Origin of the sequence: Petralouisia muris, from assembly GCF_004793545.1 — a bacterium.
In the GTDB taxonomy this organism is placed as follows: Bacteria; Bacillota; Clostridia; order Lachnospirales; family Lachnospiraceae; genus Petralouisia; species Petralouisia muris.
The window spans coordinates 1-57,040 of the sequence record NZ_SRYA01000032.1 but is presented as its reverse complement, the minus strand read 5'-3'; the positions used below and the strand labels follow the sequence as shown (position 1 = coordinate 57,040).

Below are 57,040 nucleotides of genomic sequence, written 5' to 3'. Positions count from 1 at the left end.
ACTATCATACAGGTTTGCTCCAGTTTTGTATAGGTACTCGCGTTTTACCGTTTACGTAAAAGAAGGCAGTTTTACCATATGGGTGTGGTTAAAACTGTTTTCATGTCTGTTTTATGCAATAGCGAGCTACTTTCTGCAAAGCTGATAGACTCTTATGATATTATAAGTACACTTGCTAAATAAGAGATTTCATTGAACAGGAGAAGTTAAAGGGATAGTTGATAATGCTTTTGAAAAATAATAATATCGAAATTACAGGTAGCGGATTTTTTTACAGAAATAGAGGTGGAAAAGGGTAATGAGGAGTTTGTACTTTCTGAATCTGATAAAGAGGCAATTAAAAAAACATTGAGGAGATAGAACGCTTGAAAACGAAAAAAGGAAAGTAAAGTATGAAACAATTTAAAAAATTGTTAAGTTCATTATTGATTGTTTGCATGTTGATAACAATATTTTCTGTTACTGTGTTTGCTCAAAACACAAATGATGCCACAGATAATGCGTATAGTGAAGCGATAGTATTCGTCGCTTGAAGAATTTGCCGAAGCAAACACAGTAGAATTGGAGGCGTAAGGAATACAGGTTATTGGCGGATAAGCATATGAGATGGGACAGACTGATCCAATTGCTCATGTGATAAATATATTTTGGATAGATTGTGATATTGGTATAATGTAAGTAGCAAGATTGGTCTGGGAACATACTTAACCAATACAAATTATCTGCTCAAAAGAGTTAATGGTACTTTTTTATTGGGATGATTTATCAACTTATGCTCAATGAGCAACCGATATTGGTGCGACTCTTATTGTTCCTACATATCCGATTTATAGTGCTTACGAAACTAAGAAAACATTTCCATCTGGAATAAAAGTAAAATGTGATATTTACGGAAATGTTGATGCTGTTTCTGAAATTTCTGGTGAGGCTTTTGATTATACCGATACAGTAACTATATCATAATGGCTCACCAAAGTGTTAAATAATTCTACAAAATTTTAAAAATCGTTTTCAAGTGATTATACAAAAAGGTTGCTCTATTATTCTGAAAAATGTAGTAGAGCAGCTTTTTTCTTTTTGAGCATTTCTCGTGTATGACAGATCTTAGGATGGCACATATCGGCTATAAATAGCGGATACTGATACTTTGAAAACAACTCTTTTTTTATGATAGTTGTAGGCTTGAGAAAGCCAAAACAATTTAATAGGACATGCATACATCTGATTTTATTTTTGTCTTTTATTTTTTTGTTTGTGGTTATTCAGGGATAAAGGGATGGCAGAACTCCGTTTCGTACGAAGTTGTACCTGTAATGAATAACATTGTTGCCAATGAAAGTATGGAGCAGAGGATTGTGCCTATTGACATAGCAGTCTGAGGTAATGAGGTAAAACAGCACCAGATTTTGTTTCCGATCTGACAGTCAGGGTGGCATATATCAGCTACAAATAGTGCAATCTGGCACTCTGAAAACAATCCCCTTTTAGTTATGATAGTTGCAGGCTTGAGAAAGCCAAAACAATTTAATAGGACACGCATACACCTGATTTTATTTTCGCCTTTTTACCCGTCTATGCTTATGCAGGGATAAAGGGGTGGCAGAATCCCGTTTCGTGCGAAGATGTACCTGCAAGGATTTCATTGTTGCCTGTGAAGGTATGGAGCAGAGGATTGTGCCTACTGGCATGGCAGTCAGAGGTAATGAGATAGAACGGCACCGGAATTTCAGCGAAAAGCATTTTTCGGGAGTGGCTGCCTGTGGATTCCGTCTGGTTGGGCATGACGGAGGCGCAGTGTGGGATGGGAGCCGTCCCAGTGTATGTTACCCGGTTCGGGGACAAGCGAGAGCCAGTCTGATATTTTCAGATTGAACAGAGGGGTAATGTGGCGGAAACACCACGTTATCCTCTGATACAGGCAAGCCTTGCAGTTATCAGATAACAGCAGGCAAGGCTTTCCTGTATGAGAGGATAAAGCCGGCAAAAACTTCTCTTTTGTTTCAGTCAATGAAAATAGAAGAAAGAACAGGTGATTATCATGTGCAGTAATGTGAAAAGTTTTGAGGTCGGCTTGCTTGTGCATCCGGCAGTCATGTTTATGAACTCCAACAAGTCAGAGAGCAATATCCGCCAGATCATTCAGCAGAACCGTCAGAAGTGCAGCTTGGCAGGCATAGCACTGATGAATGAAACGATTGTCAACAAGGGACCGAACAGGGATATTGACCGTGATGCGGTAAATATGCTGATTAACCATCTGATTACCGGGCAGTATGATACGGTTGTCGTGGAAAACATGGCTGATATAACAGCGGACGAGTCCGATCTGGAAGAATTTATGTACGATGCTGCCAACATTGGCGTCGGATTTTTTGAACTTTCTACCATGCAGTACCATATGTACGATACAACAAAGTGTTCTGCCGACAACGAAAGACCGATATGGGGCGGGGGTAAGTGCTGCTGATGAAGATAAGGAGAGGCGACATTCTGTATGCCGATTTGGGCGTACAGTATCAGGGAAGTACGCAGGGCGGTATGCGCCCTGTGGTGGTGGTCAGTAACAACATGGCAAACAAACACAGCACTGTCTTAACGGTCGTTCCGCTGTCTACGAAGATTTACAAGAAACGGAGCCTGCCCACGCATGTATTCATATCGGCATATAAGACGGAAGGACTGGACCAGCACAGCATCGCATTATGCGAACAGGTAACGGCGCTGAACTTTGACCGTATCATAGAACACATGGGAAAGGTCGATGAAAAAACGCTCGGCAGGATCACGGAGGGCGTACAGGTGCAGGTAGGCGTGTTTGACAGATACAACAAATAAGGAAAAGGTGGTAAATATGTTCAAGGTAAGACATTTTGCAGCAGCAGGCTTGTTTTTGGCTTTATCGGTACTTGCCGTTTCGGGAATGGTTGTCTCCACAAAGAGAAAGACATATGGGCGTCTGCGCTGGAACGACAACGATGACAGAGGATGGTAAATTTAAGAAACAAGGTAAATCATTACAAAGCCGGGCAGATGTCCGGCTGTTTACATATTTGTCCGCTGCGGGACAGTGTATGTCATTCAGATAAATTTAATGGATGGAGGATTGCAGGACGAAAGGAGCATGTAAAGATGGGCTTTACAAAATTGGAACTGGTTCGGTTCTTTGACGGACTGACAGAACTTGTCAATAAGGAAAACCGGGGGAAAGCCAGAGTCCAGATACGGAAATTTTTACTTGAATTTGAAAAGAGCTACCAGTATGAGGATGCAGTAACGCAGAGAAATGTGCCGTACATTCCGCCTTACTACATACCCGCAATGCCGCAGGCTGTACAGGAGGAAATCAGGGAAAAGCTGGCTGCAAAGCTGACAGGGCAGGAGGAAAATGCCACTGAACGGATAGAACAGTTCATGCGTTCACAAATCTATGACCTGAAAGGACTGATTGACATTAAGGAGTATGTGGCGTGGGTAGACAAAGAGATATACAGGAATTTCCAGAAGAGGCTTGAAGCAAGCAGGGAATAAGATTTTCATAAAACCTTTCATAGCCGGATCTGCGGTCCGGCATACATAGCTGCCCGGAAACATCAGGCAGTATTTTTATTGGGAGGTAATGCAATGACGGCAGAAGAATACAGGAAAATGCTTAATACAGACTTTTCGGATGTGGAACTTGAGGAACTGACAGACATAAGCGGGATTCAGATTGACAGGGGATTGCCGCTGGAAGAAAGAAAACAGCAGTATCTTAAAAAAGTCGGCAATCCCTATCTGGTGCGTGTCGGCAACATGAAAGTCAAGGTGCGGTTTACGGGCGGTATATCCTTTAATGAAGCATTTGAAAATATGCTTTTGTCCGTCTGATAAATTTTTTTCAGAATCTGGTGGAAATAATCCGGAGGGTGTGCTACAATAATGTTAGGACTAAATTTCATTATTTCTAACTTGGGACTAAACAGGCACTCCCTTCGGGTTTTCTGACTTAGAAAATCAAAAGGAGTGGTAACATGAGTAACAAGATTAAGAAAATCTACCATGCAGCCATCTACGTTAGGTTATCTAAGGAAGATGGCGATGTTTCCAGCGCTGCGAAAGCAGAGAGCAACAGCATTTCAAACCAGAAAAATCTTATCCGTGATTTCCTGAAGGACAAGGAAGATATTGAAGTAGTGTCGGAACGTGTTGACGACGGTTATTCAGGCTCTAATTTCAACAGACCGGGGGTGCAGGCATTAATTGAAGCTGCAAAAAGCGGAAGTATCAATATGGTCATTGTCAAGGATTTCTCCCGTTTTGGCAGGGATTACCTTGAAGTAGGGCGGTATCTGGAATACATCTTTCCTATCTTGCAGATACGCTTTGTGTCTGTGAATGACAATTACGACAGCAGCGACAAATTCGGGACAACAGGCGGTATGAGCGTTGCATTGAAGAACCTTGTATATGGAATGTACAGTGCAGACCTGTCAAAGAAAATCCGCTCGGCAAGGAATATAAGGGCAAGGAACGGGGAGTTTATCGGACAGTATGCACCATATGGGTACAGGAAGAACCCGGAAAATAAGCATGAACTGCTGATTGATGAAAATGTAGCCTGGGTAGTCCGAAAAATTTTTCAAATGGCTGCTGACGGAATAAACCATTCTGAAATCGCAAGGCAGCTCAACGAGGCAGGGATACCAACAAGGTATCTGTACCACAAGCTAAGGGGAGACAACTTTCCTGATAAACAGCCGCATGTAAAGATAAAGAAGTGGGATAACACTGCGGTAAAAGACATTATTACAAATGAAACGTATCTTGGCACAATGTTCTGGAACAGGGCAAAATGCGGAATGGATACCAACAAGAAGCGGATAGAGCAGCCGAGGGAAACATGGATTGTCGTGGAAAACCAGCATGAAGCCCTTGTATCCAAAGAACTTTTTGATAAAGCAAATGCGAATATCGTTGGTCTTGATATGAACGGGAGAGCGGTAGGGAAGAAAAATCTTTTCTTTATCTGTGGGTACTGTGGAAAAACCCTGAAACACAGGAACAGGACAAACGATAAATATTATTGCAGAACTGGCACACAGCAGTTAGAGAATGACTGCCAGAGGGTAAACATCAGGATAAAAGAGCTTGAAGATGCTGTTTTATGTCAGGTAAGGGGAATGGCGGCTATGCTGATAGAAGCAAAGAATATCCGCAAAAATGCTCAAAAGAATGACCGGAAAAAAGTTTTAGAGACAACGGTTGATGACAGCACAAGGGAAATGGCACGATGGAAGGACACAAAGGTTCGTCTGTATGAACAGTATAAAGCTGGAACAATCACCAGAGAGGATTATGTTGCCCGGATTGAAAAAGGCAAAATAAGAATGGAAGAACTGGAACAGATCAAGAGCGAAGCACAAGCAGAACTGAACAATATGCAGACAGTATCAAAGCCGGAGGAAATACCGGACGAAGAACTGGCAGAACTTTCCGTTCTGGAGTCCTTTGATAAGGAGAGGTTAAAAGCATTGATTGATAAGGTTATTGTCTATGGGGCAGATGCCATAGAGATTGTGTGGAAAGTAGGCAATCCGTTTGAGGCGGAAATTACCGCATGAATATCTGTTCCACTTTATAGTAATTAATGGTATAATATGAGCCATAGGCAGGCATTGTCTGTGGCTCGCTACAAAATGAAATTTTTTTTATTCCTTACTTGACACAAGCAGACTATTACCTGCTCCATGCCATGATGGAAGGAGGCTATAAAAAATATGATAAGTTCCATCTTTGGGATTTTGTGGGCGAACAGAAAGCAAAAGGGCTTGTAAAACACATGGGTTTTTCCTTCCATGCAGGACCGCAGTTACTGGACCGGCTGCTTAAGGAACATCCGGAAGTGGATTTTGTGCAGCTGCAGATCAATTATGCAGACTGGGAGAATCCGTCTGTGACGGCAAGAGCAAATTATGAGGTTGCCAGAAAGCATGGGAAATCCATTGTGGTAATGGAACCGGTGAAAGGCGGAAATCTGGCGAATCCGCCTGCAGCAGTAAAAAGGCTGTTAGATGAATATCATCCGGACATGTCCTATGCATCCTGGGCGATCCGTTTTGTGGCTTCTCTGGATGGAATCATTACTGTTCTGTCCGGGATGTCAAATACGCAGCAGATGGAAGATAACCTTTCCTACATGAAGAAATTCCAGCCATTGAATGAGGCGGAACAGAAGATCATTCAGGAGGCGCAGCGGATACTTGGAAATTCATCGACCATTCCCTGCACCGCCTGTCACTACTGTACGGAAGGCTGCCCGAAAAAGATCCCGATCCCGGAGATCTTCTCTGCCATGAATAAACAGCTTGGCAATGGGCAGATGGCAGAGGCTGTTTCGGATTACCGGAAAGCGACCAGTTTGACGGGGAAAGCATCGGAATGTATAAACTGTAGGCAATGCGAGCGTATCTGTCCGCAGCATCTTGGAATTACAGATTATCTGAAGCAATGTGTAGATGCATTAGAAAAATAAGCATCAAGCCAGGAAGGAGAAATGGACTATGTCAAAAGTTATTGCAAAGACCCTGAAGATAATGTTTAAAGGAAAGTAAATGGTAAAAAGGATGGATAAAGATTGGATACGTTGTCCTGTATGTGGGAGCAAAACCCGTGACAAAATCAGGGCAGATACAGAGATGAAAAATTTCCCGGTATTCTGCCCAAAGTGCAAACGGGAAATTCTAATAGATGTAGAGCAATTTCAAATAACCGTAATTCATGAGCCAGCCGCTAAGCCGCAGAGCCGATGAATTTGCAGATGATGCAGATTCTCAGCCCTGCGGCTTTTTCTTATACAGCATATAACCGGGAGGAGGTGGTGAACTTTTGAGATGAAAGAATACAGTTGGGAATGGAGGGATGCATATAGGAAAAAAATAGAAATATTCTTCTCCTTATTGTGTTCTGAACATAAAAACTGAATATTTGGCAGCCTATTCAGAAAGCATGAATAATCAAAACCGACGCCTGCACTATGCTGAGCGTCGGTTCTTTTTATGGTTCAGTTTCAGAATGGAATGCCAGCCATTTGGAACCATAAGTATCCAGGTAAAACCGGTTGCCATACTCATTTTCAACAAATCGGCATTTTACATGGTAGTATCCCTGCAGCTCTTTTCTTAAATCTGAGTCTGGAGAAATCGGCTCCAGCCAGATTTCTTTTTGCCTTTTGACTTCAGAACGGGACAGCGGCGGTTTGTCTGGCAGTTCTATTTCAGAGAATTGAGGAGCAGGAAATCGGTTGTAACGCCGTAGAGGGGGCCATATTCTCAAGGCTGTCTATGGACGGGGACTTCCGTTCGCCCTCCCAGGCGCTGAGCGTCGGCTGGGAAACGCCGAGCTTTTCGGCGGCTTCAATTACCTTTAATTTATTGATCTGTCTTGCCGTTTTAAATTGTTTTGGCATTTTATCACCGCCTTTATTCCAGAATGGCCCATTTTACATGCTGCCGGCTTCCCTGGTTTTCAATCATGCGCTTTTCAATTAAAACTGCTATGCAGCGCTGCACAGTCCTTGTAGAAAGTCTAATGCTGTCGGCAATCAAGCGTGTAGAGGCTTCCGGATTTGCTTTTACAAAATGGTACACAAGAAGCTCATTTTTAGAGATGTCTGCTTGGGCAGCGTTTTTGGCGGTATTGGGGCTACAAGTCGCGCCACTTGTGCCAGAAGTCGCGCCATCTGCGTCAGAAGCCGCGTCAATACGGTTCCGGATTGTCGCATTCAGCATAAAAGCAACATCTTTATATTCCGGCGCTGGCAGTCCTGCTTTTTCCATCTCCCGGTACATCCGGTCAACGCCTTCCCCAAATTCCTGCACATAATCATACTCATGTAAAAAGGCAGCAATTTTAGGGTTGCGGGAAAAGTGGACCTGGCGCATATTGTTCAGACGGACAATGCCGGGCAGGTTGCCGGGGCTTTCCACAACAATCCTGTCATCGAACATTTTGACCTGGATGTCGGTGCCCTTGATGCTGTAGTCGCGATGCGTGGCGGCGTTTATGATAATTTCCTTCCAAACGAATTCTGGGAATTCGGGTGTTGTGACAAATTTTCCTTCTTTTCCGAGGTAAGTATGCTCCTTGATCTGGTCCCGGACGAAGGAGAGTGTCTTTTCCACCATGTCGAGGATGCGCCCGGTGAATATTTTATCCTTTACCACGTTCATTTCAGCGCCGACTTTGGCTTCCGTGCCGTCATAGCGGATGAAGCGGATCCTTGCCCGCTGGAAATATTGCTGCGGGTCTTTCCCAAACAGGAGGATGGCGGCGCCGCTCATTTCCTGGCGGCCGCTTTTCGTGACAATAAAGGATTTGTTCTGACGGATATATTCCTCTGGCGATTTGGCATACCCAATCTTTTTGCAGTAGGATGCCACGAAGTCCATATCAATATCCTCAATGGAGGAATCAGCGACCGGTTCATCTTCGTAATAGCGTGAGCCTTTGGAATACATCAGCCGCAGCCGGTCGTCAAAGTTGAGTTTCTGGGATTTATCACCCATACGGTAATACACGTCATCCTGCTGGTTCGCATGGAGTTCCGGGCTCTGGGGGATCTTGATGACCAGAAGGTGGTTGGGCTTCCCGTTTTTATCCATGCATTCCAGGGTTTCCGTTTCGATAAGGACAGAGGGCCTGCAGAAATCAAAGGGGATGCGCAGGATTTCATTGACATTTTGGGTATAGTCATCAATTCCTGTAATTTCACCGTTATCTTCAATCCCAATCACTAATGTGCCGCCGTCAGCGTTGGCAAAGGCGGTGATATGATTGGACAGCCCTTTTGGATCCTTGCGGGCGCTTTTCCGGTCGTAAGTCTGGTCTTCTTTTTTTGTTTTTAATTCTTCCACAGAATATTTCATAGAGAACCTCCATGCCATCAGGCATCTGTGTGTGCCGCTGGCTTTGTTTTTATATATTTGCCGCTTTTGATTCTGGCATCAGATGGTTTTTCCGCATTTTCCGGAATCAGCCAGGTGTTCCCGGTTTTCTGGACTTCCGGGATGCGTCCCTCTGCACACAGGACAGCGACGCGCCGTTTTGAGAGTCCCCACTTTTTTCCGGTTTCCTGCGTTGAAAGAAATTTCATACTCCTTTTCCTCCTTGCGTATAGTCATATTATATTCATTCAGATGAATAATATCAAGGAGATTCTAAAAAATTCAAAATGGCATAGGCATATTTTTTGGAAATCAAAGTCTTAAGGTTCTTATACATAATGCGAATTGTGTTTAACTCATAGGAGGTAATCCCGTTGTTTTACATATTCAGTAAAAACATAATCAGCGGATGATGCAGATGAAATGAGTTAGACATAATTAGAAGATGGAGGCAGTTGGCAGTTTGCGTTGTAATAACGGCTCGTTTCCCGTGTAATGAAAAGTACGAGGAGCGTGGGAAGATGATAGACAGATTTGCTTTGTATATGCAGAAGCTGGGAAAGTCCCAAAATACAATGGCAATATATATCCGGAATGTCCGCCAGTATTTTGAATGGTGCGAATTCAGCTTTGGGAATGCGCCGCCGCAGTTGTACCGGGCAAATGTGCTGGAGTATATTTCCTATATGCGGAACCTGAAAGGCTATTCCCCAAAATCCGTAAATAACCATTTATCCGCGCTGCGCTGCCTGAACGGGTTCTTAGTGGGCGAAGGAGTCCAGACTGAGGCAGTGGCTTTGAAAACGGATTTTATGAAAGTGCAGCTGCAGTATGCGAGTCCCTGTACGGTTGAGAAAAGGGATGTCGATGCATTCCGTCAGCGGCTTTTGGAGAGTGGGAGGAAACGGGATTATGCCATTGTCACCCTGTATGCTTATTCGGGGCTTCGGAGAACGGAGTGTGTCGGTTTATTATTGGAGCAGGTTGACCTGGTATCGAAAGAGAACTGTGTTGTAGGGAAGGGGGATAAGCAGAGGCTGGTCTATATCAATGACAAAATCGTCCATGCAATCCGGGAATACTTAAAGGAGCGCAGGTCAGAAAGCCCGTATCTTTTTGTCAGCAGGCAGAGTGGGAAACTCTCTCCTTCCAGGATCAATCAGATATTCAACCAGTATGCTGGAGAGTGGGTATTCATCCATGAGATAGCGAACCAGGCAGGGCACAGTAACGTCCAGACAACTTTGATTTACAGCAACTCTACAGCAAAGGAGATGAAAGAGAAAGCCAATCGGCTGTGAAGAATTATGAAAAAGAATAGATTATATACGATACTCATTTTAATTTTTACAGGGATTTTTATGACAGGAGCCATCCAGATTTATCGACAGCTGAAGGATTATGGTGAAGGGGAATCCTCCTATACTGAGATAGAACAGTATGTTTGGGTGGAGGAGGCCCCAGAAGACAGCGGAGATGAGGAACAAAATGGAAGCCAGTCTGGAGAGGAGGAACCTGACCTCCGCTGGCCGGCCATAGATTTTGATGCACTTAGTGAAATCAATTCGGATATTGTGGCCTGGATTTATATTGAGGATACAGAAATTAACTATCCAGTGGTGCAGGGGACGGACAACCAATATTATCTGAAGCGTTTATTCAACGGTAAATGGAATGGTTCGGGATGTATCTTCCTGGACAGCCGGAACTCACCGGATTTGTCAGACCGGCACAGCATTATCTATGGGCACCACATGAAAAACGGTACCATGTTTTCTGGATTGACGGAGTATAAAAAGCAGGGATTTTATGAGGGGCACCCGGTTGTTTTGCTAATGATGCTGGAACAGAATGTCAGGGTTGAGATTTTTGCCGGTTATGTGGCAAGAGTCAGCGACAAAGCATGGGAAATCGCGCTGGGATCTGACGTGGAGTTTAGGGAATGGATGGAAGAGGCAAAAGAACGCTCCTGCTTTAAAAGTGAAATCACCCCGGCAGTCACAGACAGGATTGTGACGCTTTCAACCTGCAACTATGAGTTTGATAATGCAAGGTTTGTTCTATTGGGTGTTGTCCGTGACGAATGAGTGCTTTACTTCATGCAGATGATTGTGTAAGCTTTGTTGGCAGGTATGCAAAAACGGAAGAGTTACATATTATAATAAAAACCATTTATAACGTGGTAGTGTCAAGTAATCTATGAAAAACTGAGCTGAAAAAAACAGGCTCAAATGAACCTTGAAAACTGTAGATATCGGCCCTGAAAAGCTCTCCGAGGGCTTAGGGCATTGCCCTAAGAACCCACAAGGGACCAGTCCCCGTTTTTCTGCTGGTTCAGGATGGTCTGCTGGCCAAGGCAGATGAGAAGCTGCCATTTTCCAGGCATGTTGTCAGCGCCCCGCAGCATTTCTACTTCGTTAAGAACTTTGTAGTTCTTGTGTTTATGCGGACGGAGAAAGTTATAGTATGCGACCCAGAGGGCAAGGTCGCAGTTGGCGCCGTCGATGTGATCAAAGCTGTTTGTGTGACGGTAAGATGCCTTATAAGTGCGGTTGAGCCGTTCAATCATCTGTTTGAAGGGACGGTGTTCTTTGGAAACAGCATCGTCGTTGGTAAGTCCAATCACCTGAGTGATTTTGAATGTAAAATCTTTTCCCAGCTTTTTTGCAAATTCCATTGCAGTGAGCGGGTAGGCGCTGTAACCGTCAGCAATGAACTTAAAGTTTTCCGGCGGTTTTGCAAGTCCCCGGAAAGCCATGCGCATGGCGAGGATAAAGGGGCCGATGCCACGGTTATCAGATATCTGGTAGCCAACGATGGATCGGGATGCGGCATTCATAATGAGCCAGACATAGGATTTGATCCCACGGATTTTGATATAGGTTTCATCGGCAGTAAAAACATGCCCTTTTTCGCAGGGGTATTAGTCAACAAAGGGTTTCACGCAGATAGCCGCAGTCTTGCAGTAATTAGCGATCTGCTGGTGGGAAACGCCGATGTTGTACAGGTTTCTGAGAGCCTGCGAGGTTTTCCGAAGGGGGAGGCCAAGGTTGACGTGTAGGGTCAGGCACAAGGACATTACGTGGGCATTATGCTTGCTGAATTTCAGGGATGAAGCAGGTCATGGCTAATTAGAGGTAATCAAAAGAGGAAAGGAAAAGCACAATCCAGACGGAACCGGCGATACCGTCAAGAAATATTTGTGAGTTAGCAAGAATCCTGATATAATGGGTGTAAACGCCCATCCGGGGCAGAAAGGCAGGGAGAAAAATGCACATCAGCTACAAACCGCTCTGGCACACACTGATAGAGCGCAACATGAGGAAAGAGGATTTAAGGCTTGCCTGACCACAAATATGATTGCCAACAGGGGTAAAGAAGGGAAACATATCAGCATGGACACACTTGCCCGCATTTGTGAAATACTGGATTGTAGCATTATGGACGTGATTGAGCTGGCCAGTGACGAGCCTTCCACCACAGGAGGGAACGACAATGGAAAAACTGAAAGAAAGAAACACAGAGAACGGCATTGATTATATTCTGGTAGGCGACTACTATATCCCGGACTTGAAACTGCCGTAGGAGAACCGCCCCATCGGACGCTATGGGCGGCTGCACCGGGAATATCTCAAACAGGAGCACCCGGCACGGTACAGCTCCCTTATCCTGACCGGGAAATTGTGGATATACCTTGCTGACCTGAACGAGCAGGCGGAGGAACGGCTGGACTTAATCATCAAGCAGATGAAAGCCGCCGAGGGAGTGACCGAGGAACTGAAAACCCAAAGCCAGCTTGAATGGGTAGGCCGGATGAACAATATCCGCAGCCGGGCGGAGGAAATTATAAACAGCGAGCTAATTTATATTTGATTGGACATGGAAAGGCCAGCCGATTACCCGGCTGGTCTTTCTAACCTTCCTTGCGCTCCAATACCGCCCGAATCATGGCAGCGGCGATTTCCTGCTGGCAGGGCGACGTGCTTTCCCATAGCTCTGCCAGTTCCCGTATTTTGCTGACCTCATTATCTTCCAGCGCATCCCGCAGCAGATAATCAGGAGAGATTTTCAGCGCATTGCAGGTATTGATAAATACGGACAGACTGGGAACCTTTGCCCCGCCCTCAATCTGCCGGAGGTAAGTTGCGTTGATATTGCACAGTTCCGAGAGCCTGTCTGCCGTGAATCCCCGGTCTTTCCTCACCATGTTGATACGTCTGCCTAATCCTTTTCCTTCCATAATGCCCATCCATTTCATAAGCTATTAGCATTTATTTTGTTCACTTTTAGACTACATCACGCATAGGGATTGCAATAGATTCTAAAAGACTATATAATATTAGCTAGTAGACTATAAATATAAAAGGGGAATAACAGAATGGAACTGAACTATTTTAGGGACAGGCTTTTTGATTTACTGAACGACAGCGAGGGGATGGGGATTGCCGACCTGAACGCAGACGAGCGGAACAGCCTGCTCACTGTCAGGACAGAGGAAGGGAATGTATTTGAAATCGTATGCAGACAGGCAGCGGGGAAGGAGGGTGGATGGACGACCGCAAACTGACCGTTTATAACGGGTGTGGGGCTTTCAAAAAATTGCCACCGCAGATTCTTTTACAAGGAAACTGGCTGGAACAGGCCGGATTTTCCGCAGGGGATAAAATTACCGTGAAATGCTAGCAGGGGCAGCTTACCGTCACGAAAGACGGAACAAGAGCAGATTCAGGGGAATAATGTTTATCACGGCAAAATGAATTTTTTGTAAAATTTATTCCCGATGGAAAGTGATTGCGGTATAATAGAATCATCGAAAATCAGTACTTGTAGTGCTGATAAATTCTGAAAGGAGAAAAGATATTATGAATATTGATAGAGAGGAATATATTAAAAGTCTGGAGGAAAGAATAGAAAAACTCGAAAAACTATTTGAACATTTATGTATTGATCAATGTAAAGAGATAGCACTTACTAAGTGTTCCTTGGGAGATATCAAACTTGGTGATAATTGCAATATCACATTGAAGAACTGCCCTGTTGGAGGCGTGATATCAGATATTGAAGATGCAGAAAGTAGAGTTGATGATTTGGAAAATAGGATAGAGGATATATTGAATGACATTGATGAGGCAGGAATTCGTTTGGATACATTGAAAAATGATTCTAAATGCTAAATTTTAATTTATTAAGGAGAGCAAAACAGTGAACAAAGAATGGAAAAGGTTATATGAAGAAGCAATGAGCGTTTTGAATCCCCATGATGTTTCAAATAAAATGTGGGTAGGGAGTGTGGCATCTGCCGTACTCACGAAAAAAGGTAATATTTATAAGGGTATATGCATTGACACGGACGGCTCTATAGGGATGTGCGCGGAAAGAAATGCTTTATCAACAATGCTTACATATGGTGAAAGTGAGATTACAAAAGTGGTTTCAGTATATAAAGATGGAAATATAATTCCATCTTGTGGTATTTGTAGAGAATTTATGATGCATTTAGGCGGAGACGTGGAAAATATTGAAATTCTATTGGATAAAGAAGGTCGGACAACAAGATTGATTGATTTGATGCCTGAATATCCACGACATAAATAAATTTCAGTTTAGGGGAGAGTCGTTATGATACTATATCATGGAAGCAACACCGGAAATATTAAAGTATTAAAACCTAATCAGGCTGACCATGATCGGCCATATGTGTATATGACTACAATGGATGTGGTTGCCGCATTCTATTTATGCAACGCTGTAGAAAGACCCTATTATTGGTTCCCTTATGGGTTTGAAGGAGGCAGCGCTATACCAGTCTATCACGAACTGTACCCGAATGCGCTGAGAGAAGTATCGGAAGGCATCAGTGGATATATCTACAAAGTTCTTGCAGAAGAAAACCAGGTCATTCCATTTAAAAATATCCCCTGTGCAAGACTGGCGACAGAACCTGTTGAAGTGACAGAGTTCCTCCGGGTAGAGAATGCATATGCGCTGTTTATGGAATATGTGAAGCAGGGCAAAATGAAAGTGGGGCGTTTTGAAGATAAATCAGAAAAACAGCTGGATTGGTGGTACTCATGCTGCATCGAATACTTAAAGGAAAAGCATATGATAGAAACCCCGGATTGTTCCTATGCTTCGTTTATAAAATCAAAATTGCCGGGGGTGTGGGAAAGATATATTGCAGAATGCAATTTGCGGAGGGAATAATCCATGGAAACAAAAGATTTGATATTAAGAAATTGGCAGGATAGCGATGCAAAGGCTTTATATGAAATGTGTCTTGACGAGACTTTGAGAAAAAGTGGGATTGATTTCTACAATTCGATTACTGACAGCCGGAATACAATCCAATGTTGGAAGAATGACAGGGGCTTTAAAGTGATTGCCGATAAAAGAAACGATAATTTTATAGGATTTATAAGCCTGGGAGGTATGAACCGATATGACGGCTATATGGAAATAGAGTATGCTGTCGCTGCCAGGTATCGGAATAACGGCTGCGCAATGCAGGCTGTGCAAAGGATGCTTGATTACGGATTCAAAGAGATGAACTTATCAGCCATCGCCGCATGGGTGCGGTCACATAATAAGGAAAGTATAAAAGTTTTGGAAAAATGTTCCTTTACCTATGAAGGCAGATTGAGAAAACACGCCCGCGATAAAAGCGATACACTGTGTTATTCCATTTTAAGAGAAGAATGGGAAGGGCTCAGACGTTTATGCATAGATATCCGTGCCATGAATTATGATGATATTCCGTCTATTTGCAGAGCAGATGGTGACGAGAGCAAGAAGAACATCGACTATTTAAAACGGCAGTTGGATAATCAGGAAAAAGGCGAGTGTACCGCGTTGCTTGCACTGTACAACGATGCCGTGGCAGGACATGTCTTTTTGTATCACAAATGCAGATGGGGTGGGCTGGCCGGCCATAATATTCCGGGTATCGTAGATTTGATCGTATTCGAAAAATACAGGCGGAAGAAAATAGCTACTATGTTATTGGATGCAGCAGAAAACATTGCCAGGCAGCATTGCAATAAGATATATCTGGATGTCTGCTTAAACAGCGACTACGGACCTGCCCAGAGATTCTATATCAAAAGAGGCTACATTCCGAATGGAAAAGGGGCATATTATGAAGAAAAAATATGTGAAACAAACGCCGTTTGCAGAAATGATGATGAGCTGACACTATGTCTGGTAAAAGAATTGTGAATCGTATCTCAAACCACGTCAGTTTGCTTATGACTATACAAATTTTGCGATACCGCTCACAAAATAAGACATTACCTTCTTTTTTATTTTTTAATATAATCTAATCCAGAAGCTTCTAAAAAAATAAATTTCGAGGTGATGAGATATGGAGCAAACTATATTTTGTGAAAATTTAAAAAAATTCCGTTTGACAAAAAAATATACCCAGGAACAGGTGGCCAACAATCTGAATGTAAATGTGCAGACTGTTTCAAGATGGGAATGCGGGATAACTTTGCCGGATGTTTTGACTCTTTCTGTCTTAGCAAGGCTTTATGGAGTAACGGTAGATGATTTTTACAAAAAGAGTGCAGTTGCATGCAATAACTATGCACAACGTTTGGCCGCTGTTATGAAAAGACACGGAAACCGGAAGATTTTATACATTGTTTTTTTGAGTATAAAAAGCTTATCCATGGCGGTCTACTTTCCGTGGAAGATAAATGGAATTATGCAATCATTCATCAGTGGATGTTTGAATATTGTAAAAATACGGCGGACTTCTATATTCCATCTGAATGAGTACAGGAACAAGGGGATGCAATCCATCCATGCACTCCCCGTCTGGTTCAGGGGAGCCTTTTCCTGCCATGCACAAAAAATCTGCAGCTGTGTTGGGAATGCCGTACTGAAGAACAGGCGCCTGGAACCGCCTTCTTTCTCTGTGGCTGTCACATAGGCAAAAACTTCCCTTGCGCCGAAAATATTTGTAAGGACACGGCGCGTCCCAATATAATAACCGCCTATCTTTTCATCCGAAAGCGTAAAATCTTTTTCCGCCGAAAGGCGTTTCCCATGTTTTGCAGGCCTTCCCCTTTTTCCGGTCCGCTGCGGGGCAAGATCATAAAGGACAGAGTCATGCCTTGCATTTCCGATTAGGCCAAGGTTTGGGCATTCATCCACGACAGAAACCAGATCCCCTTTTGTATACCAGCTGTCGCATAGGATAATGACATTCGTCTTTTCCTGTAATTCAGGCATGGTCTGACGCACCATGGAAGCAGCCAGCTTTAATTTTGACTCTTCTTTCTGCCACATACGGTAGGAAAGAGGAAACGCTTGGTAAACAATCCTGTCTTTATCCCACATTGGCACGCAGAGCATGACGCTTACAAAGCAGTGTCCGTTCAGGCAGCCGCTGCCATTATGCGCGGAATGGTCAAAGAGTTTTGAGACATCCTCAAATTTCTTTCCGTACTTGGGGACTATGGCGTTATCAATGCACAGAAAGACGGGCTGTGTCCTAAGGGTTTCCGGGATCAGCTTCAATGCCATGGACGCTGTTGCATTCATAAATCTGGAATAATCCACTTTGGCATAGGAGCAGGCATAGTAAAAGGCGTTCAGAGACTTATCCGTAAGCTTTGACAGGAAACGCCTGTAAAGGAAACGGATGGAATCCGCTGACTCCAGTGTCAGTATGGACAGCACAAGCAGGGCTAATGTCTCAGCCGTAGGAATAGAGCAAGTCTCAAAATAAATGTAAAAATAATGATAAAGTCTACCAATTATAGTTTTTTCGTTGTATAATAAGTCTGTCGTACAGGGTCACTTTCTTTCGTATTTTATTGTTTGCAAACTTATTATACATCAGAAAGTCCTGTATGACATTTTTTTATGGAAAAGTTGTAAAGTGGCGTATATAGACTAATGCTGACTAATATAATTTTATTTTGGAGGTATTAAAAATGAATAATAGTATACAAGAAAAATTAATTAAGGGACATGAAGTGTATATATTTGAAAAACATCACCATGCTTTATTTCCATGGTCAAAAATAAAGGCTGATAATATTGACCATAATTTCATTTTGTTTTCTTTTGATCATCATACAGATACCCATGACCCTTTCTTGTGCTATTGTTATCACCATAATGAAAAAATGGATAATTTAATTAGTAAAATGAACTTTAATGAGGAAAGAAGCGTCAATGATGCAGTTTTGAAACTTAAAAATGATGAACATATAAAAACTGCGCTTAAAATAGGGATATTTGATAAAGCATTTATTATAAGCCATTCAAATACTGATGATTTTCCGGTGTCGGTTCAAGAGAAAGAGAGAATAGAGAAGTTTGCAAAAAATGATCCAGAGTATCTGATGCAGATTATTAGTGGAAATTATGGTATTACACCAAGAGCAGAAAGAACATATGAAGAATCAGATATTTATATGCCGCCATTTGATGCAGAAGGATATTGGGGAGAAAATGACGTATTAGAAGATGGTTTTTTGGCTGAGAAAATGGTGATATTATCAAGGATGTGTTCAAATATTATATCAGCAGAAGGAGAAATTAAGTGCGATTATATTCTGGATATAGACTTAGATTATTTTCATACGATGAAGTCAATTGATCCGTCCACAAAAAAGATATTTTCACAATTGGTAAAATCTGCAAAGGCAATAACAATTGCAAAAGAATCTATTTGTGTTGAGATAGTGAAAAGGGAGAAAATAGTGACAAGTGACATATTACTTGAAAAATTATTGGAATTGTTGGAGTTTATTTTATGATAAAATGTATGAACTAGGAGCGCTAATTCTAGCGCTCAGAGGTGTCTCCTTCCCCGGCAGATACGGACACGGAAAGCCTGCAAAGCCCGTAAACACGGCACTTTCGGCACTACATAGCTTTCAAAGTTACATTATTTCCGTGTGCTTTTAGGAGCATTTTTACATTGGCGAGAGTACGAACTTTTGTTCTGTGGTTGTTTTGCCTGATAGTATATACTCGTAGGCAAAAGTTGCTTATTATCACGGAAACTCGGATACTATCAGGCAAAACTCCATACTATCACGCAAAAGTCGATACTCGCAGGCAAAACCCATATACAAACACGGAAACTGCCTGTATTATCACGGAAACACGCTGGGAGTTTTCGTGATAATATAGGTGTTTCCGTGTTTGTATAAGCAGTTTTCGTGATAGTACACATAAAAATGATAAAAATATCTTGCAAAACTGTTTTTGCTTAAAAATATTTTTTATTCAGCGCAAAGCTCTATCAATACAATCTCCGGGCGGTTATTGAAGCGGAACGGTATGATGCTGTTGCCAATACCACGGCTGACAACCATGTCCGCGCTGCCATCCGTATACAGCCGCCGGAGGAAGAGATCATGGCTGCAGGCAATCCGCTGGATGAAAGCTTAAGGCAGGAGATCCTTTCTGTGGATGGGGTGGTGGATGTGCTGGCCACCCGCCGGTCTCTGCACGGCAAATTTAGGACTTCCGAAAGCACTGAGGCCGGTATGTGCGACATGCTAATGGACTCAAACTGCATGGACGTAGAAGCTGCGCTGGTATCCGGCGCCATACCGACAGATACCCACAGCATCCTTCTAAGTACGAGTTATCAGAAGCACCATGCCGATATGGATGTTGGGGCCACTATTGAGCTGATTCTGGGTCAGGAAACTGTGACAGTTACCATATCCGGACTGTTCGATGCATCGAAGATGGCAAACGGACATGGTGCGCTTGCCATGGATTCGGCGGTCCTGTTCGCACCGGAGGAGTTGTTTCGTGAACTCCATCCTGAAATCGAAAGCTTTGACTATTCCTGGAGCATTGTCAGCGACCCGAAGAAAGCAGAGTTTGCGGAAAGCAGCCTGCAGGAGCTGATATCTGGCCGCAGCAATCTTGGAATGGATACTATAGACGCACATATCGAATATGATAAAATGCAGAGCAGCATTATTTTTGGAAGCCTGCAGGCTCTTTCATGGCTGATCTTCCTGTTTGGCGTTGTCAATCTGATCAATACGACGCTTTCCAACCAAATGTCCCGGAAGCGGGAGAACAGCATCCTGCGCTCCGTTGGCCTGACAGGAAAGCAGTTGTGCCGGATGAGTGTCGCCGAGGGGATGTGCCATGCGCTTTTTGCGGCGCTTACAGTCTTGAGCCTGGGGCTGCCGCTTTCCGTGGCAGTCTGTGCGGCGGTCAGTAAGAAATCCTTTGCCGGCGCAGTTGTCCCTTATCAGTTCCCGTTCCTGCAAATGGGGTTGTTCCTCCTTGTGCTGTTTGGTATGGAGGTAGTCCTGTCAGTCTGGATGGTACGCAGGCAGAAAAAGCAATCCTTGGTAGAACAGATGCGGGCACAAAGTTAAATTTAACTTTCTGAAATATCCTGAGTGATAGATCGGATTTTATACAGCATTTCGCGGCAACAGATAAACATTTCACAGCAATTAAATTGTTTTGGCAGTTCGGGCAGGCTATAATAAAATGTCAGTTTGTGGCGGCAAAAGAGAAAGGAAATAAAATGAATCAGAAAAAATGGATCCGTATTGTGTCGATTTATTCGGTGATATATACAGCAATTACATTGTTCAACAGCGTTTTGTATCTTTATAACGGCATCTATGAAGACCCAAGCGGTAACTGGCATGAGTTAGACAGGGCTATCATTCTCCTGATCGGGATAGCGGCATTTGAGTTATGCACGAATCTGCCTGTTAAGCCTTTGGCTCTCAGATATTTGATTGCATATATTCCTTCTCAGCTGTTGGCGTTCGCCTATGTCTGGTTCAGCGGATTGCGGGAACCTTTGGCGAAAACAGCGTACAGGGATATATGGATTAACTTTACGAGTCTTTTTGTGCTGTTATGTATCATCAATACTGTCATTTATGTTTTTAAGAAAAAGAGAGGAGAAAGGCAATGAGTAAATACAACGCATTATGGGAATATGTGCAGAAAAGCGGAAAGGAATCATTTCATTTGACCTTTGAAGAGATTCAGGAGATTGCGGGTATACCGATTGACCACTCTTTTCTAAAATATAAGAAAGAGCTTGCAGATTATGGCTGGCAGGTCGGGAAAATATCCATGAAAGAACAGACAGTGTGTTTTCATAAGATAGACTGATTGCCACCGTTTTCTGGGAGGCACAAATTACAACCGGTATCCTGGGAGGTAATCATATGGCAGATATGCTGGTTAAACTATATAATATTCCCTATTCACACGACATAGAAGAAAATTTATTCAAGAGTGACATCAGAATTAAAAAAGCATTAGCGCCTGACAGGAGCAAAATCATCGCTTTCGCCAGGACATGTGCAAAAGATGATTATTCAGATGAAGTGCAGGCCGCTTTTTCTAATAACCCCATTACCTGTTATATTGCAACAAGGGGTAAGGAAATCATCGGTTTTGCATGTTATGAGGCGACAGCCAGGAATTTTTTCGGTCCTATGGCTGTGCTGGAAAGTGAAAGAAAAAAGGGAATAGGGAAAGCCCTGCTGCTGAAGTCTCTGGAATCCATGCAGGAGCTTGGCTATACTTATGCCATTATAGGATGGCCTGCAAAATTCGCTATTGATTTTTATAAAAAATGCGTGAACGCAATTATGATTGACGAAAAATCTTCGGGTGTATATAAACGGATGATTGAGATTGATGAATAAAATGAGAAACATTTATAAGGAAAGTTTTACCGATGCATTGAAACAAAGAAATTTGGAGAAAATTAGGGCGTTTCCCAAAGCTGACCTGCATAACCACTTTGTACTGGGCGGAAGCCGGCAGTATCTGCGAAAAATGACAGGCATAAAGATAGAACCTGTGAAAACTCCCATATTGTCCATGGATGAAATGCATGCATGGAACTGGGAAAATCTCGGAGAAAAATTCGAGACATCAGAAATGAGAAGGCTTTTGATTCGGGCCGCTTTCCATCAGGCCAGGGAAGACGGCATTACCGTGCTGGAGATTGGAGAAGATGTCTGGGGGCTTTCAGAATATTTTCATAATGATATTGACGAATTGATTGAAGTGTTTACCACGGCACAGAGAGAAATTGCGCCGGATATGGAATTGCGGCTGCAGATCGGCCTGTCAAGGCATTGTCCATCGGATATCTGGGAGACTGCCTTTCACATTTTTGGGGAAATAAGACTTTTTATTCTATTGATTTATACGGAGACGAATTGGCACAGCCAATAAAAAATTTCAAATCCATTTACCGCAGGGCAAAAAAAGAGGGGTTGCGTTTAAAAGCGCATGTCGGCGAGTGGGGATCTGCAGAAGATGTGAGAAGGGCGGTAGAAGAACTGGAGCTACATGAAGTCCAGCATGGTATTTCTGCAATACATGATGAAAATGGTAATCCAATTTTAATCAGTACGTTTTTATATGAATTGGATAAAGCACAATTCAATCCATCTAATAACATCAAACGTTATTTAAAAACAAGCATCTATACCTATGCAGGTGCATACAGAGAGCTGCTGATATCTTTGCCGGATGATATAGCGGCGATTGGAAAGCTGGTCTGTGACCAGATTACGCATCCGCCCATGTATTTTACAGAGCCGTCTGCGTATTTGGAGGATACCTATTACGGGAAATTTGCATCCTATCCCAGTCATCGTTTTAAAAATGAAGACGAACTATACATAACGGCTGTATCCATGATTGCGGGTATTTTCTATCTGGACGAGGAGGGATTTGGCGAAAATAAAGATGTAACAAAAAGGCTCACCGTATCATGCCGGCAGGCCTCTATCTTATTCAGTGCAATACTGAAAGCAAAGGGGATACCCTGCCGTTCAAGAGCCGGTTTTATGGATTTTGACAATGACGGGGACAGTTATGTGGAACATTGGGTGATTGAGTATTGGGATTTTGGTGAAAACAGGTGGGTTTTGGCGGATGTAGACGGCTATTATGAATATGAGGAACGTTTTGGTTATAGTCAGTTTGATTTGCCGCGGCACAAGTTTATCATTGCGTCGGAAGCATGGCTGGGACTGAGAAGGCATACCCTGCATAAAAACTTAGACATATATCCAACGAATCTATTAGAGGGTGTTTGTGAATATCTCCTGATGGATTTTCAGGCGCTGATGAACAATGAGATTTTTTATTCTTATCAACCAATGTATCTCCGCAGCGGTATCCAGGCACTTAGCGAGAATGAGCTATGTGAACTTGATTATTTGGCAGAATTGTTGGAAGATCCGGATGGAAATATAGAACGGATAGAGCATATATGGAATACGAAGGATGAATGGTTTGTGCTGATGAACAATACACAGTATATTTATCAGGATGCATTCGGAGAATCTTGCACTTCAGAAGGGAAATGATTTGGAATGAGAAGAAATACAAAATATAAATCAGATAGTTTGTGCATTGCAATATTTACACTTTGTTTAGCTGCAAGGTTTATAGAATATTTTCTGATTGAGACAGATAGGACGGCTATTGGAGAAAATGTGATTCATAAAGCAGCTGGAATTATCATATTAGCATTGGCATTGAAAAGGGTAAATCTTACATGGAGTGATATTGGATTTCAAAGAAACGGTTTTGTAAGCAGTATTTTGAAAGGTTTATTATTGGGAAGCGTTTGCTTTGCTATTTCGTATTGGTTGGAATTAACAATTTTAGCACTGCAAGGAAACCTTGCACATTTAGAAATATATATCAGCAGTTTTTCATTAACTGGCTCCCAAATAAAAAATACGGATTTTGTTTTCTTTCTGTTATGTGTAGTATTCAATGTTATCAATGTATGGATGGAGGAAGGCATTTTTCGAGGACTGTTCATTAAAATATTTTCTGAATCAAAACCATTTATGCAGGCGAATTTTATTGCGGCATTTTTATTCGGAATCTGGCACATTGTAATGCCGGTCAGAAGCTGTATGGATGGTGAAATGTCATTTGCGGCAATGGTTCTAATGGGTATCGGGTATATAATCCTTGCCGGAATTATGGGAATTAAATGGGGACTTCTTTACCATATGACAGGAAATATATGGGCGGGGCTTGGCGACCATTTATTAAATAATACCGTTGCTACAAATATGCTGCATGTTATTTCGCTAAAGGGTGCAGACGAATTACAAATTGTCCGGATCATGGCTGCACAGGTAATTTCTTTTGTCTTTGTGCTGGTCGTTTATTGCTGCAGGAACAGGAAAGGAAACAGATAGAAGTTTGGAGGGAGCGCTTTGAAAAAGCGAGAGTTAATTTATATAGCAATTTTGACTTTGAGCATTGCGTTTATGGATATAACAGGTATTCCAAGCGCGTTTTTTGTCCATATTCAAGTTGCGGACATAGAGCCTGTTTACTTTACGCTTATGGTAAATTTCTTGCTCATAGGAGCGGTAGCCTATTTGTTTTTAAGAACATTATGTCCTGCATGGGACTTGGGATTTAGGAAAAAGGGCTTATTGCTGAATCTTATTGAAAAGATGTTGGTAAAAAGTAAAGACAGCGCTTTGCTTGCGGTTGTGCTATCGGCCGTGATGTTCGGAGCTGGACACCTAAAATCCCGTATCAATTATACATATGTCAGCCGATGTTTAGCCCAAAGAGTTCAATAATTTCTCTCTGAAAAGCTGTTGTCGTTGTGTAGATCGGCTTACGTTTCCCTTCAACAGAAACTACCCGCAGGGATTTCATCTCATCTATCACTTCCTGCATATTATGGCTCTTGAACCATCCGGCCTCATTCATGATGTTTTTAATCTGGGAAGAAAGTATCAGGGCGATATACTGGATAAACAGCCGCCCGTCCATTGCTGCTGAGGAATGGATACGCAGCCTTTTCATATCAAGGTCATTTTTCAGGTCATCGAAATGCTTTTCTATTGTATCCTTCATCCGGTATGTTTCAAGTGCCTCCACCGGGTCTTTGACATCATTTGTCGCAAGCGCAAGCCAGCCGACACTGTTCTTTCTGCAGGCATCTATTGCTTCCTGATTGTATTCAACCTTCCTGCCCCGCTTAGGAGTCTCCTTGACAGTAAAAAATCTTTCGTAGTCTTTCTGATGCTCTTTTACCGTACTCCCTGAGCAGAGTTTCTCATATTCCATCAGGATCCGGTGGCTGAACTTTTTCTCATCCAGCGCCGCTTTGATACTGTCAAAATAAACATGAAGGCAGCAGCGGCGCCCTTTCCACTTTATGAGTTCTGTGTCCGCATAGAGTTCTTCCCCAAGGACATTACAGTAATGGCGGTAAGAGACCATTTCATCATTGCGGTGGCGCTCTGCCGCATCCAAAGAAAGGGATGTCGTAAACGGAACGCCAACCAGAAACCGCATACGCCTTCTGTACATGGCATCCACGTTATCCTCGCTGTAAAACCCCTTATCCATGACCATATGCAACCGTTTCGCGTCAACGAGGTCAAACCTTTTAAGGCTTTCCTCCATCGTGCTGACATCATGGACGCTCCCAGGCATAGCCCTGAAGAATAAAGGAAGACGGCTTGTATGTCCGCTGACCATCAGGAGATTGACCTGCGGAAGTTTTTCTTTGTCTCTGTTGTACCCATAGGATACAAATTCGTTCATCTCACTATAGGAGGAAACGCTTGTGATGTCCATGCAGTAATACCTGTCACAGCTATTATGTTCCAGCCATGCTGAAAAGAAGCCCTGGACGAGTTCCGGCGTGATCCGCATCAGCAGTTCACTGATCCGCTGGTCGGCAAGCGCCGTCCCATAAGGCGTGACTGCCTGCCGGGACCATTTTTCAGCTCTGGACAGCGCCTGCCCTTCGCTGACAAGGTAATAAGCGCATGTCAGGATGGCATCCCAGTCATTGGGAAAGGAGCTTTTCAGTATATGGCCGAGCCCGATATCTGCACATACCTTATCCAAAAGGGAGGATATGCCACAACTGTAAGTGAAGCATTTGGGCGGCTCTTTTTCTGATTTGGTCGCAATATTTTTCTGATTGCCGCCACGCATGCCATTTGGCTGCACTGTTCCGGTTTCCGGGTCAAGATGCCCAATGCACTTACGTTTTGATTTTGGTTTTTTTGACTTTTTATCCCAGTATGAGACGTTTTCATAAACGTATGTGGTGCTATTTTTGTGTTTTAGATAGACCAGAGATGCCATGCTGATTCCCTCCGACATATGTATAATTCCCTGTTTTTAATATACCATTTATACATATGTTTGTAAAGAAAAACATTGGCTAAACACCGATTTTATAAGGGATTTGGGGAATAAGCTTAAAACCTATGTATAACAATTTCAGGAAATTAGGTGTATTAGATGTGTTGGAAAAATTGGCTGAAAGATATGCAGAAAGGGAGGGGCTGTGGGGAATCGAAGTCCTAAACGAACCCGTTACGGAACTCATATGGACTTATGGAAAAATTCAGGAACGCTATCCGGCGGCAGAACCAGAGATGGCAAAAGGCAGTGCACCGAATTCACTTGAATTCCTTAGGGATTTCTACACGAGGGCTTACCGGAGAATCCGAAAGTATCTGCCTGAAGAAAAATGTATAGTGATTCATGATGCGTTTATGTTAAAGTCATGGAAAGATTTTATGAGAGAAAAGGAGTTTAGAAATGTAATTCTTGATACTCATATGTATTTGATGAATGCAGAAGGAATGGGTTGTGAGCAGAACTTGAAGGGTTATCTTAATTTTATAGAGGATAATTTCGCTAAAGATATAGCAGAAATGCAGGAATATTTCCCTGTCATCTGTGGGGAATGGAGTCTGTTTAATTCCTATTTATGCGGGTTTGATACAAAGGGTGGCCAGAGTGTTTTAAATGGGGTACAGGCAACCGAAAAGAATCATCTGGATGAAGAGGAAAAGAGATCAGTTTACAGAAAACTGGCAGATGCACATTTAAGAGCATGGGAGCAGGGAGAAGGATATTTTTACTGGAACTACAAATTGCTTCTGGATACCGTCAATGAAGAAGGTTGGGCAGGATGGGATAGCTGGGATTTAGGAAAATGTTATAGTTTGGAGTGGTTCCCGACAATAGGCGGTCAAAAAGAAAGATAAGAGAGGAAAAGATATAATGGGTGATCAAGCAGAAAAAAAGTTTCCGATGTATAAGAAAATTGTATGGAATATACCGGCATTGACTTCAAATGGATTTTGGGGAATTATGTCAGGGTATCTGACTTATTATTTGACGCAGAGTCTGTTATTATCATCAGCATCAGTAGGGATGGTTTTGATGGTGTCTAAGGTATTTGATGGATTTACAGATTTAATTGCAGGATATATTATCGAGCGTACTGATTCGAAATGGGGAAAAGGAAGGCCATATACGCTGTTTGCGTCTGTTGCATGGATTTTTATCATACTTTTGTTTTCTGTGCCCTCTTTTTTCAGCACAACGGGAAAACTGATATATGTATTTGTTTGCTACACGTTGATTAATTCTGTAGCCCTGACATTTTTCAATTGTTCTGATCAGGTATATATGATCCGTGCAATTCCAAATGAAAAAGACAAATCATCTACACTGGCAATTGGCGGGGCAATTGCCACATATGGCAGTACAATTTTAGCCATTGCCATGCCAGTTGTTATTACCACCCTGTGTGTAAAAAAGACAGGGTGGACAATATTAGCCTTGGTAATAGGTATTCCGGCTATCATTCTGGCAGCACTGAGATTTTTTGTTATTAAAGAATTGCCTTTAACAAATGCAGAAGGTAAGGCAGTCAAGGAAGAAAAAATTTCTATTATTAGCATGTTGAAGCAGTTAATCCATAACAAATATGTGTTCATTTGCCTTGGCTTAGTTTTTACGTTTTATTTTGGACAGAATTTGAGTACAATTGTCGGCAGCTATTACTTTACATATAATATTGGAGATTTGACGTTATTGTCATTAATTAGTATGACAACATTGGTAGCTCCAATTGTACTTTTGTTTATCCCTAAACTGCTTGAGAAGTTTGGAAAAGCTAAAGTACTACGCTTGGGGCTGTTCATCAATCTTGCTGCATGTATTATAAGAGCATTTGCACCAACTAATTTAGTCTTGTATGCGGTTACATCAATTGCCTGCAATATGGGCACACTTCCTATGATTTATTTTATTGGGCTGCTATTAATGGATTGCATGGATTACGGAGAGTGGAAGACAGGATACCGGGTTGAAAGTGGTTATTCGGCTATCAATAGCGCAGGCCAAAAAGTCGCAGCTGGTTTGGCTTCTGGTTTTGCGGGAATAGTCATGGGTGCAGTAGGATTTGTCAGTGGTGCAGAAAGCCAGACAGAGGTTGCGCTTGGTGGTATTAAAGTACTCAATATTTATGCACCTATAATCATAGGAATTTTATTGGTGATATTGATTTGCTGTTATAAACTGGATGATAAAATAGATGAAATACGTAAGGAGTTGTTAGAAAAAAGAAAGTAGGTACTTTTTAAGAATGTGTCAGTTTATTATCCAATATTTATTTAACATTTTTGTGTTAGAGCAGCTAAAACGAATTTGCTGGCACAGCCCAATGGGTATCTATGGAAGTGGAGAGCCGTCCGCACCCAGATTTTTGTGGCAAGAAATGGTGGCAGGACATGGATGTGATTCTGGATGAGGCCAGAAAACGGAATATGAAAGTGTGGATTTTAGATGACAGCCATTTCCCTACCGGTTATGCGAATGGTGCAGTAAAAGATGCACCTGTGGAACTGCACCGCCAGAGCTTGTGCGCCGCATCCCTTGCCTGTTCCGGTCCTGCGCAGACTGTGGAGTTGAATTTGGAGGGAATGATTCCACCAGAATTTCACGCTATGACAGTAGAACAATATTTCCTGCCGGAACTGTTAAAAAAGGCTCCCCATTTCTCAGATGATGAAGTTCTGTCGGTCACAGCCTTTTGTAAGGAAACTGGAGAGCAGATTGGTATTCCTCTTCCGATGAATGGGGAAAAATTCCGTTGGGAAAAACCGGAGGGGGACTGGGTTCTGTGGATTCTGGGTCTTAGCCGGAACTGTGGCCCCCACCGGGACTATATCAATATGATGGATCAGGATTCCTGCCGTCTGCTGATTGATGCAGTATATGAATCTCACTTTCAACACTATGCAGCGGATTTTGGAACGACTATCGCAGGCTTTTTCTCCGATGAGCCAGAGCTTGGTAACGGACATCTCTATTTTAATGAAAACATATTGGGAACAGACCAGGATTTACCTTTTTCTGCGGGAATGCCGGAAAAACTGGTGGAAACATTGGGGGAGGACTGGAAAAATAAGATGTTCCTTCTATGGCAAAAAGATGCTGATGCCTCTGAAACAGCAAGAGTGCGGTATGCATACATGGATGCAGTGACAAAACTTGTAAGGGAGAACTTCAGCCGGCAGATCGGTGACTGGTGCCGGGAACACGGTGTGGAGTACATCGGCCACGTGATTGAGGACAACAACGCCCATGCCCGCACAGGCTCCAGCTTGGGACATTACTTCCGGGGACTTGATGGCCAGGATATGGCTGGTATTGACAATATTGGCGGTCAGGTGATGCCTCAAGGAGAGGATGAGCCGAAGGCAAATTATTATGGCGCAGTCCGTGATGGGGAATTTTACCACTTCCAGTTGGCTAATCTTGCAGCCAGTGCTGCTGCTATCCAACCAGAGAAGCAGGGACGGGCGATGTGCGAAATACTTGGTAATTACGGATGGGGGGGAGGGTGTCCGGCTGGAGAAGTATTTGGCAGACCACTTCTTGGTTCGGGGAATCAACTATTTTGTTCCCCATGCGTTCAGCCCAGCGCCGTTTCCTGATCCAGACGCTCCACCCCACTTTTACGTTCACGGCAACAATCCACAGTACAGGCACTTTGGTATGTTGATGGCCTATATGAACCGTGCAGCCACGATACTGAGTGGTGGACACAGAAATGTGCCGGTAGCGATTCTATACCATGGCGAGGCGGAATGGACAGGAGAGTCTATGCTGTCCCAGAAACCTGCCCGCCTGCTGGCTCAGGCACAGATAGAGTATGACACCATTCCTGCAGATGTTTTTGCCGAACCAGATCACTATGGAACGGTCATCGGTAAGACTTTGCGGATTAACACCCAGGAATACAAAGTTCTGCTGATACCTAAGGCGCAATTTGTGACAGCAGATTTTGCCAAGGCAGCAGCTAAACTGTCAGCGGAGGGGATGCCGGTGTACTTCTTGGATGCCCCTCCGATTGGGATTGTAAATGGAGATGATACGCTCCTTAAGGAACTTGCAAATTGCAAAGTCCTTCCGTTGGATGAAGTCGTATCCGCTATGAAACAATTAGGCTTGCCGGAAGCTGAATTCTACCCCGGAAGCAGAGATATTCGGGCGATGTATTATGAGGGATCTTGTTCCTGCTGGCTTTTTGTCAATGAATCCGCAGAGGTTTACAGTGGAACGGTAACATTGCCGGATTCTGGTCCATATTACCGCTATGATGCATGGAATAATACGATTCATCCGGTGGAAGTGTGTGGTGATAAGATTTCTATCCGTGTGGAACCGTTGCATAGTTTCTGGCTGATTCCAGATATTCCAGACGAAAGCTTGATTACCGAGGAAATTCCAGAAGGCGGAAAGGCTCTAACGATTGCTCCTTGGCATCGGAGTATCTGTCGGAGCGCGGACTATCCTAACTTTGGAGATGACAAGGAGGTGTGTCTGCCGGATTGTCTTGCAGAAGAAGTGCCGGAATTCTCTGGATTTGTCCGCTATGAAAGTACCTTTCATCTGGAAAATTGCAGTAAGGTCTACTTGGTGATTAGTGAGGCATGGGAAGGCGTGGAGGTATTTGTCAATGGACATAGCGGAGGGATTCAGATTGCCGCACCATACCGTTATGATTTGACGCCACTTGTTAAGACGAGCGAGAATGAACTGATCATTGAAGTAGCAACGACTTTGGAGCGGTGGTGGTTTGGCATTAATAAGGACAATCCACAGATGCGTATGATGGGTTTGCAGGAGCCTGCTTGCGGCAGTGGTATTACAGGGAAAGTAATGATGTTTACGTGAACAAAACTCAATAAAGCACAAATGATAAAAGGGAACCGGCAGGGACAGGCTGGTTCCCTATAGAGGGACGTTTGCGTTATGTTCATTGAGATCATGTTTTTTTCGTCAGGGGATGTTGATCCTGTTTCTATAGATTCTCAACGTACATCGGGATGTTTCCGATACATATTCGGTGTAACCCCAAATTTCTTTTTAAACACGTTCTGAAAATACGCCTGGCTGGAAAAACAGAGATAACTGCTGATTTCGCTGATGGATTTATCCGTGTAAGTCAGCAGTGATTTTGCCTCTTCAAGCTTGCAGCGCATGATAAATCCATTCATTTCAAACCCAAGTTCCTTCTTAAAACAGTGTGAAAGATAAGAGCGGCTTTTGCCGACATAGGCAGCCACATCAGAGGTGGAGATTGCCTGATTAGTATGTTGTTTGATATACTGGATGCACTTGTAGATATCCGAAGTGGTGTCGCGGGGAATCTGTGCCTGCGCCACGCGGCGCGTAAAGTCCAGCATCATATTGTACTGCAGCTGATAAATTGCTTCCGCATTCTGGAGTTTTTCACTTTCTTGAATGTAGATGTCGCTGAGCTGGTAGGCGGATTCGATGTCAAGCCCCCCTTCAATTGCATAGCGGGTAACCAGTGTGACTGCCGTGATAAGGATATTTTTCGCCTGACGTATGGTATTGTCTGAGAGTTGGCCCGCCTGTATGGAGAATGCGTTGGAAAAAAATTTTTTTAACCCTTCGACGTTTCCGCAGCGGATATAATCTAAATACAGCTGTTCATAATGGTATGTGTTGTGGAAATGTTCCATCTCTTTGGAATCGTAGCTTTTCAATGAATGAAGGGAAGCGACAGAAGTGCTTTTCGTGTCAACGTATACATTCAGATATGTGTCAATATCAATCACATCATTTAACAATTCCTGATAAAACAAGGCTAAAAAATGGCAGAACTGATGAAAGGAATATACGGGCATGAATTGATACAGTTCTGTCAGCTGCTCTCTGTGTTCCAGCGGGATAGAATATTCCTTCATGATATTCCTGATGGTTTCAGGGGAAGGTAAAATACTGATGACGGGACCGATTAGAACCATCTGTTCCGTTTTTTCGTTTTGTACAAGGCCGATATAGTGAAGCTCTTTTGTGGCAAGATAGGAGATGGCCTGTTTTCTGGAAACCAGTTCGGATAAATGGGGAACGGCAAGATCAAAAGGAAAACCGGTGTTGGGCAGTACCAGTTGCAGCTGCTTGTTTTTATAATAATGTATTGGGAGATAGATACAGTTGTACAGCGTCTGGCAGAACGAATAGATTGCATCTTTAGAATTCATGATAACCTCCAGTGAAAAACAGTTTCAAAAAGCAGATAAAGTAACACTTGAAACAATTTTATAATATTTCATGCAAAATTACAATACAGGATGAAATGAAATATTTAAAATAACAGATAGATTGTGAAGTTCTATTTACAAACAGGAGGTTGGGATATTTATGGAACAGATTATAATTAGAGGGATGCATTTTCAGACACCGGATGGAAGGCAGATTTTACTGAATGGCATCAATGTAGTGTGCAAGGATAAAAAGTTGGGATATTTGTTTCCAAATCTGGAAAAATCATTCCGGTCTTTTCATGAGATGGGATTGAACCTCATACGGTTTGGCATTTTCTGGGATGGGGTGGAGCCGCAGCCGGGAGTATATGACATGGAGTATCTGAAAAAAGTAAAAGATACCATACAGCTTGCCCAAAGGTATGACTTGTATGTCATGGTGGATATGCACCAGGATCTTTTCGCGCAAAAGTACATGGACGGGGCGCCTGACTGGGCGGCTCTGGACGAGGGGGCTTATCATCCGGAAGGATGTACGATGTGGTATGATGCCTATCTGCGGAGCGAGGCAATCATCAGGGCGGCAGATAACTTTTGGGCGGATAAAAAGGCGGCGGACGGTATTGGGCTTTTGGAGCATTATGCAAAAATGTGGGAGCAGATCGTGCAGTATCTGAACGACTGCGAGAATATCATTGGCTGGGAGCCGATGAATGAGCCGTTTATGGGAAGTCTTGCACGCAATGCCTTTGGCGCTGCCACGATGAAAATAAAAGAACAGGCGCCGCAGTTTGACCTAAGCTGCCCCGCAGATATCACGCCGGAACAGCAGGCGCTGTTTATGGGCTATGTGACGGAGCGGATGCAGGAATTTGACCGTACTACGTTGATGGATTTTTATCGGCGTATATGGAAAGCTGTCAGCAGATATAGCAGAAAACCGCTTGTTACGGGAGGGAATATTTACAGCAGCAGTACGATCCGCACCGGAATCGGGAGGCTGCAAAATCCATCGGCAGCAGGGAAAGGCATACAGATTTATGCTCCACACGGATACGATTCCGTGGTTGATTCAGACCGTTATGAGAATTTCAGCAAAGAGAATATCGAGCGGCTCTTTGCTGATAAACGCAGTTCCCAGGAGGAATTGGAGCTTCCTTTAATTGTAGGGGAGTGGGGTGCATTTCCATCCAAAGACTTTACGAATGACCTGATCCGCCATATGAACAGGATTCTCGAAAAGTATCTGTGGAGTTCCGCTTACTGGGACTATCATCCAGGAATGGAAGACGATGAGAACTATAGTTCCCTTTGCAGGGCTTACCCGATGGAGACGGCAGGTGAACTGTGTTCCTATCATTATGATGAAGAAAAAAAGTTTCTTGAAATGACGCTTAAAACGGCAGGCAGGAGCAAGGTTTACTGTCCTTTTGATCCTGTGTGTGTGACCGGATTGGGAGAGGACGGAGAATATCCGGTCGATTATAGTGTGGAAAAAGTGGGTAAGACCTCAAATTATGTGTTTTTCAGTCTGAAACAGACCAATGAGATAATAATAAATATAACTGGATAGAACAAATTCACAATAAAAAGCACGCAATTACAATACTTGCATTAAACAAAAAAGTAAAATGTAAATATAGCAGAAAATAAAACAAAAATATAGTAAAAACAGGAGGTGCTTTTATGCAGATAACTGATTTGCGTACAGAGTATCAGAAAAATCCACTGGGACTGGATACAGTAAGGCCGCGGTTTTCGTGGAAAATCGAATCGGAACAGACAGATACCGTACAGGTTGCGTATCAAATTCAGGTCATGTCGGAAGGTCAGATGTTGTGGGACTGCGGCCGCAAGGAATCCGAACAGTCCGTGCTTGTAGAATATGCAGGTCCGGCACTGTTGGCGGAACAGATTTATGAGTACCGCGTAGTGATATGGGATAACCACGCAGAGACGGCGGAGGCAGTCGGAAGCTTTGAGACAGGATTGCTTTCCGGGACGAATTTCCAAGCAGGGTGGATCACACATCCCTTTGCAAAAGAAGAGACGGCCTGTCCGGTTTTTGTGAGGACAATATCGTTAAAGAAAGCGGTAAAGAGGGCGCGCATCTATGCCACGGCACTGGGTGTATACGAGATACGGCTTGACAGGGAAAAAGTCGGAGATGCATTCTTTGCTCCAGGATGGACGAACTACAAAAAACGTCTGCAGTATCAGACATATGATGTGACAGAGCTCATCAATAAGGAGGAGGGTTCCGCCCACACGCTGGAAATTATGGTGGGAAACGGCTGGTACAAGGGAATTTTCGGTTTTACCTGTACGCCGGACCACTATGGAAATCAGGTGGCGCTTCTGGCGGAACTGCATATCCTTTATGAAGATGGTTCTAAGGAAGTCGTTGCTACGGATCAGAATTGGAAGGTTAAGACAGGTTCCGTCAGGTACAGCGAAATCTATATGGGCGAGACAATCGATAGTACATTTACGGACAATGTGTTATCTGAGGCGATACCGTTTTCCTATCCCATGGAGAATATCACGGCGCAGGAATGTGAACCGGTAAGAATCACAAAACGTACTCCCGCAAAAGAACTGATCCTGACGCCGAAGGGGGAGAAGGTTCTGGACTTCGGACAGAATATGGCAGGATTTGTGGAAGTTACAGTAGAAGGAAAATCTGGTCAGAAGATTGTTGTATGCCGTGCAGAGACATTAGATAAGGATGGAAATTTTTATCCGGAAACACTGCGTCAGGCGAAATCGACGGATACGTATATCTGTGATGGCAGCAGGCAGACATTTCTTCCGCATTTTACCTTTCATGGATTCCGCTACATATGCGTGGAGGGGCTTGAAAAGGTGGATCCTGCCGATTTTACAGCGTGTACGCTGCACACAGATATGCGGCAGACAGGAAGTTTTTCTTGCTCTAATGCGATGGTTAACCAGCTGCAGCATAATATCCAGTGGGGGCAGCGCAGCAACTTCCTGGATGTTCCCACAGATTGTCCGCAGCGCGATGAACGTCTTGGATGGATGGGAGATGCGCAGGTATTCTGCAGGACCGCTTCCTACAACATGGAGACAGCATTATTCTTTACCAAATGGCTGCATGATCTGAAGAGTGAGCAGACTGCCCAGTTTGGGCCACCCCATGTGGTTCCCAATATCCTTGCCGATCAGGAGGCGGCAGCGGCATGGAGCGATGCCGCAACGGTGATACCATGGACGGTTTATCAGGTATTTGGGGATAAAAGAGTACTTGCAGACCAGTATGAGAGCATGAAGGGATATGTAGATTACATTACGGCGCACTGTAGTGAAAATGGTCTTTGGCAGACAGGGTTTCAATATGGAGACTGGCTGGCGCTTGATAAAGAGGAGAGTGCAGACCGCACAGGTGCGACGGACAAGTATCTGGTGGCAAATGCCTATTATGCGTATTCTGCGGATATTGTGCGGAGGGCGGCTGAGGTACTCGGATACGAGGAAGATGCAAAGGAATATGCAGCGCTTCATCATAAGATTGAAAAACTGTTTGATGCGGAGTATATCACACGTACAGGAAGGATGGTGAGCGAGACACAGACGGGGTGTGTGCTGGCGCTGCATTTTAACCTGGCACAGGAAAAGTATCGGAAACGAATCGCAAAATCGCTGGAAACAAACATTGCAAACCACAAGAACCATCTCTCGACCGGATTTGTGGGAACCCCCTATTTATGCCATGTATTATCAGAGAATGGCATGCATGAACTTGCGGGAACAATTTTCCTGAAAGAAGATTATCCATCGTGGCTGTATGCGGTGAAAAAGGGTGCGACCACCATCTGGGAGCGTTGGAATTCTATCATGCCGGATGGCAGTTTTGACGAATCCGGTATGAACAGCCTGAATCATTATGCATACGGTTCAATCGGAGATTGGATGTACGAGAAACTGGCAGGGATTAATCCGGCAAAACCAGGATATAAGGAGATACGGATTCAGCCGCGACTGCTCAAGGGAATCACGAGTGTGGACGCATCATTTGATTCGGCATATGGTACGATTCGTAGTGCATGGAGCTGTCGGGACGGAAAAATTACGGTGGATGTGACGATCCCGGCAAATACGACGGCAAAGGTGTATCTGCCGGAGAAGGACGAATCATTGCAGCTTGGTTCCGGGTCATGGCATTATGAGTACGACACGGATACCAGATTGGAGCGGGACAGATTTACTATGGACACTACGCTCGGCGCACTGGTTCAAGAGCCGGCGGCGGTGGAACTCTTTAACCAGTATGTGCCCGGAATGCTGGACGGCCCTATGATTGAGTTTGCCTACGGCATGACCATCAGTGAACTCACGGCAGTGATGCCGCCGGAGGGCATCGGGGTATTTCAGATGGTTTTAGAAAAATTGAATGAGGAATAAAAAGAAGGAGTATGTTGCTATGAGAGAATATATTAATCAGAGAAATCCAATTCTTCCACTTAAGTATCATGTACCAGATGTGGAAGGTCATGTTATGCCGGATGGAAAATTATATATTTATGGCAGTTTTGATGCGTTGGAAGACAGATTTTGCAGTGAAAAATATCATGTGGTTTCCACCCCGGATATGAAATGCTGGACGGTTCATGATACTGCCCTGTCAGGCCGTCAGATTCCCTGGTTTAATGATCCGGATGCCCCCAAATATCAGGGAATCGACTGGCTTCATCCGACGCCTTTTATCCAGAAGATGGTTCAGGGGTATGCGGCGGAGTGGAAAGAGTCCTATGAGAAGGAGCAGGAGAGTGAAAAGCTGCCATTGCTCTGGGCTCCAGACTGTATTTATAAGAATGGAAAATATTACCTCTACTTTTGTATGCCGGATGACAGCGAAGGCGTAGCGGTATCAGAACATCCAGAAGGACCCTTTATCAATCCTGTCCAACTTCCCTGCGGCGGTATCGATCCAGCGATCTTTGTGGATGATGACGGGCAGGCATACTATTATTGGGGACAATTGTTTTCTCATGGGGTCAAGATGAACGATGATATGGTGTCTTTTAATGCGGAAAATATTGTAGATAATCTGGTGACAGAAGAGGAACATTTCTTTCATGAAGGTTCTTCTATGAGGAAAATCGGAGATACTTACTATTATATATATGCGGACATGGAACGAGGAAAACCGACCTCATTGGGGTATTCTACAAGCAAATCGCCATTGGGATCATTTACCTATCGGGGAATCATAATTGACAATGACGGATGTGATCCGGCGAGCTGGAACAACCATGGTTCTATCGAGAATGTAAATGGGCAGTGGTATGTGTTTTATCACCGTTGCAGCAGAGGATGTCAGCAGTACCGGAGATTGTGCATAGAGCCGATTACAATCAACCCTGACGGGAGTATTGATGAAGTGAAGATGACTTCGCAGGGTGCGGGGGAACCGTTTGCGCCCGGTGAAAAGATTTATGGCTATCAGGCGTGCGGCGTCATCGGATCGGTCTATATCGGTGCTGATGAATTATATGAAGAAAAGTTGATGAACATCTCAGCGGGAGATACAGCAGTATTCCGTTATGTACAGAGTGAGACTGCATGGAATAAGATTTCCATTACCGCTTCCGGGAGCGGCAAGATATTGGTTATTATGAATGACCAATATGCCGGCAGCCTTAAGATTGAGGGACAGCCTGGTACAGTTCATACTGTGTCGGGTGGAATCCAGACACCTGCCGGAAAATATGAACTAAAACTTACATTTGAAGAGTCTGATAAGTTGGAAATCATGGAAATCGTTTTAAAGTAGCTTATATGATGGATTAAGAAACAGGAGGGAATAAATATGGCGAAAAAACCATTGGGAAAAGACCAGTTTGGCATTCAGAAGGTAATGCGGGGGAGCGATTATTTTGCAGATTCCATGGGACAGTTTGCGCTGAATGCAGTCAGCGGCATGGTGGGACAGCTGACTTATTTTTATACGGACAAGGCGGGATTGGCGGCAGGGATGGTCGCGACCGTGTTTATGGTCACCAAAATTATTGACGCGTTCACGGATATTATTATGGGAAACATTATAGACCACACAAAGCCGGGCAAAGAGCGGTACAGACCGTGGATTCTGAAGATGACGATACCGGCTGCCCTTATGCTTTTGCTATTGTTTACTGTTCCGAAAGGCAGCACAGGATTGCAGGTTGTATATATGCTGATTACCAATCTGCTGATGACTTCGGTAATCTACACGGCAATTGCAATTCCTTATGCGTCGTTGCAGGTCGTGAGGACAAACAGTTCCGAGGAACGCGGCAAGATGGGGGTGTATCGTGCTCTGGCGGGCTATATTCCGGGAATGGCAATCGTGCTGTCGGTCATTCCGGTCACGAATGCGCTTGGCGGCACGCAGAGCGCATGGGTAAAATTTGCGGCGATTATCGCATTGATTGTTGCACTCTCTCTGTTGCTTTGTTATAAAAAGAGCAGGGAAACAGCAACCGCTGACGGTGTTGTAGAGACCCCGGCAGCGGAAAATGAACTGGATGAGGCGATTCCGCTGATTGATGCCATCGGTAAGCTTTTTAGAAATAAGTACTGGGTGCTGGCGCTGATTATGGGGCTGATGTCTAACGTCACCTATGGACTGGCCAATTCCTCCGGTACATATTACTGCAAATGGATATATGGTGACGATAACCTGGTGGCAATTCTCGGGGCAGTGGGAATGATTCCGACAATTCTTGGATTTGTCTTTGTCGGTCCGATGAATAAGAAGCTTGGTGTTGTAAAGACGCTGCGCGTGAGTTTTCTGCTGGGAATGGCTGCCAATATCCTGCGTATACTGAATCCCACTCATTTTTGGTACAATACGATTCTTGGCTGCATTAGTTCTTTTGCAAACATTCCGATGATGTGCCTGCTTGGTGTGACTACGGCCATGGCAATTGATTACAATGCATATAAGTACGGCAATAGGATGGTGGCGTGTTCACAGAGTGCAACAGGGTTCGGCGGTAAGATTGGAAACGGACTTGGCGCGGCAGTAGTTGGCTGGTGTCTTGCACTCGCGCATTATGACGCATCCATGACAGTGGCGACAGCGGCAACGAGACAGGCAATTTATGCATTTAACATCTACATTCCGTTCGTGCTGTTTCTCATTATGTTTATTTGTGCGGTGAAGTTTGACCTGGAGGCAAAACTGCCGGAGATCAAGGAAGAACTGGAAAAACGCAGATCGCAGAAGTAAAAATTTTCAAAATCAGGAGGAGAAAATGATGAATGAAATCAAGGAAGTCATTGCAAAAATGACATTGGAGGATAAGATAAAACTCTGTTCAGGTGCGAATTTCTGGGAATCAGAGAGCATGGAACAGTATGGGATTCCCTCCTTTTTCATGTCCGACGGGCCGCATGGCCTGCGGACACAAAAAGGGGAGTCGGATCATCTTGGAATCAACCAGAGTGAGCAATCAACCTGTTTCCCGACAGCGTCTGCCAGTGCAGCGTCCTGGAATCCGCAGCTGCTGCGCAGAATGGGTGAAGCAATTGGCGAGGAAGCGCTGCACTATGGTGTGGATGTAGTTCTGGGACCGGGCGTATGCATGAAGCGCAATCCGCTTTGCGGGCGTAATTTTGAATATTTCAGTGAAGATCCTTATCTGGCAGGTGTGATGGGAGCAAATTGGATCCGTGGCGTACAAAGTAAGGGTGTGGGAACCAGTTTAAAGCACTATGCGGCGAACAACCAGGAACAGGATCGTATGATGGGGGACAGCATGGTGGATGAGCGGGCGCTGCGAGAAATCTACCTGTCCGCTTTCGAGATGGCGGTGAAAGAGAGCCGGCCGGATACCGTGATGTGTTCTTACAATAAGATTAATGGGATTTTTTCCAGTGATAATAAGAAACTTTTGACCGATATTCTTCGGGAAGAGTGGGGATTTCAAGGGTTGGTTGTCACAGACTGGGGCGCAATGAATGACCGGATTAAGGCGTTCCAGGCAGGCTGTGACCTCGAAATGCCCAGCAGCAGCGGAATGTTTGATGAGGCAGTAAAACAGGCCGTGGAGGAAGGCAAACTTCAGGAGACTGACATTGACACCTGTGTGGAGCGGATCATCCGGTTGGCCTGGAAGGCGAGGGAAACCCGCAGCAGGCATCATGATGGATATCTGCTCGACGTGGAAACGCATCATGATCTTGCAAGAGAAATTGCGGAGGAGAGTGCCGTACTACTAAAAAATGAGAATGCGCTCCTTCCTTTGAAGAAAACAGCCAGAATTGCTCTGTGCGGCGCGATGGCCGAGACGGTCCGCTATCAGGGCGCAGGCTCTTCCCACATCAATCCGACCAGGCTTTCCAGCCTGCGGGCAGCCATGGAATCGGCGGGCGGAACGCTTTCGTACTATCCCGCGTATGAATCAGACGGAGAAAGGAACGCACATGAGCTGCAGCGGGCTGTTGACGGCGCAAAAGAGGCAGAGGTGGCGGTTCTTGTTGTGGGGCTTCCTGATTCTTATGAGTCGGAGGGCTACGACAGAAAACATATGGCAATGCCGGAGAGCCACTGTGAGCTGGTCAGAGAGATTGCAAAGGTGAATCCAAATGTTGTCGTTGTGCTGATGGGGGGAAGTCCCGTGGAAATGCCGTGGCTTGCGGACGCAAAGGCAGTTCTTAATCTGTATCTTGGCGGACAGGCGGTTGGCGAGGCCGCTGCCGGTTTATTGTATGGCGATGTAAACCCCAGTGGAAAATTGGCGGAAACTTACCCGGCTGCTTATAAGGATTGCTCATCATCAGAGACATTTGGTGTAAATCCGAGACAGGTGGAATATGCGGAGAGTATCTATATTGGTTACCGCTATTATGAAAAAGCGGGAATCCCGGTACAGTTCCCGTTTGGGTATGGACTGAGTTATACCCAGTTTGTGCTTTCGGATCTCACTGTAAAATCCGGTGAAAACACAGTGGGTACAGATTTTGTATGGGAATCACATCAGAAAGATGCGAGACTTATTGTTTCATGCAAGGTAAAAAATACAGGGGACAGGGCTGGTGCAGAAGTTGTACAGATTTACGTGTCAGACCGGACGCCGGATATTTTCAAGGCAGAGAAGGAATTGAAAGGTTTCTGCAAAGTATATCTGGAGGCCGGAGAGGAAAAAGAAGTTACAGTCACACTGGACGGGAGATCCTTTGCTCACTATGATGTGGACACCCGAAATTGGGAAGTGCTGACTGGCGCGTATCAGATTCTGGCCGGAACTTCCAGTGCGGATATCAGGCTGATGCAGGATATTCGGGTGCAGGGAACAGTCGATGCATTGAAATCAGAAGAGATACCCAGCTGGTATATCTGCCCCTCAGGTAAGCCAAAGGTCTCCGATTTTGAAAGGCTCTATGGACAGAAAATTACACCTTTTGAACTGGAAAAGCCGGGAGAGTACACCATGCTGAATACATTGAATGACATGAAAGATAATCCGGTCGTACAGCAGATCATGGAAGGAATTAAGGGCGGAATCCTGCAAAGCTGTGGAGGTGATGAGAACAGTTCCGAGTTTCTCTTTACGACGAGCATCGTGTTCAACACACCACTGATCCGTCTGGTGCAGCAGGGGGGAGGCGCGACGCCGCTTGCGCTGATGCAGGCTGCGGTAGGAGCAGCAAACAATGATCCGGATGCGATTGCTCAGTTAGCGGAGATGATGAATCACATGCAGTAAAGATGTGAAACATGTGTACCAGATTGGAAATATCCAGTGTGAGCAATCGTATTTTTCACAAATAGATGATTAAGAAGGAGAAGAAGATGATGAAGAAGCAAGCATTTAATCCATATTTACCACTGGATACCTACATTCCGGACGGAGAACCCCATGTCTTTGGGAACCGCGTCTATATTTATGGCAGTCATGATGCTGAGGGTGGAGAGAATTTTTGCTTGCTGGATTATGAGTGCTGGTCTGCACCTGTAGATGATTTAAGCGACTGGCGTTGTGAGGGAACGATTTATCGAGCGGAGCAATGCCGTCATTATTCCATAGAACGTCAGGATATATATGCTCCTGATGTAGTACAGGGACAAGATGGGAGGTACTATCTTTATTATGATTTATCTGGTAGGGGAAATCATGGTTTTGATGGCCCAATTTCTGTAGCGGTCTGTGATACACCGGCAGGAAAATATGAGTATTACGGTGATGTAAAATATCCTGATGGTAACCCCCTTTTACGGTTTATTCCATTTGATCCTGCGGTTCTGAATGATAATGGACACATCTACCTGACCTATGGATGGGGACTTGGAATTGATACTCATGCGCCACTTATGCGGCGGTTCATGCCAGCAGTAATGAGTGGGATATTCAATAAGTCCAAAGAAGAAATCAAGGCAGAAGAACCGATGAGTGTTTTGGGGGCAAACCTGGTGGAACTGGAAGATGACATGCTTACTGTAAAAGGCGAGCCTGTACGAATTTTACCGGCGCTTAACAATGCGCCAAAAGGAAGCTGTCTCAGACAGCACAGTTTTTATGAGGCAGCCTCCTTGCGGAAGTTTGGGGAACTATATTATTTTATATATTCTTCTCATGTAAACCACGAATTATGTTATGCAACCAGTCGTTATCCAGACCGTGGGTACGAGTATCGAGGTGTTATTATATCTAACGGAGATATTGGATATAACGGACGGAAGGAGAGTGACCGGCTTTGCGCCACGGGTACAAATCATGGAAGTATTGAGTATATTAACGGAAAATATTACATTTTCTACCATCGCTTAACACATAATACAGCGTTTTCCAGACAAGGTTGCGCTGAAGAAATTGAGATTGGTGAGGATGGAACCATTCAACAGGTTGAAATGACGAGTTGTGGCTTAAATGGAGCGCCACTGAAGACTGAGGGAACCTATCCTGCTGCAATCTGTTGTAATCTGACGCAAGGACATATGCCACATTTGTCGAATGCAAAAAAGAATCGCTATGCTCCAAATATCAATCATGACAGTCAAAACCGGTTTGTGAAAGATATTGAGAATGGCACGAGGGTTGGCTATAAATATTTTTCTTTCACAGGAATAACGCATCTTTCTGTAACGACCAGAGGAACTGGTGGAATACTGCGCATTGAAACAAAGGATTATCGGGAAGTCGCCAGAATTGTTGTAACGCAAGGTGATGAATGGACAGACAGTGAGGTGGTATCCTTTTTATTGGAAGGATATTTGCCATTATATTTTATCTATGAAGGACGCGGAAAGCTAGATTTTTTACAGTTTTGTTTCATAGAAAAAGAGTAATTGTGGGTAGAGTAGCTTTTCCTGTCACTGTATTATATCAGGAATCAGGTGGAGGAAATCTTCCGCATTGGAAAAGGGGAAGGATAAATGCATCCGTTTGACATCCGTCATGATGATGACCTTTCAGCCAACGGAAATCCTGAAAATACTACAGAACTGATATGAGGAAAGTTTTCGGCATAATTGGGCATCATGGAAGGTAGATTTGCTTGCGGATTCAACCAACGATCGTCTGATGTCAGGATGTACAATGGAAGAATTTGGTACAAAACTGGCTGAGATGGGAGTTGATATGGCTCGAATCAATCCTTTACAATTTGCTCCACAGATAGAGACTAAATATGAGTGCCGTCTAAGTGGGGTGTATGAATCTACGTTAAAGTCAATCGTTCCTTACGCTGTTTGGTGTATATGGAGAAGAAATTAAGGCAAATATTAATACAGAAGTTAAGCTGTCAAGGTTCGTTAATAGTCGCTATTCCAGCTGTACATTCAGCTTACCGATATTTGAAAGAGTCTCATTGAATTCCTTCTTATAAGGGCAGCTGCTGCACAGCTTGAATGTGATATATCTTGCTGAATGAATTGCTTTTGCAGCAATCTTCAGCAGTTTTAAACGGACGGTATCAATGCGTTGCTTTCGCATGTCTGCTGATAACGCCAATCGTCTAAACCAATTAAATATGTTATACGCAAGAGCGTGTGCCTGAAGTCTGTTGGCGTTTACCATTCTGGTATGGCTGCTTACGGACGCAAAGTCAAAACCGGATTTGCTTTCTTTGATGAAGTTTTCCATCAGCCCTCTCTTGCAGTAAAATTTGCTGAGACACTCTGGTGAAGAATCCATGTTTGTGACAATAAATGTGTGCATGTAAACCATTTGGTTTTCCGGTTCTTCAACTTTGCATGCCACCCGCTTTTCATAAGGCCATGAACCTGCTTTGTGCATAAATTCACCATAAACTGCCGCATAATCAACTTTATTATTCCTGGCGATCTCATCAAGCTCATCCACAAGATGGGATACTTTTTCACGGAGAATGCCATTCTCTTTCAGCCGAATTACATAGCTTGTGCCATTTTCCCCGCACTGCTTATAAAGGTCAGGCATAGCAAAACTGCTGTCACCACGAAGCAGAATACGGATTTGCGATAATCATTCAGGCATTCATCAAGTATCGGCTGCAGGAAGTCAACCACTCCGGCGCAGGAATGCTGTGTTCCGTCACGAAGCTGGATTTTTATCAGATCTCCGGTCATTCCATCATAACAAGCAAGTGGATGATAACCATTGCTTTGACAATGAAAGTTAAATGCTCTGCCTTCCTGTTTGCCGTATGCATCAAGAAGAGTGGAATCCAGATCCAGAATCACAGCCTGCGGCGTCTGAATACTGTAAATTTTATTCCGAAGCATTCTGCCAATCGCAAGAAACTGGTTTAAGACAACAAGATTTTGCGATTGCAAATTATTTATCACTTGTAAGAACCAACAGAATGGGATTGCCTATTATTCATGCAGTTGGAGTAAAGTCATGGGAATGGTATGACAAACATAATGGTGATTTTGTTTATAAAATCATATGGAAAGAAAGAGGGACAGAACAGTATGTAGAGAATGAATATCCAATAGAATAGTGATGATATATTCCCACAAACAGATAAAACGCTAAAACGGGTATAGAAACATTTCTTTAAATTGCCAAAGACTAATGACAGACTTGCTATCCGCTCGTTCCATCAGGAGAGTTGAAGTTTAATATTATCTAGTGAGATGATTATTTGAATGTTGAGTATATAGCGGTAAAATATGAGCTATGGGCAAACAATGTCCATGGCTCTAAAAATATTTGAAAAATTTTTATTCCTTACTTGACATAAGCAGACCAGAAGATTTTACATCATTCACAGCCCCGCAATGACGTGGCGTTATACCAGGACATGGAGCAGGCAGTCAGTGAAGGGAAGATGTGTTCCATCGGGCTTTCCAATTACTATATGCCGGAGGATTTTGACCCGCTGGTAAACGCCACATCCATTGTGCCTGCGCTGCTTCAGAATGAAACGCATCCTTACCATCAGAGCGTGGAGATGAAGGAGCATCTGCAGCAGTATGGGACGGTCATGGAATCATGGTTCCCTCTGGGCGGACGCGGCAACACGCAGACATTGTTTAACGCTGAGACCATTTCCGGTATCGCACAGGCTCACGGAAAAACTTCCGCACAGGTCATTCTGCGGTGGCACTTACAGGCGGGGAACATTGCAATCCCCCGGCTCCAGCAATGAAGGCCATATTCAGGAGAACTTTGAAATATTTGATTTTGAACTGACGGACGAGGAAATGCAGGAGATGACCGCATTAGACCGGAACGAGAGGTTTGCCGTTTACTAAGAACAGCAGATACTGTCTGCGGGGCAGAGGATGCGGAAATACAGGATATTTTGACGCTCTGGCATGCCACGGTGGATTTCGTGACGGTCTACGGCGAAGATGGTGTGCGTTTTACTTTCAAGAATGGGATGGAGGCTCCGACAAAAATCGAATAAGATAAACAGATTGCACTTCACGGGAATGTGGAGTGTTTTCTTATTTTCAAAGCATATCTGAAAACAGAACTCAGGATGATGAAACAGCACATCGCCTGTGGGAGGAAATTCTACGGGTAAATGTTATTTTTTTGTGAATTCTCTTGAAAACTTGAAAAAAATAAGATAGAATAAGTCTGATTTCGGACTGAGAGGGGGAAAAATCTGTGTATACTGCAAAAGAAGTTCTTGTTACCTTTAATGCAACCATCAATGGATATGAGGAAATCTACCGGGGGGTCTCCAAGTCTTTTGGTTTATCTGATTGTGCATTTTGGATATTGTATTACATACGCCAGTCGGAAGAAAAAGTCACCCAAAAAGATATCTGCAGTTTTATATACCAGCCAAAGCAGACGGTCCATTCTGCCTTGAAAAAGATGGTGAAGGATGGATGGATTGAGGTTGGGGATTACAATGGTAAACGTCATAAGTATGTCACACTGACGAAAAAAGGCGAAGAGTTTTCCAGAAAAACGGTTGATCTGGTTCTTGCTGAAGAAATTGCAGCCTTTGAGGATATGGATGCCTCTGAAAGAGAACTTGCAATTAAATTACTTGCGAAATACTCGGACAGCCTGTCCCAGCGAATGAGTAAGTTCAGATAGGAGTTATTATGGAAAAGAATTTAACACAGGGAAGTATTAAAAAACACTACTTTAGGTATCTTGGCGCAGCATTTGGAGGTTCCATGATCTCCTGTATATACGGGATGGTGGACGTTGCCGTAGTTGGTCAGTATCAGGGTCCGCAGGGTACGGCGGCATTGTCTATTGTAGCGCCGATTTGGACAATTTTGTACAGTTTGGGGATTTTGACCGGCAGCGGAGGTTCTATCAAATATACATATTACAGGGCACAAGGGAAGACCGACAAGGCAAATGCTTATTTTACCTTGTCCTTGCTTCTCACTTCGGCCATAGCTGTAGTCTGTTGGATCGGACTCACTGTTTTTGATGACCAGTTGCTCCGCCTGTTTGGTGCGGATGATGCACTCCTGCCATTGGCAAAGGCATATCTTCGCCCTATCCAATTTGTGATTCCGGCATATCCGTTCACGCAAATGCTAGCCGCTTATCTGAGAAACGATAATGCGCCGGGGTTTGCAGCCTTTGCGACTTTGTGTGGCGGATGTTTCAATATTTTCGGAGATCTGTATTTTGTGTTTGGGCTTAACATGGGTATGTTTGGCGCAGGCCTTGCGACTGCTATCGGCATAACGCTGACGATTGCGGTTATGGCCTCTCACTTTTTCAGTAGAAAAAATACACTCAAGCTGGCCCGTGTCCATGGTTATATTCATAAGGCAAAAGAACTGGTGCTCAACGGCTGTTCTGTTTTTGTCTCGGAAATAGCGATGGGAATGATTGCAATGCTGTTTAACCGTCAGATTATGAATTATTTTGGTGCAGATGCGCTGGCGGTATTTGGGGTTATTGTCCAGATATCCGGTCTTGTCCAATGCTTTACTTACGCTGTCGGACAGGCTGCACAGCCAATTGTCTCCGAAAACTACAGTGTGCATAATATAGAGCGCATCAGGGAAACGCGGAAATATTCCCTGTGGACAGCCGCAGTCTTCGGTGTTTTATGGACAGTTGCAGTACGTCTGTTCCCAAACGCTTTTGTGAAAGTATTCATGTCCCCAACAGACAGCGTATTGCAGATTGCGCCCGGTATTATGCAGATCTATGGTCTTGCGTATCTGCTTTTGCCGCTGAACATTTTCGCAACCTATTATTTCCAGTCTGTGATGCAGCCGAAAACCGCATTGATTATTTCTATGGCACGGGGCATGGTTTTATGCGGTGTATTAGTGTTTGTGCTTCCGGCGCTGTTTGGTGCGAAACTTCTATGGTGGGTCATGCCGATTACAGAGCTGGCAGTTGCAATCTATACTATTTTGTGTATGATAAAAAATAACAGAAGTCTTGCATTGAAGTAAGGAACTGTTTCTAGCAACAGAGTATAAATTTTAAGAGCGGTTTTTTTGTTTCTGACATTGATAAGGATGAACGATCCGAATCAGGTGGCGGCTGCGACGTTGGCAATGCCGCCTTTTGCCATGCCTTCCCGTTGCTTGGCACGGACGCAGATACATATGGTTATTGTTCCAACTATGTACTATGGACGATTACGATTGGCGGGATACCTACTGTGCTGAATGCCTGTCTGGCACATCTTATGACGTATTTTATTTTTTTGCATAAACACACAGAACGGACGGTCATCAAATTTTCTTTGGGGGATTATTCCCTGCAGCAGGGGATTCCAAAAGAAATACTGATTGGTTATACTTATGCCGCAAACAAATGAATGACTATGGGATCATATTTTCATCGTGGAAATGAATATGCCTTGCCTGTTTTTATGAGTTTTGAGCTAAGGCGATAGTATCATTAATATGTTTTTGTATCTGTTCAGGCGTTTCATCAAAGTCATATTTGATCCACTGATAGATGATTCCGAAATATCCATAAATAAAAAAGGACATAAGATATGAAGCCTGTTTATCGTATGTTTCCCCTGACGGTATCAAATCCTCAAGCGCACGCATAATGACAGAAATGAGATTATTCTGATAGAGTATCGAAAACAGCTTCCTGCTATCATATATAAATTCTGTCAAATCAGGCTTCTTTCCCTGCAAATTGAGTTTACATTGATGGTATCAAAATCCTGGGTTTTCATCAGTTTGATCAGTGCGTCTGCAAGGCATAGTTTCATAAATGCCGTTTGATTTTTTTTCATAATGGAACAAAGACCCCCTTTCTGTACCGCATAGCGTGATGGCAGTACCATTTTGGCCGATGCGTATTGACACTTAGTTTGAACGTTACTATAATATTGCCTGTGTGGAACAAGTGTATTTTATTGTGACACTTGTTCCAAAAAACATTATAGCGAAAGGGAATTATTCTGTCAAACGGAGGGAAATTGATTGATGAAAAAGGTCTTGAAAATAGTGGGAATTGTGATTTTGGGAATGATCATTTTAATTGTACTTGTAGTGGGCTTCCTGCTGATGAAAAACTATATTGATTCTCAAAAGCCCTGGCTGGCGAAAGATTATTACACGCAGTTTCAGTCGGATTCGGAATTAGAGAAAAAGTATGCGGGACTTGGAGATTATGAAGTATCCGTCATGGCAGTAAAATCCGAGGATAAGTCGATAGGGAATATCCGTATCTGGTATCCCTCTGAAATGGAGAACAGGTATCCGCTGATTGTTGTCGTGAATGGCAGCAATACGGCAGCATTAAACTACGAACCATACTTTGAAAGGCTTGCTTCCTGGGGCTTTGTTGTAGTCGGTAGTGATGACAGACAGGCGGGAACAGGAATATCAACCTCACTGACTTTGGATTATATGTTGGAGCAGAATCAAAATTCCGACAGTTTGTTTTATGAAAAAATTGATGTTCAAAATATTGGAATTGCCGGATATTCACAAGGCGGTGTAGGTGCGGTCAGAGCGGTAACGGAATTTGAGAACAGCGGTTTGTATAAAACAATTTTTACAGGCAGTGCAGCGCATTCTTATCTTGCACAGATGTGGGGTGGATATGATGCCTCAAAAGTATCTATTCCGTGGTTTATGACTGCCGCTGCTGGAACATCTGACGATACCAGTGCAACGGATGCGGCCACAGAGTGGCTTGGCGTCGCTCCGCTTTCATCGCTAATTGAGAATTACAATGCCATGCCAGACAATGTATTTAAACTCCGTGCAAGGGTTGAAGGAGCAGAGCATGAGGAAATGCAGATGAAGACCGACGGATATATGACGGCCTGGATGCTGTACCAGTTACAGGGAGATGAAGAAGCCGGTAAAGCGCTTATTGGTGAAGATGCAGAAATCCTGAGCAACTCCAACTGGCAGGATATTGAGAAAAACAGATGATTGCTATTCCCTTTTATCTACATGGCGCTTCAGGATAAATGCTGACACTGCTGATAGAATTCGTGCAAAAACCGTGCTCCACCAGATCATGACCTGCCCGCCGAACAAAGGCGGCAGAACAAGCATAAGCACGAACATAAGCAGTGGTTCCATAAAAGTCAAAACATAGGAGAACACACTTTTTTCTGTGGCATAAAAACTTGCGGTTGTGATACGGAGAACCGCAACAAAGGGAACGGAAATCAGGAAGACAGGCATTATTTTGGCAATTTCCGCATTCACAACATTCGATGCCCCGAATAATGCGCCGAGGCTTCCCTTTGTCAGGTACATGATGATACAGCTAATCAGGGACAGGAACAAAGCAAATACATACGCCAGTTTTCTTGTACTTTTCAGCTTGTCATAATTTCCTTCTCCATAATACTGGCTGAGCAGGGGCTGGCTTCCGTCGCCTACTCCCTGTAATATCAGATAAACAATGCAGATTGCATAAGCGATACAGGCATAAATAGCGACTGCCTGTTCTCCGCCATAGGACACGGAGAAACGGTTTATGATAGTCAGCGAAATGTTAGGGGACATCGTAAGCCCAAAGGGGGCAATCCCGATTTTCATTATGGACGCAGCCGCCTTTCCAAATTTGAAAAAAGGAATGCTCAGCGTAAACTGCTTTTTGCGCAGCAGCCAGGCTAGCGCAGTCAGCATGGTAACACCCTGCCCGATGACTGTAGCCCATGCCGCACCTGAAACTCCCTGCCCTAATATCCATACGAACAGGTAATCCAAAAAGATATTGGTGACAAAACCTGCAATCATGGAAACCATTGCGTAGAAGGAGCCACCCTGATTGCGGATAAAAGGCACCAGCCCTGTGCCAATCACCTGCGTGGAAGCTCCCAGAGCGATAACAGCGATATATTCTTCTCCCAATGCAAGCAGTTCACTGTCCGCACCTAACAATCGTAACAGCGTGCCATTCAAAAGGAAAGCCAGGATTGTTGCAAGGACGCTTGAAATGATCAGCACCCACAACGCGCCAGCTATAAAATTTTTTGCCTGATCTTCTTTTTTCTCTGCCTTATAAATGGAATAATAAATCGCACCGCCCATTCCGATTCCTGTGCCGAGCGCCTGGATTACGCCAACGATTGGATAAGCGATATTGACGGCTGAAAGCCCAAGATCACCTATGCTGTTCCCGATAAAAAATCCGTCCACAATGGCGTAGACTCCCGACAGGGCAAAAGACAATACGGATGGGATGACGTATTGAAAGAAAATTCTGATATCATGGGTTTGTTTCATTGTCATTTATGCCTCCTGCTTTGTAGAAAAGTTTTGCAAATAAAGCCATACTATCGTTTAGCTGCTGCATACGTTCCATGCCAATTTCCTCTATGACAGAGAGTTCCACCTTCCGCAGCGCGTTCACGATGGTGTCCGCATATTCTTTTCCTTCCTTTGTAAAACGGATTATTTTATTCCTCTTATCCTCTGGCAGAGGGGACAGTTCCACGAACCCTTTGCGCTGCAAATCTTTGGAAACCATATTGATTGTCTGCTTGGGTATGAGCCACTGCCCGCTGATCTTTTTCTGTGTACAGCCGTTCCCGCTATCATAAATTGCGCACAATACTAACAGGCAGTTGACGGACAGCCCGTGTGCTTTTGCCCATTCTTCGTACACATTATTATATTGCAGCCATGCATCGTAGTATTGGTTTAGCTGTTCCATAAGAATGGTGTTGTTTATCATAGTCTGTCTCCTCAAATCTGAATGCGATTAGTACAGTCCTGTACTAATTTCAGTATAGTCCATAACTGTACTAATTGTCAAGATGGGAATTTTTTGCGGTATTCTTTCGGCAGGACTTTAAAATATGTTTTAAATGCGGCGGTAAATCTGCTTTGGCTGTCATAGCCCACAGCCCGTGCAATCTTTATAATGCTTTTAGCGGATCTGCTCAGTAAAAGCAATAAAGACATTTGGTAGTGTCAAGTAATCTATGAAAAAATGAGCTGAAAAAAATAGGCTCATCTGAACCTTGAAAACTGTAGATATTGATGATTTAAGACCTTGGGGCATTGCTCCAAATCCCACAAGGGACCAGTCCCTTGACCCATTTTCGGACTCTGCCCGAACCCGTCCTCGCCGGAAGGCAGGAAAAGGGCGCAGTTGCCCCCCTTTTCTATTTGACAGGATAATCCGTGAGCCTTATGTCAATAGACTTTCGCGGCATATCCTCACCGCCTGGCGGCGGCTCCGGTATTCCACGGTTCTATTGACAACAGCTCCGCTCCGGTGCGGCAGTACCGTTTTTCTGCATATTCAGGATGGTCTGCTGGCCCAGGAAGATGAGAAGCTGCCACTTGCCCGGCATGTTGTCGGTACCCTGTAGCATTTCCACCTCGTTGAGGACATTATATTTGTTGTGTTTGTGCGGGCGCAGAAAGTTGTAGTAAGCGCTCCAGAGAGCCAGGTCATAGTTCGCCCCGTCGATATTGTCAAAGCCGTTTGTGTGACGGTAAGAAGCCTTATAGGTCTGGTTAAGCCGCTCGATCATCTGTTTAAACGGGCGGTGTTCCGCTGAGACGGCATCATCATTGGTAAGTCCGATGACCTGGGTGACCCTGAAGGAAAAGTCTTTGCCGAGTTTTTTTGCGAATTCCATGGCGGCAAAAGGATAGGCGCTGTAGCCGTCAGCGATGAACTTAAATGTTTCAGGCAGCTTCGTAAGGCCCCGGAAGGCCATACGCATGGCAAGGATACAGGGGCCGACGCCACGGTTGTCGGATACCTGGTAACCGATGATGGACCGGGACGCAGCGTTCATAATGAGCCAGACGTAGGATTTAATACCACGGATTTTTATATAGGTTTCATCGGCAGTAAAGACCTCCCATTTTTCGTAGAGGTACTGGTCAACAAAGGGCTTAATGCAGACAGCGGCAGTTTTGCAGTAGTTGGCAATCTGCTGGTGGGAAATGTCAATGTTGTACAGGTCTTTCAGGGCCTGCGAGGTTTTTCGCAGGGAGAGGCTGAGGTTGACGCGGAGGGTCAGGCACAGGGACATAACGTGGGCATTATGTCTGCTGAATTTCAGGGATGAGGCGTTCTTGGGGAGAGTATTTGGATCCATGCTGAAAAAATCCATCGTAAACTCACGGTAGATATAGTGGAGTTTATATTTATTTTTGCCATAGTCCTTCCGGAGGTCTTCTTTCTCTACTTTTTTGAGATTGTAGAGATAATAAGGGCATTTGGGATTGGCGCGCTTATGGACGATAAAGTGTTTGCGTTCTTTCTTGGGAACCAGGGTATGGGCACAGTGCGGACAGCGCAGTTTTACAGAGGAGAAGCGGTTCTGGGCGGGTGAGAACCTGGCACCGCAGATTTTGCAGAGAAGCTGCCCTTTGGAGCCATTATTCTTATAAAGGAAAGACTTCGGGGCATCACAGCGGGGACAGGTACAGCTGTCCGGGATATCGCATTCTGAGTGGCGGCTGACAGGGCGGATTTTCTTACCATAACGTTTTTCATAGTAAGGGATTAGTTCCTTATAAGTCCGGTCCTGCCGGAAGTCGGTGACCAGGGGGAGTTCACTGATCTTGTACTTCTGGCGCTTTGGAGAATGGGAATCATCAAAAGCCCACTGTTTCATAGTGATATATCTGCAGATAAAATGAATCAGCCAGCAGTTTTGGTGGTAAAGAGATTGAATGAGAGAAAATAAATAGGTAATAATATCCATAAGCGGTGACCTTCCTTTCATTGTTTATTGGATAGCGATAGTATTGATACAAAAAAGGGAGGTCATTGCTTTTTCTTTTGAAAAAGTGGTGAAATCCTTGAACTTATAAGGTTTGTAACAAAAATATAGTGGTAAATTTGACACTACCGGACTTTGAAGGAGAGATGGAAAAATGAAGAAGACAGATGACATTCTGGAAGCATGCAGGCTGCTGGAGGAACTTGACGTATGTCCGGAACTGGAACGTGTTCCGGCTGCAGAAGCGTATGGCAGGGTGTTGGCTGAGAAAATTATGGCAGGGATTGATGTTCCCCATTTTCGCAGAAGTGCCTTTGACGGGTATGCACTGCGCAGTGCAGATATCAAACATGCATCCCCGGAAAATCCGGTTATACTGAGAGTGACAGAGACGATTCCGGCAGGGAGCAGGGGCAGATATCTGATTACTGAGGGGACAGCAGCAAGGATTATGACGGGGGCGATGGTACCAAAAGGCGCAGATACGGTAGTCAAACATGAAGATACCAGATTTACGGAGAAAGAGGTGACCTGCCTGTCTCCGATGCGTCCCGGAAATATCGTGGAAGAAGGAAAAGTGGTTCTGGGGCTGTCGGGCAATCTCGGCGCTGTTGCTGTGGGGCTTTTGCGCATTGGCCTGCCGTATCTGAAAAAATTATGCGGCAGGACGGACATTGGATTTGATGGGGCAGAATCAGTTTTGGAAGAGCCCTTAAAAAAGGCTGGAAAGAGCGCCAGGATTTTGCGGGGCAGGGCGAAAATCAGGGATGGAAGGCTGGTTTTTGTCGAGATTGATAATCAGAGGAACGGCTCTGTTTCTCCTATGCTGGATTGCGATCTGCTTGGAGAAATTCCGCCGGGAAGTTCCGGGATGGAGGCCGGTGAAAAGATAAAAGTTTATTTTATTTAGCTGAATGGGGCAGAGAGGAATAAGTGCTGCAGAATTTTTCACAGAATAATTTTGCAGCCTCATTTTCTGCTTTTTTGTTATAGTACATAAATTCATGGAAGCAGCATGTATCATTTGCAACCTTTGAGATAAAAACATTTCCGTTGGTAAGGTTTTTGGCATATTTTGGGATAATGGCAATTCCCTTTCCTATAGAAACATAAAACAGGGCAGTGGGAAGGTTCGGAACTTTGATACAGTTAACTTTGCCATGGGTGTATCTCTGGGTAAGGAGCCAGTTTTTGGCATACGGGCCAAAAAGTTCACTGGAAAGAGGGACGATGATCGTTTCACCCTCCAGTTCACGCAGGTACACCAGAGATTTGGAGAGCAGGCGGTGTCCGGGAAACAGAACAACATAGGCGCCATGAAGCTGGATTAAGTGCTGGCAGATATTGGGAGCAAGATTCGGGTATTCACACGGGGTAAATACAATATCAAAACAGGGATCATGGAGTAACTCCTCTGGCGTACCTTCTGTTTTTATTTCAAAATTGACCTGTATGTTTGGATAATGTTCCATAAAGCGGTCAACGAAAACCTGGATATGGGAGGAATATGCCAGTTCGATGGAGCATGAAATATTGACCGTCCCTTTGATTGACAGGCCTTTTAAATAGGACAGGTTTGCCGCAGCATCGCAATGGTCAATGAGGTTTTCTGATTTCTGGGAAAGGAGCCGCCCGGCGTCCGTCAGGTTCACGCCATGGGTTGTCCGGTTAAAGAGCTTCACATTCAGTGCCTGCTCCATTTCCTGAATATGCTTGGTTAAAACTGACTGGGAGAGATATAAGGTATTGGCAGCTTTGCTGTAATTCAGTGTTTTGGAAAGGATGAGAAATTCATAAAGCCTTTCTGTTTTCATGTCTTTGTGCCTCCCTGATAAATTGTTTGAATTCTTCTACAAACTGCATAACATGAGGTTTGCTGCAATCCCGGCAGTAAAAAAGTGAAGAGGAAGCAGGGTATGGTATATCGGTCAGCAGAATGCAGGCAGTGTTTGGCAGAGCGTCAATCAAAGGTACGGGCGATAAGAACAGTCCCTTTCCTACAGGAACAAATAATTGATTGAATATGACAGAGGACTGGCTATCATAAACCGTATAGTGAATGTTGGCTGCTTGCAGGTTTGCCAGTTGAAAATCCCGGATGCATGTTTCCCTGGTCTCTGGATATAAGATAAAGCATTCCCCGTCTAATTCTTTCAGGGAGATACTTTCCCTGGTGGAAAATTTATGTCTGGCAGGGAGCATGACATACTGCTGCGAAGGAGCAAATGTATATTTGGTAATTCCTTCCAGAGTAAACTGGTTCATAGCGGATGCAAAGTAAAGGTCTATCTGGTTGGATAGCAGGCCATCGGCGATGGAATAGCAGGCGTCATCCAGCAGCCTGATTTGAATCTGGGGATTTTTTGCATTCAGAATATCCAGAAACGGTCCCAGATGAAAAGGCAGTCCATTCCCGGTTATGGCAATGCACAGGCCCTGAGAAGCGGATGATTTTTTCAAATTGGAAAGCTCCTGCTGTAATTGCCGGTATTCTTTTAAAATTTTTAAAGCATCTGCATAAAAACAGGAGCCTTCTGCAGTAAGGGTCAATTTGTTTTGCTCTTTTAAGAAAAGCCGGATTCCCAAAGATGATTCAAAGGCACGGAATCTTGTGTTTAAGGTGGCGGGAACGATTTGCAGGGCTTCAGCTGCCTTTTTTATGCTCTGGTGCTGTGCAATGGCAACAAATTCTGCTACTCTGTCTAAATCCATAGTAGTGCTCCTTATTTGGAAAAATTGAATAACAGAAGTATACAGTTTATGAAAAAAAATGTCAATAAAAAGTCCAAAATAATGGAACTCCAAAAGATTTTGCTTTTGGGCATATTTTGACTGTTTTTGGAGATAATATTTTTCGCAGGGGAAACCATATTACAAAGAAAGCGGGTATGATTCATTATGGGCAGAACTGACTTGAAAGAAAGAATCAGAGCGTATTTTGCAACGTATGGGGTGGAAATTGCGGGCAGCATTGCCATGATGTACGGAAATTCCAACTGGTATAAAATTTATCTTATGCTAAAGGAATAAATTTGTGGATACAGTCATGAAGAAACGCTGCTTTACTTTGAAAAATTGAATAACCAAAAAATAAAGCCTTTTTTGAATAATGTTGAAAAAGGCTTTATTTTTCGCAATGTCATTAACTTAAGGAATCTTTTACATTTGAATTGTAAAAGGTTCCTTTTT

Annotated in this window: 58 protein-coding genes and 5 pseudogenes; 46 read left to right on the top strand and 17 right to left on the bottom strand. The window is 44.0% G+C overall.

What is annotated here, in order from left to right; all coding sequences use genetic code 11:
* The first annotated feature begins 1,596 nt into the window (after positions 1 to 1,596).
* The 9 genes from E5329_RS15985 to E5329_RS15950 all read left to right on the top strand — a co-directional run bounded on the left by E5329_RS15985 (position 1,597) and on the right by E5329_RS15950 (position 6,788).
* Positions 1,597 to 1,872 (top strand): hypothetical protein, encoded by a 276-nt coding sequence (locus E5329_RS15985; RefSeq protein ID WP_135990471.1) that lies wholly within the window; start codon positions 1,597 to 1,599, stop codon positions 1,870 to 1,872.
* Between the two features lie 166 nt (positions 1,873 to 2,038).
* The gene (locus tag E5329_RS15980; protein ID WP_135990470.1) at positions 2,039 to 2,467 is read left to right on the top strand and encodes a hypothetical protein; all 429 of its coding nucleotides are present in this window, start codon (positions 2,039 to 2,041) and stop codon (positions 2,465 to 2,467) included.
* The gene (locus E5329_RS15975; RefSeq protein ID WP_135990469.1) at positions 2,467 to 2,835 is read left to right on the top strand and encodes a type II toxin-antitoxin system PemK/MazF family toxin; all 369 of its coding nucleotides are present in this window, start codon (positions 2,467 to 2,469) and stop codon (positions 2,833 to 2,835) included. The genes E5329_RS15980 and E5329_RS15975 overlap by 1 nt, the downstream gene beginning before the upstream one ends.
* Positions 2,836 to 2,851: 16 nt before the next feature.
* Positions 2,852 to 2,992 (top strand): hypothetical protein, encoded by a 141-nt coding sequence (locus tag E5329_RS29820; RefSeq protein ID WP_168356649.1) that lies wholly within the window; start codon positions 2,852 to 2,854, stop codon positions 2,990 to 2,992.
* Positions 2,986 to 3,528, top strand: a complete 543-nt coding sequence (locus E5329_RS15970; protein ID WP_275443343.1) for a hypothetical protein — start codon at positions 2,986 to 2,988, stop codon at positions 3,526 to 3,528. Before E5329_RS29820 ends, E5329_RS15970 begins: the two co-directional genes overlap by 7 nt.
* A gap of 93 nt (positions 3,529 to 3,621) precedes the next feature.
* Positions 3,622 to 3,867 carry a DUF6870 family protein gene (locus E5329_RS15965; RefSeq protein ID WP_135990468.1) on the top strand — a complete coding sequence of 82 codons (246 nt, stop codon included), beginning with the start codon at positions 3,622 to 3,624 and terminating at the stop codon, positions 3,865 to 3,867.
* Between the two features lie 143 nt (positions 3,868 to 4,010).
* The gene (locus E5329_RS15960; RefSeq protein WP_135990467.1) at positions 4,011 to 5,600 is read left to right on the top strand and encodes a recombinase family protein; all 1,590 of its coding nucleotides are present in this window, start codon (positions 4,011 to 4,013) and stop codon (positions 5,598 to 5,600) included.
* Positions 5,601 to 5,698: 98 nt separating this feature from the next.
* Positions 5,699 to 6,511, top strand: coding sequence for an aldo/keto reductase (locus E5329_RS15955; RefSeq protein WP_330572212.1), 813 nt, complete (start codon positions 5,699 to 5,701; stop codon positions 6,509 to 6,511).
* A 79-nt stretch (positions 6,512 to 6,590) separates the two neighbouring features.
* Positions 6,591 to 6,788 (top strand): cysteine-rich KTR domain-containing protein, encoded by a 198-nt coding sequence (locus E5329_RS15950; protein WP_408976084.1) that lies wholly within the window; start codon positions 6,591 to 6,593, stop codon positions 6,786 to 6,788.
* Between the two features lie 464 nt (positions 6,789 to 7,252).
* Here E5329_RS15950 and E5329_RS15945 read toward each other — a convergent pair whose 3' ends face one another.
* The 3 genes from E5329_RS15945 to E5329_RS15935 are packed head-to-tail and all read right to left on the bottom strand — an operon-like array spanning position 7,253 to position 9,130.
* Entirely contained in the window at positions 7,253 to 7,444 is a 192-nt protein-coding gene (locus E5329_RS15945) for a helix-turn-helix domain-containing protein (protein ID WP_135990466.1), read from the bottom strand.
* A gap of 13 nt (positions 7,445 to 7,457) precedes the next feature.
* Positions 7,458 to 8,903 (bottom strand): RNA-binding domain-containing protein, encoded by a 1,446-nt coding sequence (locus E5329_RS15940; RefSeq protein WP_135990465.1) that lies wholly within the window; start codon positions 8,901 to 8,903, stop codon positions 7,458 to 7,460.
* Between the two features lie 17 nt (positions 8,904 to 8,920).
* Positions 8,921 to 9,130 carry a helix-turn-helix domain-containing protein gene (locus E5329_RS15935; protein WP_135990464.1) on the bottom strand — a complete coding sequence of 70 codons (210 nt, stop codon included), beginning with the start codon at positions 9,128 to 9,130 and terminating at the stop codon, positions 8,921 to 8,923.
* A gap of 312 nt (positions 9,131 to 9,442) precedes the next feature.
* Between E5329_RS15935 and E5329_RS15930 the strand changes: the two genes are divergently transcribed.
* Positions 9,443 to 10,222, top strand: coding sequence for a tyrosine-type recombinase/integrase (locus E5329_RS15930; RefSeq protein WP_135990463.1), 780 nt, complete (start codon positions 9,443 to 9,445; stop codon positions 10,220 to 10,222).
* A 6-nt stretch (positions 10,223 to 10,228) separates the two neighbouring features.
* A complete protein-coding gene (srtB, locus tag E5329_RS15925; RefSeq protein ID WP_135990462.1) occupies positions 10,229 to 11,008 on the top strand; it encodes a class B sortase in 780 nt (259 codons plus the stop codon).
* 206 nt (positions 11,009 to 11,214) lie between these two features.
* Here srtB and E5329_RS15920 read toward each other — a convergent pair.
* Positions 11,215 to 12,039: pseudogene (locus E5329_RS15920) on the bottom strand (IS6 family transposase); the annotation flags it as partial.
* A 152-nt stretch (positions 12,040 to 12,191) separates the two neighbouring features.
* On the opposite strand from E5329_RS15920, the pseudogene E5329_RS15915 reads away from it, so the two are divergent.
* A pseudogene (locus E5329_RS15915) lies at positions 12,192 to 12,457 on the top strand (helix-turn-helix domain-containing protein).
* Positions 12,417 to 12,794: pseudogene (locus tag E5329_RS15910) on the top strand (TnpV protein). The pseudogenes E5329_RS15915 and E5329_RS15910 overlap by 41 nt, the downstream one beginning before the upstream one ends.
* Positions 12,795 to 12,834: 40 nt before the next feature.
* On the opposite strand, the gene E5329_RS15905 reads toward E5329_RS15910, so the two are convergent.
* Positions 12,835 to 13,161, bottom strand: a complete 327-nt coding sequence (locus E5329_RS15905; RefSeq protein WP_135990461.1) for a helix-turn-helix domain-containing protein — start codon at positions 13,159 to 13,161, stop codon at positions 12,835 to 12,837.
* 138 nt (positions 13,162 to 13,299) lie between these two features.
* On the opposite strand from E5329_RS15905, the gene E5329_RS15900 reads away from it, so the two are divergent.
* The 7 genes and pseudogenes from E5329_RS15900 to E5329_RS32215 all read left to right on the top strand — a co-directional run.
* A complete protein-coding gene (locus E5329_RS15900; RefSeq protein WP_135990460.1) occupies positions 13,300 to 13,488 on the top strand; it encodes a hypothetical protein in 189 nt (62 codons plus the stop codon).
* Positions 13,470 to 13,604, top strand: a complete 135-nt coding sequence (locus E5329_RS15895; protein ID WP_135990459.1) for a SymE family type I addiction module toxin — start codon at positions 13,470 to 13,472, stop codon at positions 13,602 to 13,604. The genes E5329_RS15900 and E5329_RS15895 overlap by 19 nt, the downstream gene beginning before the upstream one ends.
* 179 nt (positions 13,605 to 13,783) lie before the next feature.
* Positions 13,784 to 14,095, top strand: coding sequence for a hypothetical protein (locus tag E5329_RS15890; protein WP_135990458.1), 312 nt, complete (start codon positions 13,784 to 13,786; stop codon positions 14,093 to 14,095).
* Between the two features lie 28 nt (positions 14,096 to 14,123).
* Positions 14,124 to 14,516: a cytidine deaminase family protein gene (locus E5329_RS15885; RefSeq protein WP_016306485.1), complete on the top strand. Its 393-nt coding sequence runs from the start codon at positions 14,124 to 14,126 to the stop codon at positions 14,514 to 14,516.
* A gap of 24 nt (positions 14,517 to 14,540) precedes the next feature.
* A complete protein-coding gene (locus E5329_RS15880) occupies positions 14,541 to 15,125 on the top strand; it encodes a hypothetical protein (RefSeq protein ID WP_135990457.1) in 585 nt (194 codons plus the stop codon).
* A 3-nt stretch (positions 15,126 to 15,128) separates the two neighbouring features.
* Positions 15,129 to 16,136 carry a GNAT family N-acetyltransferase gene (locus E5329_RS15875; RefSeq protein ID WP_135990456.1) on the top strand — a complete coding sequence of 336 codons (1,008 nt, stop codon included), beginning with the start codon at positions 15,129 to 15,131 and terminating at the stop codon, positions 16,134 to 16,136.
* A 145-nt stretch (positions 16,137 to 16,281) separates the two neighbouring features.
* Positions 16,282 to 16,413: pseudogene (locus E5329_RS32215) on the top strand (helix-turn-helix domain-containing protein); the annotation flags it as partial.
* 185 nt (positions 16,414 to 16,598) lie between these two features.
* Here E5329_RS32215 and E5329_RS15865 read toward each other — a convergent pair.
* Positions 16,599 to 17,636 carry an IS701 family transposase gene (locus E5329_RS15865; RefSeq protein ID WP_456320031.1) on the bottom strand — a complete coding sequence of 346 codons (1,038 nt, stop codon included), beginning with the start codon at positions 17,634 to 17,636 and terminating at the stop codon, positions 16,599 to 16,601.
* A gap of 227 nt (positions 17,637 to 17,863) precedes the next feature.
* Between E5329_RS15865 and E5329_RS15860 the strand changes: the two genes are divergently transcribed.
* The 9 genes from E5329_RS15860 to E5329_RS15815 all read left to right on the top strand — a co-directional run bounded on the left by E5329_RS15860 (position 17,864) and on the right by E5329_RS15815 (position 24,523).
* Positions 17,864 to 18,694, top strand: a complete 831-nt coding sequence (locus tag E5329_RS15860) for a peptide arginase family protein (RefSeq protein WP_135990455.1) — start codon at positions 17,864 to 17,866, stop codon at positions 18,692 to 18,694.
* 606 nt (positions 18,695 to 19,300) lie between these two features.
* Complete coding sequence (locus E5329_RS15850) at positions 19,301 to 20,290, top strand: ABC transporter permease (protein ID WP_275443341.1); 990 nt, start codon at positions 19,301 to 19,303, stop codon at positions 20,288 to 20,290.
* Between the two features lie 155 nt (positions 20,291 to 20,445).
* Complete coding sequence (locus E5329_RS15845; RefSeq protein ID WP_135990454.1) at positions 20,446 to 20,847, top strand: DUF6608 family protein; 402 nt, start codon at positions 20,446 to 20,448, stop codon at positions 20,845 to 20,847.
* Complete coding sequence (locus E5329_RS15840) at positions 20,844 to 21,050, top strand: hypothetical protein (RefSeq protein WP_135990453.1); 207 nt, start codon at positions 20,844 to 20,846, stop codon at positions 21,048 to 21,050. The genes E5329_RS15845 and E5329_RS15840 overlap by 4 nt, the downstream gene beginning before the upstream one ends.
* Before the next feature lie 56 nt (positions 21,051 to 21,106).
* Positions 21,107 to 21,592, top strand: a complete 486-nt coding sequence (locus E5329_RS15835; RefSeq protein WP_135990452.1) for a GNAT family N-acetyltransferase — start codon at positions 21,107 to 21,109, stop codon at positions 21,590 to 21,592.
* Complete coding sequence (locus E5329_RS15830; RefSeq protein WP_275443340.1) at positions 21,585 to 22,130, top strand: amidohydrolase family protein; 546 nt, start codon at positions 21,585 to 21,587, stop codon at positions 22,128 to 22,130. Before E5329_RS15835 ends, E5329_RS15830 begins: the two co-directional genes overlap by 8 nt.
* Complete coding sequence (locus E5329_RS15825; protein WP_275443339.1) at positions 22,115 to 23,275, top strand: transglutaminase-like domain-containing protein; 1,161 nt, start codon at positions 22,115 to 22,117, stop codon at positions 23,273 to 23,275. Before E5329_RS15830 ends, E5329_RS15825 begins: the two co-directional genes overlap by 16 nt.
* 6 nt (positions 23,276 to 23,281) lie before the next feature.
* Complete coding sequence (locus E5329_RS15820; RefSeq protein WP_135990451.1) at positions 23,282 to 24,127, top strand: CPBP family intramembrane glutamic endopeptidase; 846 nt, start codon at positions 23,282 to 23,284, stop codon at positions 24,125 to 24,127.
* A gap of 18 nt (positions 24,128 to 24,145) precedes the next feature.
* Positions 24,146 to 24,523, top strand: coding sequence for a hypothetical protein (locus E5329_RS15815; RefSeq protein ID WP_135990450.1), 378 nt, complete (start codon positions 24,146 to 24,148; stop codon positions 24,521 to 24,523).
* Here E5329_RS15815 and E5329_RS15810 read toward each other — a convergent pair.
* Entirely contained in the window at positions 24,492 to 26,051 is a 1,560-nt protein-coding gene (locus E5329_RS15810; protein WP_135990449.1) for an IS1634 family transposase, read from the bottom strand. The genes E5329_RS15815 and E5329_RS15810 overlap by 32 nt on opposite strands.
* Positions 26,052 to 26,212: 161 nt before the next feature.
* On the opposite strand from E5329_RS15810, the gene E5329_RS15805 reads away from it, so the two are divergent.
* The 4 genes from E5329_RS15805 to E5329_RS15790 all read left to right on the top strand — a co-directional run bounded on the left by E5329_RS15805 (position 26,213) and on the right by E5329_RS15790 (position 30,950).
* Entirely contained in the window at positions 26,213 to 26,965 is a 753-nt protein-coding gene (locus E5329_RS15805) for a glycoside hydrolase family 5 protein (protein WP_135990448.1), read from the top strand.
* 16 nt (positions 26,966 to 26,981) lie between these two features.
* Positions 26,982 to 28,340: an MFS transporter gene (locus E5329_RS15800; protein WP_135990447.1), complete on the top strand. Its 1,359-nt coding sequence runs from the start codon at positions 26,982 to 26,984 to the stop codon at positions 28,338 to 28,340.
* A gap of 101 nt (positions 28,341 to 28,441) precedes the next feature.
* Positions 28,442 to 29,707 (top strand): hypothetical protein, encoded by a 1,266-nt coding sequence (locus E5329_RS15795; RefSeq protein WP_135990446.1) that lies wholly within the window; start codon positions 28,442 to 28,444, stop codon positions 29,705 to 29,707.
* The gene (locus E5329_RS15790; protein WP_168356648.1) at positions 29,634 to 30,950 is read left to right on the top strand and encodes a hypothetical protein; all 1,317 of its coding nucleotides are present in this window, start codon (positions 29,634 to 29,636) and stop codon (positions 30,948 to 30,950) included. Before E5329_RS15795 ends, E5329_RS15790 begins: the two co-directional genes overlap by 74 nt.
* Positions 30,951 to 31,087: 137 nt before the next feature.
* On the opposite strand, the gene E5329_RS15785 is transcribed toward E5329_RS15790, so the two are convergent.
* Positions 31,088 to 32,287, bottom strand: coding sequence for a helix-turn-helix domain-containing protein (locus tag E5329_RS15785; RefSeq protein ID WP_135990444.1), 1,200 nt, complete (start codon positions 32,285 to 32,287; stop codon positions 31,088 to 31,090).
* 160 nt (positions 32,288 to 32,447) lie between these two features.
* Here E5329_RS15785 and E5329_RS15780 point away from each other — a divergent pair, with 160 nt between their 5' ends.
* The 6 genes from E5329_RS15780 to E5329_RS15755 all read left to right on the top strand — a co-directional run bounded on the left by E5329_RS15780 (position 32,448) and on the right by E5329_RS15755 (position 43,586).
* Positions 32,448 to 33,863, top strand: coding sequence for a glycoside hydrolase family 5 protein (locus E5329_RS15780; RefSeq protein ID WP_135990443.1), 1,416 nt, complete (start codon positions 32,448 to 32,450; stop codon positions 33,861 to 33,863).
* Between the two features lie 113 nt (positions 33,864 to 33,976).
* Positions 33,977 to 36,715: a family 78 glycoside hydrolase catalytic domain gene (locus tag E5329_RS15775; protein ID WP_135990442.1), complete on the top strand. Its 2,739-nt coding sequence runs from the start codon at positions 33,977 to 33,979 to the stop codon at positions 36,713 to 36,715.
* A 19-nt stretch (positions 36,716 to 36,734) separates the two neighbouring features.
* Positions 36,735 to 38,087 (top strand): family 43 glycosylhydrolase, encoded by a 1,353-nt coding sequence (locus E5329_RS15770; protein WP_135990441.1) that lies wholly within the window; start codon positions 36,735 to 36,737, stop codon positions 38,085 to 38,087.
* A gap of 36 nt (positions 38,088 to 38,123) precedes the next feature.
* The gene (locus tag E5329_RS15765) at positions 38,124 to 39,527 is read left to right on the top strand and encodes an MFS transporter (protein WP_135990440.1); all 1,404 of its coding nucleotides are present in this window, start codon (positions 38,124 to 38,126) and stop codon (positions 39,525 to 39,527) included.
* A 25-nt stretch (positions 39,528 to 39,552) separates the two neighbouring features.
* Complete coding sequence (locus E5329_RS15760; protein WP_275443338.1) at positions 39,553 to 42,006, top strand: glycoside hydrolase family 3 C-terminal domain-containing protein; 2,454 nt, start codon at positions 39,553 to 39,555, stop codon at positions 42,004 to 42,006.
* Between the two features lie 86 nt (positions 42,007 to 42,092).
* The gene (locus E5329_RS15755) at positions 42,093 to 43,586 is read left to right on the top strand and encodes a family 43 glycosylhydrolase (protein ID WP_135990439.1); all 1,494 of its coding nucleotides are present in this window, start codon (positions 42,093 to 42,095) and stop codon (positions 43,584 to 43,586) included.
* A 475-nt stretch (positions 43,587 to 44,061) separates the two neighbouring features.
* On the opposite strand, the pseudogene E5329_RS15750 reads toward E5329_RS15755, so the two are convergent.
* Positions 44,062 to 45,029 (bottom strand): annotated as a pseudogene (locus E5329_RS15750) (IS1380 family transposase); the annotation flags it as partial.
* Between the two features lie 479 nt (positions 45,030 to 45,508).
* On the opposite strand from E5329_RS15750, the gene E5329_RS15745 reads away from it, so the two are divergent.
* The 4 genes from E5329_RS15745 to E5329_RS15735 all read left to right on the top strand — a co-directional run bounded on the left by E5329_RS15745 (position 45,509) and on the right by E5329_RS15735 (position 48,119).
* Positions 45,509 to 45,874, top strand: a complete 366-nt coding sequence (locus E5329_RS15745) for an aldo/keto reductase (protein ID WP_135990438.1) — start codon at positions 45,509 to 45,511, stop codon at positions 45,872 to 45,874.
* A complete protein-coding gene (locus tag E5329_RS30745) occupies positions 45,849 to 45,980 on the top strand; it encodes a hypothetical protein (RefSeq protein WP_275443337.1) in 132 nt (43 codons plus the stop codon). Before E5329_RS15745 ends, E5329_RS30745 begins: the two co-directional genes overlap by 26 nt.
* A 361-nt stretch (positions 45,981 to 46,341) precedes the next feature.
* A complete protein-coding gene (locus E5329_RS15740) occupies positions 46,342 to 46,782 on the top strand; it encodes a MarR family winged helix-turn-helix transcriptional regulator (protein ID WP_135990437.1) in 441 nt (146 codons plus the stop codon).
* A gap of 8 nt (positions 46,783 to 46,790) precedes the next feature.
* Positions 46,791 to 48,119, top strand: coding sequence for an MATE family efflux transporter (locus E5329_RS15735; protein WP_135990436.1), 1,329 nt, complete (start codon positions 46,791 to 46,793; stop codon positions 48,117 to 48,119).
* A 423-nt stretch (positions 48,120 to 48,542) separates the two neighbouring features.
* Here the strand turns inward: E5329_RS15735 and E5329_RS15730 are convergent, their stop codons facing one another.
* Together E5329_RS15730 and E5329_RS30740 are read right to left on the bottom strand one after the other, a co-directional pair.
* Positions 48,543 to 48,803, bottom strand: coding sequence for a TetR-like C-terminal domain-containing protein (locus tag E5329_RS15730; protein WP_135990435.1), 261 nt, complete (start codon positions 48,801 to 48,803; stop codon positions 48,543 to 48,545).
* Positions 48,800 to 48,925, bottom strand: coding sequence for a hypothetical protein (locus E5329_RS30740; protein ID WP_275443336.1), 126 nt, complete (start codon positions 48,923 to 48,925; stop codon positions 48,800 to 48,802). The genes E5329_RS15730 and E5329_RS30740 overlap by 4 nt, the downstream gene beginning before the upstream one ends.
* Before the next feature lie 193 nt (positions 48,926 to 49,118).
* Between E5329_RS30740 and E5329_RS15725 the strand changes: the two genes are divergently transcribed.
* Positions 49,119 to 50,078, top strand: a complete 960-nt coding sequence (locus E5329_RS15725) for a poly(ethylene terephthalate) hydrolase family protein (RefSeq protein ID WP_456320030.1) — start codon at positions 49,119 to 49,121, stop codon at positions 50,076 to 50,078.
* Between the two features lie 3 nt (positions 50,079 to 50,081).
* Here the strand turns inward: E5329_RS15725 and E5329_RS15720 are convergent, their stop codons facing one another.
* From E5329_RS15720 to E5329_RS15700, 4 genes are all read right to left on the bottom strand, one after another.
* A complete protein-coding gene (locus E5329_RS15720; protein ID WP_135990433.1) occupies positions 50,082 to 51,392 on the bottom strand; it encodes an MATE family efflux transporter in 1,311 nt (436 codons plus the stop codon).
* Positions 51,370 to 51,837, bottom strand: coding sequence for a MarR family winged helix-turn-helix transcriptional regulator (locus E5329_RS15715; RefSeq protein ID WP_135990432.1), 468 nt, complete (start codon positions 51,835 to 51,837; stop codon positions 51,370 to 51,372). The genes E5329_RS15720 and E5329_RS15715 overlap by 23 nt, the downstream gene beginning before the upstream one ends.
* A 77-nt stretch (positions 51,838 to 51,914) precedes the next feature.
* Positions 51,915 to 52,067, bottom strand: a complete 153-nt coding sequence (locus E5329_RS32205) for a helix-turn-helix domain-containing protein (protein ID WP_275443335.1) — start codon at positions 52,065 to 52,067, stop codon at positions 51,915 to 51,917.
* Between the two features lie 293 nt (positions 52,068 to 52,360).
* The gene (locus tag E5329_RS15700; RefSeq protein WP_135990431.1) at positions 52,361 to 53,833 is read right to left on the bottom strand and encodes an IS66 family transposase; all 1,473 of its coding nucleotides are present in this window, start codon (positions 53,831 to 53,833) and stop codon (positions 52,361 to 52,363) included.
* Between the two features lie 172 nt (positions 53,834 to 54,005).
* Between E5329_RS15700 and E5329_RS15695 the strand changes: the two genes are divergently transcribed.
* Positions 54,006 to 54,761 (top strand): molybdopterin-binding domain-containing protein, encoded by a 756-nt coding sequence (locus tag E5329_RS15695; RefSeq protein ID WP_135990430.1) that lies wholly within the window; start codon positions 54,006 to 54,008, stop codon positions 54,759 to 54,761.
* Here E5329_RS15695 and E5329_RS15690 read toward each other — a convergent pair.
* Together E5329_RS15690 and E5329_RS15685 are read right to left on the bottom strand one after the other, a co-directional pair.
* Entirely contained in the window at positions 54,754 to 55,665 is a 912-nt protein-coding gene (locus E5329_RS15690; protein ID WP_135990429.1) for a LysR family transcriptional regulator, read from the bottom strand. The two genes, E5329_RS15695 and E5329_RS15690, sit on opposite strands and share 8 nt — an antisense overlap.
* Positions 55,643 to 56,563: a LysR family transcriptional regulator gene (locus tag E5329_RS15685; protein WP_135990428.1), complete on the bottom strand. Its 921-nt coding sequence runs from the start codon at positions 56,561 to 56,563 to the stop codon at positions 55,643 to 55,645. The genes E5329_RS15690 and E5329_RS15685 overlap by 23 nt, the downstream gene beginning before the upstream one ends.
* Before the next feature lie 186 nt (positions 56,564 to 56,749).
* Between E5329_RS15685 and E5329_RS30735 the strand changes: the two genes are divergently transcribed.
* On the top strand, positions 56,750 to 56,881 hold the full coding sequence (locus E5329_RS30735; protein WP_275443334.1) for a hypothetical protein: 132 nt from the start codon (positions 56,750 to 56,752) through the stop codon (positions 56,879 to 56,881).
* Positions 56,882 to 57,040: the final 159 nt, after the last annotated feature.

Coding starts and splice junctions, on each gene's coding strand:
- E5329_RS15830 (WP_275443340.1), top strand. CDS start 21,585: ATGAATAAAATGAGAAACATTTATAAGGAAAGTTTTACCGATGCATTG.
- E5329_RS15940 (WP_135990465.1), bottom strand. CDS start 8,903: ATGAAATATTCTGTGGAAGAATTAAAAACAAAAAAAGAAGACCAGACT.
- E5329_RS15975 (WP_135990469.1), top strand. CDS start 2,467: ATGAAGATAAGGAGAGGCGACATTCTGTATGCCGATTTGGGCGTACAG.
- E5329_RS15765 (WP_135990440.1), top strand. CDS start 38,124: ATGGCGAAAAAACCATTGGGAAAAGACCAGTTTGGCATTCAGAAGGTA.
- E5329_RS15930 (WP_135990463.1), top strand. CDS start 9,443: ATGATAGACAGATTTGCTTTGTATATGCAGAAGCTGGGAAAGTCCCAA.
- E5329_RS29820 (WP_168356649.1), top strand. CDS start 2,852: ATGTTCAAGGTAAGACATTTTGCAGCAGCAGGCTTGTTTTTGGCTTTA.
- E5329_RS15715 (WP_135990432.1), bottom strand. CDS start 51,837: ATGATAAACAACACCATTCTTATGGAACAGCTAAACCAATACTACGAT.
- E5329_RS15720 (WP_135990433.1), bottom strand. CDS start 51,392: ATGACAATGAAACAAACCCATGATATCAGAATTTTCTTTCAATACGTC.
- E5329_RS15970 (WP_275443343.1), top strand. CDS start 2,986: ATGGTAAATTTAAGAAACAAGGTAAATCATTACAAAGCCGGGCAGATG.
- E5329_RS15950 (WP_408976084.1), top strand. CDS start 6,591: ATGGTAAAAAGGATGGATAAAGATTGGATACGTTGTCCTGTATGTGGG.
- E5329_RS15695 (WP_135990430.1), top strand. CDS start 54,006: ATGAAGAAGACAGATGACATTCTGGAAGCATGCAGGCTGCTGGAGGAA.
- srtB (WP_135990462.1), top strand. CDS start 10,229: ATGAAAAAGAATAGATTATATACGATACTCATTTTAATTTTTACAGGG.
- E5329_RS15935 (WP_135990464.1), bottom strand. CDS start 9,130: ATGAAATTTCTTTCAACGCAGGAAACCGGAAAAAAGTGGGGACTCTCA.
- E5329_RS15800 (WP_135990447.1), top strand. CDS start 26,982: ATGGGTGATCAAGCAGAAAAAAAGTTTCCGATGTATAAGAAAATTGTA.
- E5329_RS15685 (WP_135990428.1), bottom strand. CDS start 56,563: ATGGATTTAGACAGAGTAGCAGAATTTGTTGCCATTGCACAGCACCAG.
- E5329_RS30735 (WP_275443334.1), top strand. CDS start 56,750: ATGGGCAGAACTGACTTGAAAGAAAGAATCAGAGCGTATTTTGCAACG.
- E5329_RS15795 (WP_135990446.1), top strand. CDS start 28,442: ATGGAAGTGGAGAGCCGTCCGCACCCAGATTTTTGTGGCAAGAAATGG.
- E5329_RS15900 (WP_135990460.1), top strand. CDS start 13,300: ATGGAACTGAACTATTTTAGGGACAGGCTTTTTGATTTACTGAACGAC.
- E5329_RS15880 (WP_135990457.1), top strand. CDS start 14,541: ATGATACTATATCATGGAAGCAACACCGGAAATATTAAAGTATTAAAA.
- E5329_RS15980 (WP_135990470.1), top strand. CDS start 2,039: ATGTGCAGTAATGTGAAAAGTTTTGAGGTCGGCTTGCTTGTGCATCCG.
- E5329_RS15905 (WP_135990461.1), bottom strand. CDS start 13,161: ATGGAAGGAAAAGGATTAGGCAGACGTATCAACATGGTGAGGAAAGAC.
- E5329_RS15785 (WP_135990444.1), bottom strand. CDS start 32,287: ATGAATTCTAAAGATGCAATCTATTCGTTCTGCCAGACGCTGTACAAC.
- E5329_RS15965 (WP_135990468.1), top strand. CDS start 3,622: ATGACGGCAGAAGAATACAGGAAAATGCTTAATACAGACTTTTCGGAT.
- E5329_RS15960 (WP_135990467.1), top strand. CDS start 4,011: ATGAGTAACAAGATTAAGAAAATCTACCATGCAGCCATCTACGTTAGG.
- E5329_RS15945 (WP_135990466.1), bottom strand. CDS start 7,444: ATGCCAAAACAATTTAAAACGGCAAGACAGATCAATAAATTAAAGGTA.
- E5329_RS15835 (WP_135990452.1), top strand. CDS start 21,107: ATGGCAGATATGCTGGTTAAACTATATAATATTCCCTATTCACACGAC.
- E5329_RS15850 (WP_275443341.1), top strand. CDS start 19,301: ATGGCTGCAGGCAATCCGCTGGATGAAAGCTTAAGGCAGGAGATCCTT.
- E5329_RS15875 (WP_135990456.1), top strand. CDS start 15,129: ATGGAAACAAAAGATTTGATATTAAGAAATTGGCAGGATAGCGATGCA.
- E5329_RS32205 (WP_275443335.1), bottom strand. CDS start 52,067: ATGTCTTTATTGCTTTTACTGAGCAGATCCGCTAAAAGCATTATAAAG.
- E5329_RS15760 (WP_275443338.1), top strand. CDS start 39,553: ATGATGAATGAAATCAAGGAAGTCATTGCAAAAATGACATTGGAGGAT.
- E5329_RS15780 (WP_135990443.1), top strand. CDS start 32,448: ATGGAACAGATTATAATTAGAGGGATGCATTTTCAGACACCGGATGGA.
- E5329_RS15770 (WP_135990441.1), top strand. CDS start 36,735: ATGAGAGAATATATTAATCAGAGAAATCCAATTCTTCCACTTAAGTAT.
- E5329_RS15690 (WP_135990429.1), bottom strand. CDS start 55,665: ATGAAAACAGAAAGGCTTTATGAATTTCTCATCCTTTCCAAAACACTG.
- E5329_RS15755 (WP_135990439.1), top strand. CDS start 42,093: ATGATGAAGAAGCAAGCATTTAATCCATATTTACCACTGGATACCTAC.
- E5329_RS15845 (WP_135990454.1), top strand. CDS start 20,446: ATGAATCAGAAAAAATGGATCCGTATTGTGTCGATTTATTCGGTGATA.
- E5329_RS15700 (WP_135990431.1), bottom strand. CDS start 53,833: ATGGATATTATTACCTATTTATTTTCTCTCATTCAATCTCTTTACCAC.
- E5329_RS15810 (WP_135990449.1), bottom strand. CDS start 26,051: ATGGCATCTCTGGTCTATCTAAAACACAAAAATAGCACCACATACGTT.
- E5329_RS15725 (WP_456320030.1), top strand. CDS start 49,119: ATGAAAAAGGTCTTGAAAATAGTGGGAATTGTGATTTTGGGAATGATC.
- E5329_RS30740 (WP_275443336.1), bottom strand. CDS start 48,925: ATGAAAAAAAATCAAACGGCATTTATGAAACTATGCCTTGCAGACGCA.
- E5329_RS15820 (WP_135990451.1), top strand. CDS start 23,282: ATGAGAAGAAATACAAAATATAAATCAGATAGTTTGTGCATTGCAATA.
- E5329_RS15840 (WP_135990453.1), top strand. CDS start 20,844: ATGAGTAAATACAACGCATTATGGGAATATGTGCAGAAAAGCGGAAAG.
- E5329_RS15860 (WP_135990455.1), top strand. CDS start 17,864: ATGAATAATAGTATACAAGAAAAATTAATTAAGGGACATGAAGTGTAT.
- E5329_RS15775 (WP_135990442.1), top strand. CDS start 33,977: ATGCAGATAACTGATTTGCGTACAGAGTATCAGAAAAATCCACTGGGA.
- E5329_RS15735 (WP_135990436.1), top strand. CDS start 46,791: ATGGAAAAGAATTTAACACAGGGAAGTATTAAAAAACACTACTTTAGG.
- E5329_RS15890 (WP_135990458.1), top strand. CDS start 13,784: ATGAATATTGATAGAGAGGAATATATTAAAAGTCTGGAGGAAAGAATA.
- E5329_RS15895 (WP_135990459.1), top strand. CDS start 13,470: ATGGACGACCGCAAACTGACCGTTTATAACGGGTGTGGGGCTTTCAAA.